The organism is Nonomuraea sp. NPDC049655, from assembly GCF_044465465.1.
GTDB lineage: Bacteria > Actinomycetota > Actinomycetes > Streptosporangiales > Streptosporangiaceae > Nonomuraea.
The window spans coordinates 166,389-221,511 of the sequence record NZ_JBITLS010000005.1 but is presented as its reverse complement, the minus strand read 5'-3'; the positions used below and the strand labels follow the sequence as shown (position 1 = coordinate 221,511).

At 72.3% G+C, this 55,123-nt stretch carries 57 protein-coding genes and 1 riboswitch (2 of these 58 only partly in view); of the genes, 20 read left to right on the top strand and 37 right to left on the bottom strand.

The features are described from left to right. The 15 genes from ACIBQ6_RS18065 to pyrR form a co-directional block, all read right to left on the bottom strand. A protein-coding gene (locus tag ACIBQ6_RS18065) for a primosomal protein N' (RefSeq protein ID WP_397213064.1) crosses the window boundary here: on the bottom strand, window positions 1–325 show its 5' end (the start). The gene continues 2,222 nt to the left of window position 1, outside the view; only the first 325 of its 2,547 coding nucleotides appear in the window; its start codon is at window positions 323–325; its stop codon lies off the left edge, out of view. A 646-nt stretch (window positions 326–971) separates the two neighbouring features. Further along, a complete protein-coding gene (gene metK, locus ACIBQ6_RS18060) occupies window positions 972–2,159 on the bottom strand; it encodes a methionine adenosyltransferase (protein ID WP_352322591.1) in 1,188 nt (395 codons plus the stop codon). Between the two features lie 174 nt (window positions 2,160–2,333). Then, window positions 2,334–2,657 (bottom strand): hypothetical protein, encoded by a 324-nt coding sequence (locus ACIBQ6_RS18055; protein ID WP_358294002.1) that lies wholly within the window; start codon window positions 2,655–2,657, stop codon window positions 2,334–2,336. A gap of 127 nt (window positions 2,658–2,784) precedes the next feature. Next, a complete protein-coding gene (coaBC, locus tag ACIBQ6_RS18050) occupies window positions 2,785–3,978 on the bottom strand; it encodes a bifunctional phosphopantothenoylcysteine decarboxylase/phosphopantothenate--cysteine ligase CoaBC (RefSeq protein WP_397213062.1) in 1,194 nt (397 codons plus the stop codon). An 8-nt stretch (window positions 3,979–3,986) separates the two neighbouring features. Beyond that, a complete protein-coding gene (gene rpoZ, locus ACIBQ6_RS18045) occupies window positions 3,987–4,256 on the bottom strand; it encodes a DNA-directed RNA polymerase subunit omega (protein WP_043638590.1) in 270 nt (89 codons plus the stop codon). Between the two features lie 5 nt (window positions 4,257–4,261). Then, window positions 4,262–4,849, bottom strand: a complete 588-nt coding sequence (gene gmk / locus ACIBQ6_RS18040; RefSeq protein WP_358294299.1) for a guanylate kinase — start codon at window positions 4,847–4,849, stop codon at window positions 4,262–4,264. A 121-nt stretch (window positions 4,850–4,970) separates the two neighbouring features. Continuing rightward, entirely contained in the window at window positions 4,971–5,294 is a 324-nt protein-coding gene (gene mihF / locus ACIBQ6_RS18035) for an integration host factor, actinobacterial type (RefSeq protein ID WP_020541698.1), read from the bottom strand. A gap of 707 nt (window positions 5,295–6,001) precedes the next feature. Beyond that, on the bottom strand, window positions 6,002–6,700 hold the full coding sequence (pyrF, locus tag ACIBQ6_RS18030; protein ID WP_397213060.1) for an orotidine-5'-phosphate decarboxylase: 699 nt from the start codon (window positions 6,698–6,700) through the stop codon (window positions 6,002–6,004). Further along, the gene (locus ACIBQ6_RS18025) at window positions 6,697–7,674 is read right to left on the bottom strand and encodes a dihydroorotate dehydrogenase (RefSeq protein ID WP_352353184.1); all 978 of its coding nucleotides are present in this window, start codon (window positions 7,672–7,674) and stop codon (window positions 6,697–6,699) included. Before ACIBQ6_RS18025 ends, pyrF begins: the two co-directional genes overlap by 4 nt. Next, a complete protein-coding gene (locus ACIBQ6_RS18020; protein ID WP_397213454.1) occupies window positions 7,664–8,530 on the bottom strand; it encodes a dihydroorotate dehydrogenase electron transfer subunit in 867 nt (288 codons plus the stop codon). The genes ACIBQ6_RS18025 and ACIBQ6_RS18020 overlap by 11 nt, the downstream gene beginning before the upstream one ends. Before the next feature lie 22 nt (window positions 8,531–8,552). Beyond that, on the bottom strand, window positions 8,553–11,840 hold the full coding sequence (gene carB / locus ACIBQ6_RS18015; protein WP_397213058.1) for a carbamoyl-phosphate synthase large subunit: 3,288 nt from the start codon (window positions 11,838–11,840) through the stop codon (window positions 8,553–8,555). Next, a complete protein-coding gene (gene carA / locus ACIBQ6_RS18010) occupies window positions 11,827–12,933 on the bottom strand; it encodes a glutamine-hydrolyzing carbamoyl-phosphate synthase small subunit (protein ID WP_397213056.1) in 1,107 nt (368 codons plus the stop codon). The genes carB and carA overlap by 14 nt, the downstream gene beginning before the upstream one ends. Continuing rightward, window positions 12,930–14,225 carry a dihydroorotase gene (locus tag ACIBQ6_RS18005; protein WP_397213054.1) on the bottom strand — a complete coding sequence of 432 codons (1,296 nt, stop codon included), beginning with the start codon at window positions 14,223–14,225 and terminating at the stop codon, window positions 12,930–12,932. Before ACIBQ6_RS18005 ends, carA begins: the two co-directional genes overlap by 4 nt. Further along, window positions 14,222–15,139: an aspartate carbamoyltransferase catalytic subunit gene (locus tag ACIBQ6_RS18000; protein ID WP_352353188.1), complete on the bottom strand. Its 918-nt coding sequence runs from the start codon at window positions 15,137–15,139 to the stop codon at window positions 14,222–14,224. Before ACIBQ6_RS18000 ends, ACIBQ6_RS18005 begins: the two co-directional genes overlap by 4 nt. After that, window positions 15,136–15,681, bottom strand: coding sequence for a bifunctional pyr operon transcriptional regulator/uracil phosphoribosyltransferase PyrR (gene pyrR / locus ACIBQ6_RS17995; RefSeq protein WP_352322601.1), 546 nt, complete (start codon window positions 15,679–15,681; stop codon window positions 15,136–15,138). Before pyrR ends, ACIBQ6_RS18000 begins: the two co-directional genes overlap by 4 nt. Before the next feature lie 226 nt (window positions 15,682–15,907). On the opposite strand from pyrR, the gene ACIBQ6_RS17990 reads away from it, so the two are divergent. The 8 genes from ACIBQ6_RS17990 to ACIBQ6_RS17955 all read left to right on the top strand — a co-directional run bounded on the left by ACIBQ6_RS17990 (window position 15,908) and on the right by ACIBQ6_RS17955 (window position 23,980). Then, window positions 15,908–16,123 (top strand): DUF3040 domain-containing protein, encoded by a 216-nt coding sequence (locus ACIBQ6_RS17990; protein ID WP_358294011.1) that lies wholly within the window; start codon window positions 15,908–15,910, stop codon window positions 16,121–16,123. A gap of 105 nt (window positions 16,124–16,228) precedes the next feature. Next, window positions 16,229–17,644 (top strand): amino acid permease, encoded by a 1,416-nt coding sequence (locus ACIBQ6_RS17985; RefSeq protein WP_397213052.1) that lies wholly within the window; start codon window positions 16,229–16,231, stop codon window positions 17,642–17,644. Beyond that, window positions 17,641–18,885, top strand: a complete 1,245-nt coding sequence (locus tag ACIBQ6_RS17980) for an arginine deiminase (RefSeq protein WP_397213050.1) — start codon at window positions 17,641–17,643, stop codon at window positions 18,883–18,885. Before ACIBQ6_RS17985 ends, ACIBQ6_RS17980 begins: the two co-directional genes overlap by 4 nt. 44 nt (window positions 18,886–18,929) lie before the next feature. Further along, window positions 18,930–19,934, top strand: a complete 1,005-nt coding sequence (gene argF, locus ACIBQ6_RS17975) for an ornithine carbamoyltransferase (protein ID WP_397213048.1) — start codon at window positions 18,930–18,932, stop codon at window positions 19,932–19,934. Beyond that, on the top strand, window positions 19,935–20,870 hold the full coding sequence (arcC, locus tag ACIBQ6_RS17970) for a carbamate kinase (protein ID WP_352353193.1): 936 nt from the start codon (window positions 19,935–19,937) through the stop codon (window positions 20,868–20,870). Between the two features lie 25 nt (window positions 20,871–20,895). Further along, window positions 20,896–22,317 carry an amino acid permease gene (locus tag ACIBQ6_RS17965; protein WP_358294019.1) on the top strand — a complete coding sequence of 474 codons (1,422 nt, stop codon included), beginning with the start codon at window positions 20,896–20,898 and terminating at the stop codon, window positions 22,315–22,317. 1 nt (window position 22,318) lies between these two features. Continuing rightward, complete coding sequence (locus ACIBQ6_RS17960) at window positions 22,319–23,185, top strand: universal stress protein (protein ID WP_397213045.1); 867 nt, start codon at window positions 22,319–22,321, stop codon at window positions 23,183–23,185. 300 nt (window positions 23,186–23,485) lie between these two features. Continuing rightward, complete coding sequence (locus ACIBQ6_RS17955; protein WP_026214021.1) at window positions 23,486–23,980, top strand: transcriptional regulator; 495 nt, start codon at window positions 23,486–23,488, stop codon at window positions 23,978–23,980. Between the two features lie 345 nt (window positions 23,981–24,325). On the opposite strand, the gene ACIBQ6_RS17950 is transcribed toward ACIBQ6_RS17955, so the two are convergent. The 3 genes from ACIBQ6_RS17950 to ACIBQ6_RS17940 form a co-directional block, all read right to left on the bottom strand. After that, entirely contained in the window at window positions 24,326–24,712 is a 387-nt protein-coding gene (locus ACIBQ6_RS17950; protein ID WP_397213043.1) for an SAV_6107 family HEPN domain-containing protein, read from the bottom strand. A gap of 535 nt (window positions 24,713–25,247) precedes the next feature. Continuing rightward, entirely contained in the window at window positions 25,248–25,439 is a 192-nt protein-coding gene (locus ACIBQ6_RS17945) for a (4Fe-4S)-binding protein (protein ID WP_358294025.1), read from the bottom strand. A 6-nt stretch (window positions 25,440–25,445) separates the two neighbouring features. After that, window positions 25,446–26,618, bottom strand: a complete 1,173-nt coding sequence (locus ACIBQ6_RS17940; RefSeq protein WP_397213041.1) for a cytochrome P450 — start codon at window positions 26,616–26,618, stop codon at window positions 25,446–25,448. Window positions 26,619–26,709: 91 nt separating this feature from the next. Between ACIBQ6_RS17940 and ACIBQ6_RS17935 the strand changes: the two genes are divergently transcribed. Next, complete coding sequence (locus ACIBQ6_RS17935; protein ID WP_358294029.1) at window positions 26,710–27,309, top strand: helix-turn-helix domain-containing protein; 600 nt, start codon at window positions 26,710–26,712, stop codon at window positions 27,307–27,309. Window positions 27,310–27,514: 205 nt separating this feature from the next. Then, the gene (locus tag ACIBQ6_RS17930; protein WP_397213038.1) at window positions 27,515–28,018 is read left to right on the top strand and encodes a hypothetical protein; all 504 of its coding nucleotides are present in this window, start codon (window positions 27,515–27,517) and stop codon (window positions 28,016–28,018) included. Here the strand turns inward: ACIBQ6_RS17930 and ACIBQ6_RS17925 are convergent. Together ACIBQ6_RS17925 and ACIBQ6_RS17920 are read right to left on the bottom strand one after the other, a co-directional pair. Further along, a complete protein-coding gene (locus ACIBQ6_RS17925; protein ID WP_397213036.1) occupies window positions 28,001–29,779 on the bottom strand; it encodes a hypothetical protein in 1,779 nt (592 codons plus the stop codon). The genes ACIBQ6_RS17930 and ACIBQ6_RS17925 overlap by 18 nt on opposite strands. Before the next feature lie 77 nt (window positions 29,780–29,856). Beyond that, a complete protein-coding gene (locus ACIBQ6_RS17920) occupies window positions 29,857–30,582 on the bottom strand; it encodes a L,D-transpeptidase family protein (protein ID WP_397213034.1) in 726 nt (241 codons plus the stop codon). 210 nt (window positions 30,583–30,792) lie between these two features. Here ACIBQ6_RS17920 and ACIBQ6_RS17915 point away from each other — a divergent pair, with 210 nt between their 5' ends. Together ACIBQ6_RS17915 and ACIBQ6_RS17910 are read left to right on the top strand one after the other, a co-directional pair. Next, window positions 30,793–31,269 carry a YbaK/EbsC family protein gene (locus tag ACIBQ6_RS17915; protein WP_387666287.1) on the top strand — a complete coding sequence of 159 codons (477 nt, stop codon included), beginning with the start codon at window positions 30,793–30,795 and terminating at the stop codon, window positions 31,267–31,269. 10 nt (window positions 31,270–31,279) lie between these two features. Continuing rightward, window positions 31,280–31,843: a GNAT family N-acetyltransferase gene (locus ACIBQ6_RS17910; protein WP_397213032.1), complete on the top strand. Its 564-nt coding sequence runs from the start codon at window positions 31,280–31,282 to the stop codon at window positions 31,841–31,843. Between the two features lie 187 nt (window positions 31,844–32,030). Here ACIBQ6_RS17910 and metF read toward each other — a convergent pair whose 3' ends face one another. Then, window positions 32,031–32,951 (bottom strand): methylenetetrahydrofolate reductase [NAD(P)H], encoded by a 921-nt coding sequence (gene metF, locus ACIBQ6_RS17905; protein ID WP_357967900.1) that lies wholly within the window; start codon window positions 32,949–32,951, stop codon window positions 32,031–32,033. A gap of 85 nt (window positions 32,952–33,036) precedes the next feature. Here metF and ACIBQ6_RS17900 point away from each other — a divergent pair, with 85 nt between their 5' ends. Beyond that, on the top strand, window positions 33,037–34,104 hold the full coding sequence (locus ACIBQ6_RS17900; RefSeq protein WP_397213030.1) for a polyprenyl synthetase family protein: 1,068 nt from the start codon (window positions 33,037–33,039) through the stop codon (window positions 34,102–34,104). A 146-nt stretch (window positions 34,105–34,250) separates the two neighbouring features. Here ACIBQ6_RS17900 and thiE read toward each other — a convergent pair whose 3' ends face one another. The 3 genes from thiE to ACIBQ6_RS17885 are packed head-to-tail and all read right to left on the bottom strand — an operon-like array spanning window position 34,251 to window position 36,456. Beyond that, window positions 34,251–34,904 carry a thiamine phosphate synthase gene (thiE, locus tag ACIBQ6_RS17895; protein WP_358294039.1) on the bottom strand — a complete coding sequence of 218 codons (654 nt, stop codon included), beginning with the start codon at window positions 34,902–34,904 and terminating at the stop codon, window positions 34,251–34,253. Beyond that, window positions 34,882–35,256, bottom strand: a complete 375-nt coding sequence (locus ACIBQ6_RS17890; RefSeq protein WP_358294041.1) for an Rv2175c family DNA-binding protein — start codon at window positions 35,254–35,256, stop codon at window positions 34,882–34,884. Before ACIBQ6_RS17890 ends, thiE begins: the two co-directional genes overlap by 23 nt. 30 nt (window positions 35,257–35,286) lie before the next feature. Next, window positions 35,287–36,456 (bottom strand): FAD-dependent oxidoreductase, encoded by a 1,170-nt coding sequence (locus ACIBQ6_RS17885; RefSeq protein WP_358294043.1) that lies wholly within the window; start codon window positions 36,454–36,456, stop codon window positions 35,287–35,289. Between the two features lie 52 nt (window positions 36,457–36,508). Beyond that, window positions 36,509–36,625, top strand: a riboswitch (TPP riboswitch). Here ACIBQ6_RS17885 and ACIBQ6_RS17880 point away from each other — a divergent pair. The 4 genes from ACIBQ6_RS17880 (at window position 36,615) to pknB (ending at window position 41,192) form a co-directional block, all read left to right on the top strand. Beyond that, window positions 36,615–38,144 carry an FAD-dependent oxidoreductase gene (locus ACIBQ6_RS17880; protein ID WP_397213028.1) on the top strand — a complete coding sequence of 510 codons (1,530 nt, stop codon included), beginning with the start codon at window positions 36,615–36,617 and terminating at the stop codon, window positions 38,142–38,144. It overlaps the preceding riboswitch by 11 nt. After that, entirely contained in the window at window positions 38,141–38,341 is a 201-nt protein-coding gene (gene thiS, locus ACIBQ6_RS17875) for a sulfur carrier protein ThiS (protein WP_352331034.1), read from the top strand. The genes ACIBQ6_RS17880 and thiS overlap by 4 nt, the downstream gene beginning before the upstream one ends. Next, entirely contained in the window at window positions 38,334–39,089 is a 756-nt protein-coding gene (locus tag ACIBQ6_RS17870; RefSeq protein WP_358294047.1) for a thiazole synthase, read from the top strand. Before thiS ends, ACIBQ6_RS17870 begins: the two co-directional genes overlap by 8 nt. A gap of 177 nt (window positions 39,090–39,266) precedes the next feature. Beyond that, window positions 39,267–41,192 carry a Stk1 family PASTA domain-containing Ser/Thr kinase gene (gene pknB / locus ACIBQ6_RS17865; RefSeq protein WP_397213026.1) on the top strand — a complete coding sequence of 642 codons (1,926 nt, stop codon included), beginning with the start codon at window positions 39,267–39,269 and terminating at the stop codon, window positions 41,190–41,192. A gap of 9 nt (window positions 41,193–41,201) precedes the next feature. On the opposite strand, the gene alc is transcribed toward pknB, so the two are convergent. From alc to ACIBQ6_RS17850, 3 genes are read right to left on the bottom strand one after another with little or no spacing between them, the layout of a single operon-like run. Then, a complete protein-coding gene (gene alc, locus ACIBQ6_RS17860; protein ID WP_397213024.1) occupies window positions 41,202–42,149 on the bottom strand; it encodes an allantoicase in 948 nt (315 codons plus the stop codon). Continuing rightward, entirely contained in the window at window positions 42,150–43,460 is a 1,311-nt protein-coding gene (allB, locus tag ACIBQ6_RS17855) for an allantoinase AllB (RefSeq protein ID WP_397213022.1), read from the bottom strand. Beyond that, entirely contained in the window at window positions 43,457–44,599 is a 1,143-nt protein-coding gene (locus ACIBQ6_RS17850; protein WP_397213020.1) for a glycerate kinase, read from the bottom strand. The genes allB and ACIBQ6_RS17850 overlap by 4 nt, the downstream gene beginning before the upstream one ends. A gap of 352 nt (window positions 44,600–44,951) precedes the next feature. Between ACIBQ6_RS17850 and ACIBQ6_RS17845 the strand changes: the two genes are divergently transcribed. Beyond that, window positions 44,952–46,103: a winged helix DNA-binding domain-containing protein gene (locus ACIBQ6_RS17845; protein WP_397213018.1), complete on the top strand. Its 1,152-nt coding sequence runs from the start codon at window positions 44,952–44,954 to the stop codon at window positions 46,101–46,103. Window positions 46,104–46,107: 4 nt separating this feature from the next. Here ACIBQ6_RS17845 and ACIBQ6_RS17840 read toward each other — a convergent pair whose 3' ends face one another. Genes ACIBQ6_RS17840 through uraD form a run of 7 tightly spaced genes read right to left on the bottom strand, consistent with a single transcriptional unit; the run spans window position 46,108 to window position 50,752 of the window. Continuing rightward, window positions 46,108–46,320: an EF-hand domain-containing protein gene (locus tag ACIBQ6_RS17840; RefSeq protein ID WP_357967865.1), complete on the bottom strand. Its 213-nt coding sequence runs from the start codon at window positions 46,318–46,320 to the stop codon at window positions 46,108–46,110. Between the two features lie 47 nt (window positions 46,321–46,367). Further along, window positions 46,368–47,750, bottom strand: coding sequence for an 8-oxoguanine deaminase (locus tag ACIBQ6_RS17835; RefSeq protein WP_397213016.1), 1,383 nt, complete (start codon window positions 47,748–47,750; stop codon window positions 46,368–46,370). Next, a complete protein-coding gene (locus tag ACIBQ6_RS17830) occupies window positions 47,747–48,217 on the bottom strand; it encodes a (2Fe-2S)-binding protein (RefSeq protein WP_397213014.1) in 471 nt (156 codons plus the stop codon). The genes ACIBQ6_RS17835 and ACIBQ6_RS17830 overlap by 4 nt, the downstream gene beginning before the upstream one ends. Continuing rightward, window positions 48,217–49,077: an FAD binding domain-containing protein gene (locus ACIBQ6_RS17825; RefSeq protein ID WP_397213012.1), complete on the bottom strand. Its 861-nt coding sequence runs from the start codon at window positions 49,075–49,077 to the stop codon at window positions 48,217–48,219. Before ACIBQ6_RS17825 ends, ACIBQ6_RS17830 begins: the two co-directional genes overlap by 1 nt. Window positions 49,078–49,082: 5 nt before the next feature. Further along, complete coding sequence (gene pucL / locus ACIBQ6_RS17820) at window positions 49,083–49,946, bottom strand: factor-independent urate hydroxylase (RefSeq protein ID WP_358294062.1); 864 nt, start codon at window positions 49,944–49,946, stop codon at window positions 49,083–49,085. After that, window positions 49,947–50,246, bottom strand: a complete 300-nt coding sequence (uraH, locus tag ACIBQ6_RS17815; RefSeq protein WP_364331632.1) for a hydroxyisourate hydrolase — start codon at window positions 50,244–50,246, stop codon at window positions 49,947–49,949. It lies immediately after the preceding gene. Then, window positions 50,243–50,752: a 2-oxo-4-hydroxy-4-carboxy-5-ureidoimidazoline decarboxylase gene (uraD, locus tag ACIBQ6_RS17810; protein WP_358294066.1), complete on the bottom strand. Its 510-nt coding sequence runs from the start codon at window positions 50,750–50,752 to the stop codon at window positions 50,243–50,245. The genes uraH and uraD overlap by 4 nt, the downstream gene beginning before the upstream one ends. 145 nt (window positions 50,753–50,897) lie before the next feature. Here uraD and ACIBQ6_RS17805 point away from each other — a divergent pair, with 145 nt between their 5' ends. Beyond that, window positions 50,898–51,740 carry a deoxyribonuclease IV gene (locus ACIBQ6_RS17805; RefSeq protein ID WP_352326779.1) on the top strand — a complete coding sequence of 281 codons (843 nt, stop codon included), beginning with the start codon at window positions 50,898–50,900 and terminating at the stop codon, window positions 51,738–51,740. A gap of 615 nt (window positions 51,741–52,355) precedes the next feature. Here the strand turns inward: ACIBQ6_RS17805 and ACIBQ6_RS17800 are convergent. From ACIBQ6_RS17800 to ACIBQ6_RS17790, 3 genes are all read right to left on the bottom strand, one after another. Further along, window positions 52,356–53,096 carry a LytTR family DNA-binding domain-containing protein gene (locus ACIBQ6_RS17800; RefSeq protein WP_358294068.1) on the bottom strand — a complete coding sequence of 247 codons (741 nt, stop codon included), beginning with the start codon at window positions 53,094–53,096 and terminating at the stop codon, window positions 52,356–52,358. A gap of 66 nt (window positions 53,097–53,162) precedes the next feature. Continuing rightward, the gene (locus ACIBQ6_RS17795) at window positions 53,163–54,302 is read right to left on the bottom strand and encodes a sensor histidine kinase (protein WP_397213009.1); all 1,140 of its coding nucleotides are present in this window, start codon (window positions 54,300–54,302) and stop codon (window positions 53,163–53,165) included. Window positions 54,303–54,357: 55 nt separating this feature from the next. Further along, the gene (locus ACIBQ6_RS17790; protein ID WP_357993229.1) at window positions 54,358–54,954 is read right to left on the bottom strand and encodes a molybdopterin-dependent oxidoreductase; all 597 of its coding nucleotides are present in this window, start codon (window positions 54,952–54,954) and stop codon (window positions 54,358–54,360) included. Between the two features lie 155 nt (window positions 54,955–55,109). Between ACIBQ6_RS17790 and ACIBQ6_RS17785 the strand changes: the two genes are divergently transcribed. Beyond that, window positions 55,110–55,123, top strand: the 5' end (the start) of a protein-coding gene (locus ACIBQ6_RS17785) for a YiaA/YiaB family inner membrane protein (RefSeq protein ID WP_352330712.1). The gene runs 277 nt beyond the window's last position; 14 of the gene's 291 nt are visible here — the first part of the coding sequence; the start codon lies at window positions 55,110–55,112; its stop codon lies off the right edge, out of view.

Below are 55,123 nucleotides of genomic sequence, written 5' to 3'. Positions count from 1 at the left end.
TGAGCACCTGCTCGGGCGAGACCACGCGTTCGAGCGCGGTCAGCTTGCCCTCATGGTCGCTCTCGTCCACCCGCTCCAGCAGGAACGCGTCGATCAGCTTGCCCGCGAACCGCACCCGCACCCGCACCCCCGGCCGGGCCGCCTCGTGCATGGCGGCGGGCACCAGGTAGTCGAAGGGCCGGTCGAGGTGCGGCAGCGGGCTGTCCACGACCACCCGCGCGACGGGCCGCTCGGGCGCCGCGACCACCGCCCCCTTGGTGTCCTTGGACGACGCAGGAGGCCGCACGGCGTCGAGCGGCAGGAGGGCGTCGTCGGAGTGGGTCACGCACTAACGTCTACCAGACCCCGCGCCCCGCCATCCCCACACCACCGGCGCACACCCCCGCACCGCCCCCGCCGGCCACCCACTCCCCCACCAGCCCGAACAGCGCAGGAGAGCACACAGGACGCGACGAGCACGCAGATCCGCGCCCACCGCCAGACCCGATCAGGAACGCCCCCGCGAAGACGGACGAGCCCGCCCGCACCGAAGAAACGCGGCCCCCCACCAGAAGCCGCCTCACCCGCGCCTCACACCGAGCACGGCCGTCGCCACCGAACACGGCTGACGAGCCCCCGACGCCCCACAGAGCACGGGCGACGAGCCCTCGATGGCCACCGACCGCCGCCGCCGAAGCCGCCGTCCAGGAGACCAGCCCGAGATCGTCACCGGGCCGCAGGCGCGGCAGAAGAGAGCGTCAGCCCAGCAGCCACCCGCGAGCCCTCAGCCCCAAGAGATCAGCAGCGACCGGCGAGCCAGCCGCCCCTCAAAAGATCAGCAGCCACCGGCGAGCCTGCGGCCCTCAAGAGACGAGGCGAACGCCCGCACCGAACCACCCCAGCCGACGACAAGTGCCGCACCCAACCCTCAAAAGGGCCGAATGCGGCACCTGCACGAAACCAGAAACCGAGTAGGTCAGAGACCGAGTAGGTCAGAGACCCGCAGCCGTCCGAAGGGCCTCGGCGCGGTCGGTGGACTCCCAGGAGAAGCCCTCACGGCCGAAGTGCCCGTAGGCGGCGGTCTCGGAGTAGATCGGGCGCAGCAGGTCGAGGTCGCGGATGATCGCGGCCGGACGCAGGTCGAAGACGCGCAGCACGGCCGCCTGGATCTGCTCCACCGGCAGCTTCTCGGTGCCGAAGCACTCCACGAACAGACCCACCGGCTGCGCCTTGCCGATCGCGTACGCGACCTGCACCTCGCACCGGTCGGCCAGCCCGGCCGCGACGACGTTCTTGGCCACCCAGCGCATCGCGTAGGCCGCCGAGCGGTCGACCTTGGACGGGTCCTTGCCCGAGAACGCGCCACCGCCGTGGCGGGCCATGCCGCCGTAGGTGTCGATGATGATCTTGCGGCCGGTCAGGCCGGCGTCGCCCATCGGGCCGCCGATCTCGAAGCGGCCGGTCGGGTTGACCAGCAGCCGGTAGCCCTCGGTCTCGATCTCCAGACCGTCGAGCACGGGGTCGACCACGTGCTCCTTGATGTCGGGGGCGAGCATCTCCTTGAGGTCGATCTCGGCCGCGTGCTGGGTGGAGACGACCACGGTGTCGAGGCGGACGGGCTTGTCGCCGTCGTACTCGATGGTGACCTGGGTCTTGCCGTCGGGGCGCAGGTAGGGAACCTTGCCGGTCTTGCGGACCTCGGACAGGCGCTGGGCGAGCCGGTGCGCGAGCGTGATCGGCAGCGGCATCAGCTCCGGCGTCTCGCGGCAGGCGTAGCCGAACATCAGGCCCTGGTCGCCGGCGCCCTGGCGGTCGAGCTCGTCGGCGTCGCCGCCCACGCGGTGCTCGTAGGCGTCGTCGACACCCTGGGCGATGTCGGGCGACTGCGCGCCGATGGACACCGACACGCCGCAGGAGGCGCCGTCGAAGCCCTTGTGGGAAGCGTCGTAGCCGATCTCCAGGATCTTCTCCCGGATGACGCCGGGGATGTCGACGTAGGTCTCGGTCGTGACCTCGCCTGCGACATGGACCTGGCCGGTAGTGATCAGCGTCTCGACGGCGACCCGGCTCTTGGGGTCGTCCTTGAGCATGGCGTCGAGAATCGCGTCACTGATCTGGTCGGCGATCTTGTCCGGGTGGCCTTCGGTGACCGACTCGGAGGTGAACAGGCGACGTGACAACTCAGTGGCTCCTCATGCAGCGGCTGCTGACGGATGTTGGGCCCGGGACGGAAGAACACGCCAGGGCCTCGCCGAAGTCTAGCCCCACCCGGCGGCCGGTCGCGAAACCGTCCCGTGTCCGTGTCCGGTCACATGTCCGGCATGTGTCCGGCATGTGACCGGACCTGTGACCGGTCACAGGTCCGGAAGGGGATCCGGCGGCAGCGTCTCGGGCGCGAAGACCTCGGCGTCGGCGGCGGACACCACCGCCGCGTACTCCTCGTCGAACTCGAACACGGTGGTGCCGAGCTCGATGAACGGTCCGGGCAGGATCGGGCCGAGCCTGGTGTGCCGCGGGTACGTGGCGAACACCGCGACCGGCCGGTCGCTCCTGAGGGTCCTGGTGGTGAGCACCGAGACGGACGAATCGGTGACGACGATGAGGAAGTGGCCCGTTCCCGTCGGCCCCACGGACAACGCGGGGAAGACGTAACGGATACCTCCCTGGTCCTCCAGCAATCTCCTGCAACGTTCCCTGACAGCGGAACCCACCGGCATTCCGTCCCCCTTTGCCCCCAAGTATCGGTAGGCGTCCGGGGTGCCGCAACTGGCGATCAGGTAATCGTTCTTGCGCGAAAAACGCGCGTCAGGACAGACGGGGCGCGACCAGGTCCCAGACGGCGTCGGCGACGTCGTCCTTGGGGCCGCGCGGCACCTCGACCGGCTCGCCGCCGGCGACGAGGACGGTGGCGGCGTTGTCGGGCGTGCCGAACGCCAGCCCCTCCCCCACCTGGTTGACGACCAGCAGGTCGCAGCCCTTCCTGGCCAGCTTGGCCTGCCCGTTGGCGAGCACGTCGTCGGTCTCGGCCGCGAACCCGACGATCACCCGCGGACCGGCGCCGCCCTCGCGCCGCAGCCGGCCCAGCTCGGCCAGGATGTCGGGATTCTTCGTCAGCTGGATGGGATCGGGCTCGCCGTCGGTCTTCTTGATCTTCGTCTCGTGCCGGGACGCCGGGCGGAAGTCGGCCACCGCGGCCGCCATGACGACGGCGTCGGCCTTCTCGGTGGCGGCCAGCACCGCCTCGCGCAGCTCGGCCGTGGACCCCACTCGCACCACGGCGGCCCCCGCGGGATCGGGGAGGGCGACGTTGGCCGCCACGAGGGTCACCTCCGCGCCACGCGCGACCGCCGTGCGGGCCAGGGCGTACCCCTGCAGGCCGGACGAGCGGTTGCCGATGTAGCGGACCGGGTCGATCGCCTCGCGGGTGCCCCCGGCGGAGATCACCACCTTGCGTCCGGCCAGGTCGCGCGGCCTGCCGCGCAGCACACGCAGGCAGACCTGGAAGATCTCGGCGGGGTCGGGCAGGCGGCCGGGGCCGGTGTCGGCGCCGGTGAGGCGCCCCACGGCCGGGTCGATGACGACGGCCCCGCGCTCGCGCAGGGTCGCGACGTTGGCGCGGGTGGCCGGATGTTGCCACATCTCGGTGTGCATGGCCGGGGCGAACACGACCGGGCAGCGCGCCGTCAGCAGCGTGTTGGTCAGCAGGTCGTCGGCGAGCCCGTGGGCCGCCTTGGCCAGGGTGTTGGCGGTCGCCGGCGCCACCACGACGAGATCGGCGCGCTGGCCGATGCGGACGTGGGGCACCTCGTGAACGTCGTCCCAGACGTCGGCGGTCACAGGGTTGCCCGACAGGGCGGCCCACGTGGGCTCGCCCACGAAACGCAGGACCTCGCGGGTCGGCACGACCCGCACCTCGTGACCTGACTCGGTGAACAGCCGCAGCAGCTCACATGCCTTGTACGCGGCGATGCCGCCGCTGACGCCGAGGACGACCTTCATCGAAGGGGTCAGACCGCGCCTTCGATGGGCTCGGCGTTGAGCAGGCCCTCGGAGACCTCGCGCAGCGCGATGGACAGCGGCTTCTCCTGAGCATGCGTCTCGACCAGCGGCCCGACGTATTCCAGCAGGCCCTCGCCGAGCTGGGAGTAGTAGGCGTTGATCTGGCGGGCGCGCTTGGCACCCATGATCACCAGGGAGTACTTGCTGTCGACGATGTCGAGCAGCGCGTCGATCGGCGGGTTGGTGATGCCCTCCGCGGCCGGGGTGGTGCCTGCCACGATTGTCAGACCTCTCGGTTGATGGTGGTGGTGACCCCCTGAGGGTCAGTCATCAAGGCTATCAGCCGGTGGCACACTTCTTGGACACTCGTGTTCACCAGCGTGAGGTCGAACTCCGACTCTGCCGCCATCTCGACCCGCCCGGCCTTGAGCCGGCGCTCGATGACGTCCTCCGGCTCGGTGCCGCGGCCGCGCAGCCGCTTCTCCAGCTCCTCCCACGTCGGGGGGGCCAGGAAGACCAGCAGGGCGTCGGGCATGGTGGTGCGCACCTGCCTGGCGCCTTCCAGGTCGATCTCCAGGACGGTCGGCACGCCCTGGGCGAGCTTGTCCAGCACCGGCTCGCGCGGGGTGCCGTAGCGGTTGCCCGCGAACTCGGCCCACTCCAGCAGCTCGCCGGCTTCGACGAGCCGGTCGAACTCCTCGCCGTCGACGAAGAAGTAGTGGACCCCGTTGACCTCGCCGGGACGGGGCCTCCTGGTGGTCACCGAGACCGACAGCCACACCTCGGGGTGTGCCCGCCGGAGCTCGGCGACGACCGTGGACTTGCCGACGCCCGACGGCCCTGACAGGACCGTCAGACGCCTCCTGCTCAGGGGGAGGAAGCCGACCTTCGCTCCCGATCCGACTGCCTCGTGGGCCCTTGCTTCGCCGGACCAGGACCTGTCGGTCACTTCCTACCCCCCGTTGAACCTGCGCTTTCTTGTGGAACAGAGATTAGCTCTCGTTGCCACCGAACTCGCGCTCGAGGGAAGCCCTCTGGTTCGCGCCGAGACCCCGCACGCGGCGGGACTCGGCGATGGCAAGCCGCTCCATGAGCTGCTTGGCGCGGACCTTGCCCACGCCGGGGAGCGATTCCAACAGGGCCGACACCTTCATCTTGCCGATGACGTCGTCGGTCTGCCCATCCTTGAGCACCTCAGCCAGAGAAACCGCGCCATGCTTGAGCCGGTTCTTGACCTCGGCACGCTCTTTACGGGCCTTGGCAGCCTTCTCAAGGGCTGCGGCGCGCTGCTCAGGGGTCAGGGGAGGAAGAGCCACGCCGGGTCACCTCGAATTTCTGTCGATGTACTCGGACGGGAAGGGAAACTAGCTGGTCATCGCCCCCTAAGCAACGTCAAGAGCGGTTTCTCTCCTCACAAAATCCACTTCATCACTGTCCGTGAGCGTAAAATTACACACTGCTGATCAAATCGCCCTCACTTCCCGCTTCGCGCGTCCGCTCCGGACGGCGTCCCGGAACAGGGCGAAGATCGCCCGCGCGGCACCGGACGATGTCCGAAACCAGGGCCGGACCAGGACCGAAACCAGAATGGGGAAGGGTGCGCGAACGCCCTGCGGATGCATTACGATCTTGTGAAGCGAGGGCTGCGCGAACGGTCCGGCGACACCTGCCGCCATGCCCCGCGCCCGCACGGAGAACACCCCTCCGCGCACGCGACGATCGTGCCCCCGCCTCCCGCGGACAAGCACACCTCGCGGCACGCCAGAAGCGCGCCTCCGCCCCCGCGGAGAACCGCGCCCACCGGAAGCACACCTCCGCCTCCGCGGACAAGCACGCCTCCGCGCACGCAGAGAGCGCGTCCCCGCCTGCGCGCAGAGGCTCACCTCCGCGCACACGGGAAGCGCGCAGACAGGCGCGTCTTCACGCGCCGCGGAGAGCCCTGCCCTCGCGCGGCCACGCCCGAGCCGGGAGCCCCCGCGGCGAGTGGGAGGCGGGTGGCCGGGGCCGGGGCCCCGGCCGGGGTTCAGGAGGCGGTCGTGCGGCGCAGTGAGGCGGCGATGGCGGCGGCCGCCGCTCCCGGGTCCGCCGCGCCCGTGATCGGACGCCCGATGACCAGCAGGTCGGCGCCGTCGGCCAGCGCCTGCTCGGGCGTCGCCACGCGCACCTGGTCCTGGACGTCGGCCCCCTGAGGGCGCACGCCCGGCGTGATGAGGGTGATGCCGGGCCCCACCTCGGCCCGCACCGCCGCGACCTCGTTGGGCGAGCACACCAGCGCCGTGGCCCCGGCCGCGACCGACAGGGCGGCCAGGCGGCGCACGGCCTCGTCGGCCGGTCCGGCCAGGCCCATGCGGTCGAGGTCGGACTCGTCCAGCGAGGTGAGGATCGTCACAGCGGCGATCTTGGTCTGCGGGGCGGCCTCGACCGCGGCCCGGATCATGGCGGCCCCGCCGGCCGCGTGCACGGTCAGGATGGCCGGACGCAGGCGGGCGACGGCCTTGGCGGCGCCCGCGACGGTGTTGGGGATGTCGTGCAGCTTGAGGTCGAGGAAGATCTGGACGCCGCTGGCGCCGCGCACGGAGGCGATCACGTCGGGGCCGTAGCGCAGGTACAGCTCCAGGCCCACCTTGATGGTGCTGACGTGCGGCGTCACCAGGCTCGCCCACCTGGCGGCGGTCTCCAGGTCGGGGGCGTCGAGGGCGACGGCGATGGGTGCGGGCGTCAAGGGGAGCTCTCCTCGGAGTCGACTAGAAGGTGCCGGGGAGCGCTCCCCGGCGGCCGGTGGGCCAGGCCGACGGCGTCGGCCAGGCGTTGGAAGCCGCGTGCCCGCAGCAGGTCCTCCAGCTCGCGCTCGATGCGCAGGCACGCGTAGGGGTCGTGGAACAGCGCGGTGCCCACTCCGACCAGGCAGGCGCCCGCCAGGATGAGCTGGAAGGCGTCCCTGCCGGTCATCACGCCGCCCATGCCGATCAGCGGCACCCCGGGCAGGGCCGCGTGCACCTGCCACACGCACCGGACGGCCAGGGGCAGGATGGCGGGCCCCGACAGCCCTCCGGTGACGGCGGCCAGCGACGGACGCAGCGCCTCGGTGTCGATGGCCATGCCGAGCGGGTTGTTGATCATGGACAGGGCGTCCGCCCCGGCGTCCACGCAGGCGCGCGCGACCGAGACGATGTCGGCCACGTCGGGCGCGAGCTTGGCCACCACGGGGACGTCGTAGCGCATGATGGAGCGCACCGAGGCGATCACCTCGGCCGCGGCGCTGCCCTCGCGCGCGAAGACACGCCCTCTGTCCTCCATGTTCGGACAAGAAAGGTTGACCTCCAGCGCGGTCACCCCGGGCGCGTCGGCGAGCCTGCGGGCCAGCTCGGAGTACTCGGCGACGGTGCCGCCGCCGATCGAGACGATGGTCTTGATGCCGCGCTGGGCCAGCCAGGGCAGCTCGCGCTCCAGGAACGCCTCGATGCCCGGCCCCTGGAGCCCGACGGCGTTGAGCATGCCGGAGGGCGTCTCGGCCATGCGCGGGGTCGGCCGGCCGGCCCGGGGGGCCATGGTGATGGACCGGGTGGTCAGCGCGCCGAGCCGGTGGAGGTCGAAGAACTGGGCGAGCTCGCGTCCGGAGCCCGCGCAGCCGGCGGCCGTGGTGACGGGGTTCGCCAGCTCGACGTGCGCCAGAAACGTACGCATATCAACTGACATGTCGAGCACCGCCTCCGGGGGCGCCGAGCGCGTCGAACGGGATCGTTCCCACGTCCTCGAAGCGCACCCGTTCCCCCCGGAACACCGGTCCCTCCGCGCACGCGCGGACCATCCTGGTCGCGCCGTCGTCGCCGATGACGGGGATGACGCACGTCATGCACACCCCGATGCCGCAGGCCATCTGCTCCTCGACGGCCACCTGCACGGGGATGTCGAACTCCATCGCCACCGCCGTGACCGCCCGCAGCGCCGGCATGGGCGCGCAGGCGTAGACGGCGTCGGCCCGGGTGTCGGCGATCACCGAGGGCAGCGCGTCGGTGACCTTGCCGCGCAGGCCGAGCGAGCCGTCCTCGGTGGTCAGGGTCGTCGTCTCGGCGATGCGGCGGGCCCGCATGGCGCCGAAGACGCGGTCGGCCCCGGCGCCGCCGAGCACGAAGTCGACCCGGCAGCCGCGCGCCAGCAGCGCGTCGGCCAGCGGGAACAGCACGGCAGAGCCGTACTCGGCGCCGACCAGCACGCAGTTGACCGGGTCGCGCGGCAGCGGGAAGGGCCGGCCGAGCGGCCCGACCAGGTCGAGCGTGTCGCGGGCGCGCCGCTCGGCCAGCCAGGACGTGCCCGCCCCGGCGACGGTGAAGACGAGCTCGACCGTGCCGCCGTAGTCGGACTTGACGTCATGGATGGACAGCGCGCGGCGCGTCACCATCGACGTGTGGGCCCCGCCGACCGCCACGGAGACGAAGTGGCCGGGGCGGTAACGCTCGGCGATGCCGGGCGCCACCACCGTCAGCGCATGGTAGGCGTCGACCCGGCGCGTCGTCAGCACCGTGCCCGTCACCTGCACAGGTGTGCCGGCCAGTCGTCTTCACCTCCCGCGCGGGTCAGCCGCGTAGTGCCTGTGCGTGCTCCTGGAGTGACCGCACGCCGACGTCGCCGCGGACGATCGCCTGGATCCCGGCCGCCGCCGCGGCCAGCCCCGCGACGGTGGTGATGCACGGGATGCCGCGCAGCACCGCTGCGGTGCGGATCTCGTAGCCGTCCAGGCGCGGCCCGGACTGACCGGGGCTGCCGAACGGCGTGTTGACGATCAGGTCCACCTCGCCGTCGAGAATCGCCTGCACGCTCGTAGGCTCACCTCCGGGCCCGGTCCCCTCGCTGTGCTTTCGCACGATCTTGGCATGGACACCGTTGCGGCGCAGCACCTCGGCCGTGCCCTCGGTGGCGAGGATCTCGAAGCCGAGGTCGGCCAGTGCCTTCACAGGGAAGATCATCGCACGCTTGTCCCTGTTGGCCACGGACACGAACGCGCGTCCCTTGGTCGGAAGTTCGCCGTAGGCCCCGGCCTGGGACTTGGCGAACGCCACGCCGAAGAACGCGTCGATGCCCATGACCTCGCCCGTGGAGCGCATCTCGGGCCCGAGCACGGTGTCGACGCCCCGGAAGCGGTTGAAGGGCAGCACGGCCTCCTTGACCGCGATGGACGCCTCCAGCGGCAGCGTGCCGCCGTCGCCGGTGGCCGGCAGCATGCCCTCCGCGCGCAGCGAGGCGATCGAGGAGCCGAGCATCACCCGGGCCGCCGCCTTGGCCAGCGGCGTGGCCGTCGCCTTGGACACGAACGGCACGGTACGGCTGGCCCGCGGGTTGGCCTCCAGGACGTACAGGACGCCGGCCGACATGGCGTACTGGACGTTCAGGAGCCCGCGCACGCCCACCCCGGCGGCGATGGCCTCGGTGGCGGCGCGGATGCGCTTGACGTCGTGGCTGCCGAGCGTGAGCGGCGGCAGGGCGCAGGCCGAGTCGCCGGAGTGGATGCCGGCCTCCTCGATGTGCTCCATGACGCCGCCGAGGAACAGCTCCTGGCCGTCGTAGAGCGCGTCGACGTCGATCTCGATGGCCTCGTCGAGGAACTTGTCCACCAGGACCGGGTGGCCGCCCTCCTGGGCCGCCATGTACGTCGTCAGCGTCTCGTCGTCGTAGACGATGGCCATGCCGGCCCCGCCGAGCACGTACGAGGGCCGCACGAGCACCGGGTATCCGATCTCCCCGGCGATCTCCAGCGCCTCGGGCACCGTCAGCGCGGTGCCGTGCTTGGGCGCGGGCAGCCCGGCCTCGGCCAGCACCCGCCCGAACGCGCCGCGCTCCTCGGCCAGGTGGATCGACTCGGGCGAGGTGCCGACCACGGGCACGCCCGCGTCCTTGAGCGCCTGCGCCAGGCCGAGCGGCGTCTGGCCGCCGAGCTGCACGATCACGCCCACGACCGGGCCGGTCTGCTGCTCGGCGTGCACGACCTCCAGGACGTCCTCCAGCGTGAGCGGCTCGAAGTAGAGCCGGTCGGAGGTGTCGTAGTCGGTCGAGACGGTCTCGGGGTTGCAGTTGACCATGACGGTCTCGAAGCCGGCCCGCGACAGCTCGAAGGAGGCGTGCACGCACGCGTAGTCGAACTCGATGCCCTGCCCGATGCGGTTGGGCCCGGAGCCGAGGATGATGACCTTCTCCCGCTCGCCGGAGGGGACCTCGGTCTCCTCGTCGTAGGTGGAGTACAGGTACGGCGTCCTGGCGGCGAACTCGGCGGCGCAGGTGTCGACGGTGTTGTAGACCGGCCGCACGCCGAGCGCGTGGCGCAGGCCGCGCACGTGGGCCTCCTCGACGCCGCGGATCTCGGCGATCTGCGCGTCGGAGAAGCCGTGGTGCTTGGCGCGGGTCAGCGCGGCGGCGGTGAGCTCGGGCGCGGCGGCGATCTCCTGGGCCTCCTCCTCCAGCAGGAGGAGCTGGTCGAGGAACCAGGGGTCGACGCTGGTGGCCTCGAACAGCTCGGCCGCGGTCGCGCCCGCGCGCACGGCCTGCTGCATCGTGCGCAGCCGCCCGTCGTGCGGGGTGCGGCAGGCCGCCAGCAGCTCGTCCTTGTCCTGGACGGGTCCCGCCCAGGTGAAGGCGGAGTCCTTCTTCTCCAGCGAGCGCAGCGCCTTCTGCAGCGCCTCGGTGAAGGAGCGGCCGATGGCCATGGCCTCGCCGACGGACTTCATGTGCGTGGTCAGCGTGCGGTCGGCCCCGCGGAACTTCTCGAAGGCGAAGCGCGGCACCTTGACCACGATGTAGTCGAGGGTCGGCTCGAAGGAGGCCGGGGTCTCCTTGGTGATGTCGTTGGGGATCTCGTCGAGGGTGTAGCCGATGGCCAGCTTGGCGGCGATCTTGGCGATCGGGAAGCCGGTGGCCTTGGAGGCCAGGGCGCTGGAGCGGGAGACGCGCGGGTTCATCTCGATGACGATCATGCGCCCGGTGCGCGGGTCGACGGCGAACTGGATGTTGCAGCCGCCGGTGTCCACGCCGACCTCGCGGATGACCGCGATGGCCACGTCGCGCATGTTCTGGTACTCGCGGTCGGTCAGGGTCAGCGCGGGCGCGACGGTGACGCTGTCGCCGGTGTGCACGCCCATCGGGTCGATGTTCTCGATGGAGCACACGATGACGACGTTGTCCGCCTTGTCGCGCATGACCTCCAGCTCGTACTCCTTCCAGCCGAGGATGGACTCCTCCAGGAGCACCTCGGTGGTCGGCGAGGCGTCGAGGCCGGCGCCGGCGATGCGGCGCAGGTCCTCCTCGCCGTAGGCGAAGCCGGAGCCGACGCCGCCCATGGTGAAGCTGGGCCGTACGACCAGCGGGTAGCCCAGCTCGCCGGCGGCGGCCAGGCAGTCCTCCATGGTGTGGCAGATGACCGACTTGGCGGACTCGGCGTTCAGCCCGTGCTCGCGGGCGACCTTGGCGACGATCTCCTTGAACTTCTCGCGGTTCTCGCCCGCCTGGATCGCGTCGAAGTCGGCGCCGATCAGCTCGACCTCGTACTTCTCCAGCACGCCCGACTCGTGCAGCGCGACCGCGGTGTTCAGCGCGGTCTGGCCGCCCAGGGTGGGCAGCAGCGCGTCGGGGCGCTCCTTGGCGATGATCTTCTCGACGTACTCGGGGGTGATCGGCTCGACGTACGTGGCATCGGCGAACTCGGGGTCCGTCATGATCGTGGCCGGGTTGCTGTTGACCAGGATGACGCGGAAGCCCTCGGCCCGCAGCACGCGGCAGGCCTGCGTGCCCGAGTAGTCGAACTCGCACGCCTGGCCGATCACGATCGGGCCGGAGCCGATCACCAGGACCGACCGGATGTCCTCACGCTTGGGCACGGCTCATGACCTCACAGAACTCGTCGAAGAGATAAGCGGCGTCGTGCGGCCCCGCGGCGGCCTCGGGGTGGTACTGGACGCTGAAGGCGCGCCCGTCGAGCAGGCGCAGGCCCTCCACGCACCGGTCGTTGAGGTTGACGTGGCTGACCTCGGCCGGACCGTAGGGGGTCTCGAACGGCTCGCCGATCGGCGCCTCGACGGCGAACCCGTGGTTGTGGGCCGAGATCTCGACCTTGCCGGTGCGCACGTCCTGGACCGGCTGGTTGACGCCGCGGTGGCCGTAGCGCAGCTTGTACGTGGACAGCCCGAGCGCCCGGCCGAACAGCTGGTTGCCGAAGCAGATGCCGAAGAACGGCACCCCGGCCTCAAGGACGCTGCGCAGCGCCGACACGTCGGCGGTGGCGGGGTCGCCGGGGCCGTTGGAGAAGAACACGCCGTCGGGCTCGACCGCCATGATCTGCTCGTACGTGGCCGTGGCGGGCAGCACGTGCACCTCGCAGCCGCGCTCGGCCATGCGGTGCGGGGTCATGCCCTTGATGCCGAGGTCGACGGCGGCGACCGTGAAGCGCTTCCCGCCCACGGCGGGCACGACGTAGGGCTCGGCCGTGGCCACCTCGGCGGCCAGGTCGGCGCCCTCCATGGCGGGCGCGCGCCGCACCCGCTCGACGAGCTCCTCGACCGTCGCGGAAGGGGCCGAGAAGATGCCGGCCCGCATCGCGCCGCGCTCGCGCAGGTGGCGGGTCAGGGCGCGGGTGCCGGTGATGGCGATGCCGACGACGCCCTGCTGCTTGAGGTAGTCGTCGAGCGAGCGGTCGGCCCGCCAGTTGGAGACGATCCTGGACGGCTCGCGCACGACGTACCCGGCGACCCAGACGCGGCCCGACTCGGGGTCTTCGTCGTTGACGCCGGTGTTGCCGATGTGCGGGGCCGTCATGGCGACGATCTGCCGGTGGTAGGAGGGGTCGGTGAGGGTCTCCTGGTAGCCGGTCATGCCGGTGTTGAAGACCATCTCGCCGAACGTCTCGCCTTCGGCGCCGTAAGAAGTTCCGTGGAAGACGCGGCCGTCTTCCAGGACGAGCACCGCGGTGTTCAAACCAGCTTCCCTTCGAGAACGGTCGGCGTGCCGCGCAGGAACGTGGCGACCGCCCGGCCGGGCAACGTCATCCCCTCGTACGGGGTGTTCCTGCTCTTGGAGGCGTAGGCGGAGGGGTCCACCTCGGTGCGGGCCGACGGGTCGTACAGCGTGATGTTGGCCGGCGCGCCCGGCTCCAGCGGACGGCCGTGGCCGGACAGGCGGCCGATGCGGGCCGGAGTGATCGACATGCGCTCGGCGACCCCGGCCCAGTCGAGCAGCCCGGTCTCGACCATGGCCTCCTGGACGACGCTCAGCGCGGTCTCCAGGCCGATCATGCCCATGGCCGCGGCCGGCCACTCGGTCTCCTTGTCCTCGACCGGGTGCGGGGCGTGGTCGGTGGCGACGACGTCGATCGTGCCGTCGGCCAGCGCGGCGCGCAGCGCCTGGACGTCGGCCTGCGTGCGCAGCGGCGGGTTGACCTTGTAGATCGGGTTGTAGGCGCCGACCGGGGACTCCTCGACGAGGTCGTCGGTGAGGAGCAGGTGGTGAGGGGTGACCTCGGCGGTGATGTTCCAGCCCTTGGACTTGGCCCAGCGGATGATCTCGACCGAGCCGGCGGTGGAGACGTGGCAGACGTGCAGGCGGGAGCCGACGTGCGCGGCCAGCAGGCAGTCGCGGGCGATGATCGCCTCCTCGGCCACCGCCGGCCAGCCGGTCAGGCCGAGCCTGCCGGAGACGACGCCCTCGTTCATCTGGGCGCCCTCGGTGAGCCTGGGCTCCTGGGCGTGCTGGGCGACGACGCCGTCGAACGCCTTGACGTACTCCAGGGCGCGGCGCATCAGCACGGCGTCGCTGACGCACTTGCCGTCGTCGGAGAAGACCCGGACCCGGGCCGCCGAGTCGGCCATCGCGCCGAGCTCGGCGAGCTGCCTGCCCTCCAGGCCGACGGTCACCGCGCCGACCGGCTGCACGTCGCAGTGGCCGAACTCGCGGCCGAGCCGCCACACCTGCTCGACCACGCCGGCGGTGTCGGCGACGGGCGAGGTGTTGGCCATGGCGTGCACGGCGGTGTAGCCGCCGCGGGCCGCGGACTGGGTGCCGGTCTGGACGGTCTCGGCGTCCTCGCGGCCGGGCTCGCGCAGGTGGGTGTGCAGGTCGACCAGGCCGGGCAGCGCGATCGCGCCGCCGCCGTCGACGGTCTCGCCGCCGGGGCCGGCGTCGAGGCCGGCGCCGATCTCGGCGATGCGCCCGTCGGCGATCCGGAGGTCCACCGGCTCCCCGCCGAGGATCCGTACGTTCTTGATGATCACTGGATCTCTCCCCCGAGCAGCAGGTACAGGACGGCCATGCGGATGGTGACGCCGTTGGCGACCTGCTCCACGATGGTGGAGCGCGGTGAGTCGGCCACCTCGGCGGCGATCTCCATGCCCCGGTTCATCGGCCCGGGGTGCATGACGATGGCCTCGTCCGGCATCTTGGCGAAGCGGTCGCGGTCGAGGCCGTAGCGGCGGGAGTACTCGCGCTCGCTGGGGAAGTAGGCGGCGTTCATCCGCTCCTTCTGCACCCGCAGCATCATGACCGCGTCGGACTTGGGCAGCACGGCGTCGAAGTCGTAGGACACCTCGCACGGCCAGGTGCCGACCGAGACGGGCAGCAGCGTGGGCGGCGCGACGAGGGTGACCTCGGCGCCGAGCGTGTTGAGCAGCAGCACGTTGGAGCGGGCGACCCGGCTGTGCAGCACGTCGCCGACGATGGTGACCCGGCGGCCGTCGAGCCCGCCGAGACGGCGGCGCATCGAGAAGGCGTCGAGCAGCGCCTGCGTGGGGTGCTCGTGGGTGCCGTCGCCGGCGTTGACGACGCTGCCGCGCACCCAGCCGGCCAGCCGGTGCGGCGCGCCGGAGGAGCCGTGGCGGATGACGACGGCGTCGGCGCCCATGGCCTCCAGGGTGAGCGCGGTGTCCTTGAGCGACTCGCCCTTGGAGACGCTCGACCCCTTGGCCGAGAAGTTGATGACGTCGGCCGAGAGCCGCTTGGCCGCCGCCTCGAAGGAGATCCTGGTGCGGGTGGAGTCCTCGAAGAACAGGTTGACCACCGTGCGGCCGCGCAGCGTGGGCAGCTTCTTGATGGATCGTTCCGAGACCCTGGCCAGCTCCTCGGCGGTGTCGAGGATGAGCAGCGCGTCGTCCTTGGTCAGGTCGCCGGCCGAGATGAGGTGCCGGTTCATCGGTCGTCCTCCTTCATGAGCAGGACGGCGTCGCGGCCGTCGATCTCGGAGAGGTAGACCTTGACCTTCTCGCTCTTGGCGGTGGGCAGGTTCTTGCCCACGTAGTCGGCCCGGATGGGCAGCTCGCGATGGCCGCGGTCGACCAGCGTGGCGAGCTGCACGGCGGTCGGGCGGCCGAGGTCGTTGAGCGCGTCGAGCGCGGCGCGGACGGTGCGGCCGGAGTAGAGCACGTCGTCGACGAGGACGACCACCTTGCCGTCGATGCCGTCGGGCGGCAGCTCGGTGCGCCCGAGCGGGCGGACCGGGCCGCGGCGTAGGTCGTCGCGGTACATGGTGATGTCGATCGAGCCGACGGGGATCTTGAGCCCTTCGAACTGCTCGACGCGGTCGCCGAGCCGGCGGGCGAGCGTGGCGCCGCGGGTGGGGATGCCGAGGAGGACTACGTCACCGGCGCCCTTGGTGCGTTCGAGGATCTCGTGCGCGATTCGGGTCAGCGCCCGGTGGATGTCCGGGCCTTCGAGCACGGCCCTGGAATCGGACATGGAGGGATCTCACCACCTTTCCCGCCTCACGGGACGGGTCTTAAAAGGGTGTTGGTCGGGACACACAGTACCAGGGGCTACCTGGTACAACGTGAGCGCCCCGCCCTGCCGTCCGGGTGTGGCGGGCGTCCCGGCCGGCCGTTCGCCCCGGCCGGCCCGGCGAATTTGGCAATTACCGACATACAGGTATAAAACCTGCTCTAAGTCTTCTCGGGGGAGGTTTCACATGGCGCTGTCGGCACGCGAGCAGTCGGTGCTCAAGGCCATCGCCCGGCAGGTCAGGGACGAGGACCCCGAACTGTTCGCGGCCATGTCCCGGCACGGCGCTCCGGCGTCGCTGGCCTGGCCGCTGGCGCTGATGGCGCTGTGCCTGGCGGTGTTCGCCGTCGTGCTGCTGCTGACGGGTTCACCCGACCCCCTGCCGCACGCCGTGATCAGGTAAAACCCGCGCAACCTCCCGTGTCGGCGTCCTTCCCGTAGGGCACGTCCCCGAGGGCCGTACGCGCTCGGCGGCGGCTCTTCCTGGGGACTCGCGCGGGGGGCACGCATGGGGGAACCACGTCCGCCCTCCGACGGCGTGACCACGGCGGCGCGCGGGAGGCGCCCGGCGGTCGCCGGCGGCCTCGGCCTCGGCGCGGCCGTCGCGCTGGTCATGGGGAACGTCGTGGGCACCGGCATCTTCCTGCTGCCCGCCTCGCTGGCCGCGTTCGGCACGGTGAGCCTGGTCTCCATGGTCCTGGTCACCGCGGGCGCCATCGCCATGGCGATCGTCTTCGGCCGCCTGGGCGGGCGCATCCCGGCGGCGGGCGGCCCCTACGCCTACGCGCGCGAGGCGTTCGGGGAGTTCGCCGGGTTCTGGATCGCCTGGTCGTTCTGGCTGACCGCGTGGATCGGCAACGCGGCCATCGCCGTGGCGTGGGTGGGCTACGTCCAGTACCTGGCCCACGGGCTGTTCGGGCTCAACTGGGGCAGCACGCTCGGCGCGATCCTCATCGGCCTGACCGGGCTGTGGATCCCGGCCGTGGTCAACCTGGCCGGCGTGCGCAACGCGGCCGCCTTCCAGGTGGTCACCACGATCCTGAAGTTCACCCCGCTGCTGTTCGTGGCGATCGTGGGCCTGTTCTTCGTGCACCAGGACAACTACCCGCCGTTCAACGCCAGCGGCGGCGGCTGGGTCTCGGCCGTCTCCCTGGCGGGAGCGGTCACGCTGTTCATCTACTCGGGCGTGGAGAGCGCCGCCATCGCGGCCGACCGGGTCAAGGACCCGGTCCGCACCATCGGCCGGGCCAGCGTCATCGGCGTGCTGGCCTGCGCCGTCATGTACATCCTGAGCACGGTCGCCGTGATGGGCACCGTGCCGCAGGAGGAGCTCGTCGGGTCCACCGCGCCCTTCGCCGCGGCGCTGGACCACATGTTCGGCGGCACCGGCGGCGGGCTGCTCATGGCGGCCTGCGCCGTCGTCTCCGGCATCGGCGCGCTCAACGGGTGGACCCTGCTGGTCGCCGAGATGCCGCTGGCCGCCGCCAAGGACGGCCTGTTCCCGCCCGCCTTCTCCGTGGTCTCCCGGCGCGGCGCGCCCCTGACGGGCATCCTGGCCGGGACCGTCCTGACCTCGCTCATGCTGCTGGTGGGCTACGCCTCCGCCAACGCCTTCGACACGATCGTGCTGCTGGCCTCCTTCACCACGGTCATCCCCTACTTCTTCTCGGCCGCCGCGCAGCTGTTCTGGCTGGTCACCCGGGAGCGGCGGATCGAGCGCGGGCGGCTGGCCCGCGACCTGGCCGTCGCGGTGCTCGCGCTGCTGTTCTCGTTCTGGATGGCGTACGGCTCGGGCCCCCCCGCCGTGCTCGGCGGGACGCTGATGTTGTTGGTCGGCGTGCCCGTCTACATCTGGCTGAAGGCCAGGCACGGCGAGTACGGCCCGCGTGATGTCCGGCGCGCTGAGGGGATATCTGAAAAATGACCTTTCATGTCGATTCAGAGGTCGGCCGACTGCGCCAGGTCCTGCTGCACAAGCCGGAGCTGGCCCTCAAGCGGCTGACCCCCAGCAACAAGGACGCCTTCCTGTTCGACGACGTGCTGTGGGTGCAGCGCGCGGTGGAGGAGCACGAGGAGTTCGAGCGGGTGCTGCGCGGGCGCGGCATCGTCGTCCACATGCTGGCCGACCTCCTGCGCGACGTGGTCGACATCCCCGAGGCCCGCAAGCACATCCTGGACGCGGTCATCGACGAACGCTGGCTCGGCCCGACCGCCATCGACGACATCCGCAACACCCTCGACGGCATGGACGCCGGCACCCTGCAGATGCACCTGACCGGCGGCATCACCAAGCGCGAGCTGGTCGCGATGGGCTGCGACCCCAAGTCGGTGGCCTTCCACACCACCGCCGAGGACGACTTCGTCCTGCCGCCGCTGCCCAACCACCTGTTCACCCGCGACACCTCCTGCTGGATCTACGACGGCGTGTCGATCAACGCGATGCGCAAGAAGGCCCGCATGCGCGAGACGGTCAACCTGGAGGCCGTCTACCGGTTCCACCCGATGTTCGCCGCCGGCTTCGACCGGCCCTACGAGGGCGGCTTCCACTGCTGGCTGCCCGGTCACGCGATGGCCCCGGCGACCCTGGAGGGCGGCGACGTGCTGGTCATCGGGCGCGGCGCGGTGCTGGTCGGGATGAGCGAGCGCACCCAGCCGCAGGCGGTCGAGATGCTGGCCCAGCGGCTGTTCGCGGCCGGGTCCGCGACCCGGATCGTGGCGCTGGACATGCCGAAGGCGCGCGCGTTCATGCATCTCGACACGGTCATGACCATGCTGGACGTCGGGGTGTTCACCAAGTACGCCGGGCTCGGGATGTTGCCGGCGTACACCATCGAGCCGGGCGAGACCTCCAAGGAGCTGAGGGTCACCGACCACCCGCCCCAGGACATGCACAAGGCCATCGCCCGTGCCCTCGACATGGCCGACATCACCGTCCTGACCCCCCACCAGGACGTGTACGCCGCCGAACGCGAGCAGTGGGACGACGGCTGCAACGGCCTGGCCGTCGAGCCCGGCGTCGTCATCGCCTACGAGCGCAACACCACCACGAACAACCACCTGCGCGACAACGGCATCGAGGTCATCACCATCCGGGGCAGCGAGCTCGGCAGAGGGCGCGGCGGCCCGCGGTGCATGAGCTGCCCGCTGGAGCGCGACGGCATCTAGCGGACGTCCGGCCGGCACCCGGACGGCAACAGGGAAGGGGCGACATGGCGTTCAACCTGCGCAACCGCAGTTTCCTCAAGGAACTGGACTTCACGCCGGAGGAGTTCGGCTTCCTGCTGCACCTGTCGGCGGAGCTGAAGGCCGCCAAGTACGCCGGGATCGAACGGCAGCGGCTCAAGGGCAAGAACATCGCGCTCATCTTCGAGAAGACCTCCACCCGCACCCGCTGCGCGTTCGAGGTGGCCGCCCACGACCAGGGGGCGCACGTCACCTACCTCGACCCGGCCGGCTCGCACATCGGGCACAAGGAGTCGGTCAGGGACACCGCGCGGGTGCTGGGCCGCATGTTCGACGGCATCGAGTACCGGGGCAGCAAGCAGTCCTACGTCGAGGACCTGGCGGCGCTGTCCGGCGTGCCGGTGTGGAACGGCCTGACCGACGAGTGGCACCCCACGCAGATGCTGGCCGACATGCTCACCGTCCAGGAGCACAGCGACAAGCCGCTGCGCGAGGTGTCCCTGGCCTACCTGGGCGACGCGCGCAACAACACCGGCCACTCGCTGCTGGTCACCGGCGCGCTGCTCGGCCTGGACATCCGCCTGGTCACGCCGGCCGCGCTGCGGCCCGACCGGGACCTCGCGGTGCGGCCCGCCGAGGAGCTGGCCAGGTCCACCGGCGCCCGGATCACCATCACCGAGGACGTGGCCGAGGGCGTCAGGGGCGCCGACTTCCTCTACACCGACGTGTGGGTCTCGATGGGCGAGCCGAAGGAGGTGTGGGACGAGCGGATCGAGCTGCTGCTGCCGTACCAGGTGAACGACGACGTCGTCCGGGCCACCGGCAATCCGGGCGTGAAGTTCATGCACTGCCTGCCCGCCTTCCACAACCGGGAGACCGGCGTCGGCGCCGACATCCACGCCAGGACCGGCCTGGCGGCCCTGGAGGTGACCGACGAGGTCTTCGAGTCGCCGCGATCCATCGTCTTCGACGAGGCCGAGAACCGGCTGCACACCATCAAAGCGATCATGGTCGCAACCCTGGGGGACTGAATGCGGGTCATCGTCGCACTCGGCGGCAACGCGGTGCTCAAGCGCGGCCAGAAGCCGGACGCCGACGTGCAGAGGGACAACATCGCCACCGCCGTCAGGACGCTGGCACAGCTGGCCGGCGAGCACGAGCTGGTCATCACCCACGGGAACGGCCCCCAGGTCGGCATGCTGGCGCTGGAGAGCGCCGCGGACCCGAACCTGAGCCGGCCCTACCCCTTCGACACGCTCGGCGCGCAGACGCAGGGCATGCTCGGCTACTGGATGCAGCAGGCGCTGCAGAACGCCCTGCCCGGCCGGCAGGTGCTCGCCATGGTCACCCAGACCCTGGTCAGCGCCGTCGACCCGGCCTTCGACGACCCCACCAAGTTCGTCGGCCAGATCTACGAGGAGGACGAGGCCCGCAAGCTGGCCGCCGAGTACGGCTGGACGGTCAAGCCCGACGGCGACCACTGGCGGCGCGTCGTCCCCTCCCCCACGCCGCAGCGCATCGTGGAGACCCGGCTGATCCGCAAGATGGTCCGCGAGGGCGTCGTGGTGGTCTGCGCGGGCGGCGGCGGCATCCCGGTCGTGCGGGACGCGCGCGGCCGGCTGGCGGGCGTCGAGGCCGTCATCGACAAGGACCTGACCGCCTCGATGCTGGCCGAGGCGCTGGAGTGCGACGCCTTCCTCATCCTGACCGACGTCCCGCGGGTGTACCGCGACTTCGGCGCCCCCGGCCAGAGCGAGATCGCCTGCACCACCCCGCACGAGCTGCGCGGCCTGCGCTTCCCGGCCGGGTCGATGGGACCCAAGGTCGAGGCGGTGTGCCGCTTCGTCGAGACGACCGGCGACATGGCCGCCATCGGCAGGCTGGACGAGGCGAAGGACATACTCGCCGGTTCCGCGGGCACGATTGTCACGCCCAACGGGATGTGGCCGTTGACCAGCACCCTCTAGGAGACCGACCCTCTAGGAGACCGACGTGACACTGGCCGCACGGCTGCTGCGCACCAAGCCGACCGAGCGCATCGTGGCAGAGGGCGGGCAGGGCGAGGGCGGCGAGCTGCGGCGCACGATGACGTTGTGGCAGCTGACGCTGTTCAGCGTGGGCGCCACGCTGGGCACCGGCATCTTCGTCATCCTCGGCCAGGCGGTGCCCAAGGCGGGGCCGGCGGTGGTGCTGGCGTTCGTGCTGGCGGCCGTCACGGCGTTGTTCTCGGCCCTGTCGTACGCCGAGCTGGCCGGCACGATCCCGGTGTCCGGGTCGTCCTACTCCTACGCGTACGCGACGCTGGGCGAGCTGGTGGCCTGGGTGTGCGGCTGGTGCCTCATGCTGGAGTACGCGGTGTCCGTCGCGGCCGTGGCCGTGGGCTGGGGCGAGTACCTCAACGCGTTCCTGCGCAGCCTGTTCGGCTGGACGCTGCCCGAGGCGATCACCCGCTCCCCCGGCCAGGACGGCGGCGTGGTCAACGTCACCGCGATCCTCATCGTGCTCCTGGCCACCTGGCTGCTGCTCTACGGGGCCTCGGAGTCGGCCAAGGCCAACGCGGTGTTCGTGCTGATCAAGATCGCGGTGCTGGTGTTCTTCTGCGCGGTGGCGTTCACGGCGTTCCAGTCCGGGAACTTCACCCCGTTCGCGCCGCTCGGGGTGGCCGGGATCACGGCGGCCGCCTCGCAGGTGTTCTTCTCCTACATCGGCTTCGACGCCGCCTCCACGGCCGGCGAGGAGGCCAAGAACCCCAAGCGCGACCTGCCGCTGGCCATCCTGCTGTCCCTGCTCATCGTCACCGCCGTGTACGTCCTGGTCGCCGTGGCCGCCATCGGGGCCAAGCCGTGGACCGAGTTCGACCCGGAGAGCACCGAGGCGAGCCTGTCGCAGATCGTCGACCAGGCCACCGGCGCCTCCTGGCCGGGCGTGATCGTCTCCTTCGGCGCGGTGATCGCCATCGCCAGCGTCGTGCTCACGGTCATCTACGGCCAGACCCGCATCCTGTTCGCGATGTCCCGCGACGGGCTCATCCCCCGGATCTTCCAGCGGGTGAACCCGCGCCACCAGGTGCCGGTCGCCAACACGCTGATCGTGGCCCTGTTCATCTCGGTCCTGGCCGGGCTGGTGCCGCTCGGCCAGCTCGCCGAGGCCACCAGCATCGGCACCCTGTTCGCCTTCCTCATCGTCAACGTCGGCGTGCTGGTCCTGCGCTACCGCAGCCCGGAGCTGCCGCGCAGCTTCCGCACGCCGCTCTTCCCCCTCACCCCGGCGCTCGGCGCGATCTTCTGCGTCATCGTGATGGCCGGGCTGGCCGGCGTCACCTGGGCCGCCTTCGGCCTGTGGATGCTGGTCGGCCTGATCTGCTATTTCCTGTACGGCTACGGGCATTCACGGCTGAATGCCGAGGTGCGGTGACATGAAGTTCGACAAGGTGCTGGCCGGGTACATCGCCGAGCCGCGCGGCGGGGACGGGCTCGCGCTGGCCGTCGTGCTGACCCGGCAGACCGGGGGCAGCCTGACGGTCGCGACCGTCCAGCCGCCCGTGACGACCACGCCGGGCCCCGCCCGCGCCGACGAGGGCGCCTGGCGCTCCTACCTGCGCGAGCAGGCCGAGACCGCGCTGTCGCGGGCCCGCGAGCTGGCCGGCGACCAGGCCGAGTACGTGCGCCACACCAACAAGGGCAGCGGGCGCGGCCTGGTGGAGGTGGCCCGCAGGCGCGGCGCCGACGTCGTGGTCATCGGCTCGGCGCCCGGCGGCACCCGGTCCCGCATCACCGTCGGCAGCACCGCCGACCAGCTCCTGCACTCCTCCCCGGTGCCCGTGCTGCTGGCCCCGCGCGGCTACGGCGACGACCCGCCGGCCGCGTTCGAGCGCATCACCGTCGCCTACCGCCGCGGGCCCGGCGCCGACGCCGCCGTCCGGGGCGCGGCCAAGGCCGCGGTCACCCTGGACATCCCGCTGCGGCTGGTCACCCTGGTGGTCAGGACCGGCCGCCGCGTCCAGGTCGAGGAGGACATGCTCGTACGGCTGCGCGACCAGGCCGCCGCGGACCTGCGCGCGGCGGCGCGGGGGCAGCGGCGCAGGCTTCAGGTCGAGGTGGAGCTCCTGGAGGGCCGGAACGTGGCACAGGCGCTCGGCACGACCACGTGGCTGCCGGGAGAGCTGCTCGTGTGCGCCTCCAGCGACGCCGGGCCGCTGCGCCGGGTCTTCCTGGGCGACACGTCCATCAAGATCGTCCAGGCCGCGACCTGCCCGGTCATGATTCTGACCCGCGAGACCTGACGCTCGATTTCACTCGTCAAACTATGACGAAGTAGTGTTGCCACCGGTACAAGAGGGGCGTTTGTTGCGTTCCCTCCCGGACCGGATTCGGCATCTTTTTTCCAATCAGCTTGACCTTAGGCTCCCACCCCTTTACCGTCACTGTGCGTAACCACACCGCGCGGCGTTCTGGGGTAAACCCAGGGCCACGGCTACCGATGGTGCCGAGCCTGGCACCGTACCCCCCGGTGGCTGGGGCATATGCCGCAAGGGAGCACAATCTACTAAGAGCGATACATACGAGAGCCGGGGGGCCACACGATGCCGTCTGAGTACGCAAAGTCGCTGGGTGCACGACTCCGCGCCATCCGCACCCAGCAGGGGCTGTCCCTGCATGGAGTCGAAGAGAAGTCGCGCGGCAGGTGGAAAGCCGTGGTCGTGGGCTCTTACGAGCGTGGCGACCGAGCTGTCACCGTGCAGAAGCTTGCCGAGCTTGCCGACTTCTACGGGGTGCCCGTCTCCGAGCTGCTGCCCGGAGGCGCCGCGCCGAGCCCGCTCGGGCCCACTCCCAAGCTTGTGATCGACCTGGAGCGCCTGGCGACACTGCCGAAGGAGAAGGCCGGAGCGCTTGCCCGTTACGCCGCCACCATTCAGAGCCAGCGTGGCGACTACAACGGCAAGGTCCTGTCGATCCGCCAGGAGGACCTGCGTTCGTTGGCTGTGATCTATGACAAGTCGCCCAGCGAGTTGACCGAGGAGCTCATCAGCTGGGGCGTGCTCGACGCCGAGGCGCGCCGGGCCGTCGAGTCCTTCTAGAACCCACCGCTTCACCCCCGAAGGGCCCGCCAATTCCCCTGGCGGGCCCTCCGTCGTACCGCCCCGAAAATGAACTTTCAATTATTCGGCGAACGCGACAAAGGGCCCGAATCCCCAAAGCGATTCCTGAGACCCGCACGCGCCCCCGAGAGGCCAGGCGCGAAGCGAGGCCCACCAGAGGGACAAGCGGGACCACCAAGGCCCGACGTAGTGAAGCTCCGACCGGCCCCCTTTTGGGCACACGTGTCAGCAACAGCCGCCTTGCTCACGTTCATCGGCTTTGTTAGACCCCGCCACCCGCGCTCTTCCGCGCGGCGGCGTCGCCTGGAGAGCCGGGCGGCGGGGTCAGCCCGCCAGCGGCACGTCCACCGGGAGCTGGGGCTGGGCGGGGACGCCGAGCAGGGCTTCCACCGTCGAGACGAACGTCTCGGCCTCGGCCAGGATCTCGCCGGCGTCGGCCGCGCTGATGCCGCGGACCACGCCCGCCTCCGCGGCCGCGCGCTTGGCGGCGCTCACGGAGAAGTAGGCGGCCCACTCGGCGAGGTGCGGCTCGGCCTCGGGCAGCAGCTCCCACGCGCTGCGCAGACGGCGCCTGCGGCCCTCCATGGGACGGGGACGGGCGGCCAGGATCGCCGCAGCCGCACGAAGAGCCGCCAGGTGGGCGGCCACATATCGGGATGCCGGGGTGCGGGCGGCGGTCGCCTCCGCCAGGCAGGAACGTGAATCGGTCAAGTGTGCCCGAACCGCAGGCGACAGCCGGGGCCCGGGCGTTTCTCTAGGCCGTGGTGCCATCTTGCGCGCCTCCTTGGAGTCGTGGGCGGCGGCCGGCGTCTCCGCCGGTGAGGCCAACACTCTCAGACGCCACCGACATTTCCGCCGGGCCGGCCGGACGAGGAGCTTCCCCTCTCCCCGTCCGGCCAGGACACGCCCACTCGTCTCCGCCGACGACGAGGACGCGCCCTTCGCCCGTGGAGCCTGGCCACGGGAATCGCTTGGGGAAGCGAACGACCGCGGCCAGGCCCTTGGGTGACGTTGAGCCGCGAGCCTCACCGCCACTAGGTCGAACATAATTTCGATCACGCTCGGTGTCAACCTGTTCCACGAACACAGGTTCGATGACCATGGCGCGAAATGATCGATCCGTCCCGCGACGCCCCTCCGTTCGGGCACGGTGATCGCCGCCCGCGAGGACGCCAGGAGCGCACGAAGCCGCCGCCACCGGGGGCGGTGGCGGCGGCGGGACGGTCAGAGCGGACGAGGCGGCGGCTCAGGACACGGAGATGGCCCCCGACGGGCACAGGGACACCGCGCGCCGCACGGCCTCCTCCTGCCCTTCCTCGGGCGCCTCGCGCAGCAGCACCACCGTGCCCTCGTCCTCACTCTGGTCGAACACCTCCGGCACCGTCAGGGCGCACATGCCCGCCCCGATGCACACCGTCGTATCCGCTGTGATCTTCATCGTGACCTACCAAGTGACAGGGAGGCGGTGCACTCCGTAGACGCTCATGTCCGAACGCATCGGCACCTCCTCAGGCGTTACGGCCAAGCGTAGGCCAGGCAGCCGCCGCAGCAGCGCCGGGTACGCGATGCGCATCTCGGCCCGGGCGAGCTGCTGCCCGAGGCACTGGTGGATGCCGTGACCGAAGGTCAGGTGCCCGCCGACCGGCCGGTGGACGTCGAGGCGGTCGGCGTCCTGGAAGCGGGAGGGGTCGCGGTTCACGGTGGGCAGGTGGAAGGCGACCGACTCGCCCGCCCTGACCAGGTGGCCCTCGATCTCGACGTCCTCCAGGGCGCTGCGCACCGGGCCGAGGTGGATGATCGTGAGGTAGCGCAGCAGCTCCTCCACGCCGTTGTCCACCACCGAGGGGTCGTCGCGCATGGCGGCGAGCTGGTCGGGGTTGGTGAGCAGCGCGTACGTGCCCAGCCCCAGCATGTTGGCGGTCGTCTCGTGCCCGGCCAGCAGGAGCAGGAACGCGACCCCGGTCAGCTCCTCGTGGTTCAGCTCCCCGACGAGCCCGCTGAGCAGGTCGTCGGCCGGCTCGGCCCGCTTGCGGCCGATCAGCTCCGACAGGTACGCCCCGATCCTGGCGAACGCGGCCAGGGCGTCGTCGGCCTTGGTCTCCAGGTTGACCAGGATCTTGGTCTCCTCCTGGAACACCGCGCGGTCCTCGTACGGCACCCCGAGCAGCTCGCAGATCACCAGCGACGGGATCGGCAGCGCGAAGGACTGCACCAGGTCGGCGGGCGGCTCGGCGGCCTGCATGGCGTCGAGGCAGGAGTGGGTGATCTCCTCGATCCTGGGTTCCAGCGCCTTCATCCGCCGGACGGTGAACTGTCCCATGAGCAGCTTGCGGTAGCGCGTGTGCTCGGGCGCGTCCATGCGCAGGAAGAACCCGGGTGGCAGCTGCTGCTGGAGCTGCACCCGGGTGGGCACGACGGGGTGCAGCCGCTCCGGACGGTTGCTGAAGCGGGGATCGGCCAGGATCGCGCGGGCGGCCGAGTAGCCGGTGACCAGCCAGCCGAGGTGGCCGTCGGCGAAGGTCAGGCGGTGCATGGCGCCCTGTTGTCGCAGGGCCGTGGCTTCCTCGGGCGGATCGAACGGCCGCCGGCGGGCGATGGGAAAGGTCAGGTCGGACATGCTGGCTCCTTTCCGAGCTCACTCCCTAGAAAACCTCAATCGATGCAAAACTTCAATGCATGAAATTCGTAAATCGGTGTAGAGTTCCGTCATGGTAGGACTGCGGGAGCGCAAGAAGCAGCGCACGCGCCGGGCGCTGATCGAGGGCGCGCTCCGGCTGTTCGGCGAGAAGGGCTACGAGGAGACCACGCTGGCGGAGATCGCCGCCGCCGCCGAGGTCTCCACGCGCACCTTCTTCAGCTACTTCGCCAGCAAGGAGGACGTGCTCTTCTACGACTCCGAGCACCAGATCGAGCGCGCGCTGGCGTTCCTGTCCGCGCCCGCCCCCGGCCAGACGCCCGCCGACCTGCTGCGCGCCTTCATCGAGGACGCGCTCTCGACGTCGGACGACGGCCGGGACACCTGGTCGGAGCAGACGGCGCTGCGCCTGGAGCTCATCATGCGCGAGCCGCCCCTCCAGGCGCGGGCGCTGCACCTGCTGTTCGACAGCCAGCTCCGGCTGGCGGACGCGCTGTCGGCGGCCTATCCCGGCCGGCTCGACCGGGTCGAGGCGGCGGCCGCCGTGGGGTCGCTGATCGGCGCGGTGAAGCTGGCCGTGATGACCACGCTCAACGACGGCCTCCCGGTGGAGCAGGCCCGAGACGCCGCCCGCCGGGCCGCCGACATCGCCCTCCACGGCCTTCCCCGCTGACCACCCTGCCCGCGCGGCCGAGGGTGGCGGGTGACGGCACGCGTCTGACAGGCTGTCGGCGCGGATGGCGGGCAGCCGGCGGATCGGCCGTACGCGAATCGGCGCGAGTGGCGGGCAGCCGGCGGATCGGCCGTACGCGAATCGGCGCGAGTGGCGGGCACCCGGGCGGATCGGCCGTACGGGCACGGCCGTGTGAGGGGGATCGGTGCGAGAACGGACGGGCACTCTCATCCTGCTGCTGTCGGGGCCGGTCCTGGCCGCGGCGTACGCGGCCGTCAACTACGCGGCCCTGCGCACGGCGTCGGGGGCGCGGGGCCCCGATCCGGCGGACCCGATGACCTCCGGCGGCCTGACGTCGCTGGGCTCGGACCTGTGGTGGATCGTCAGGGGCATCGCGCTGGTGGCGGGCGTCGCGGCCGCGGGGATCGCCGTGGTGGGCCTGCTGCTGCGGCGCGCGGCCCGGGGTCGCGGCGCGCTGCTGGTGTTGTCGGGCGTGCTCATCCTGCCGTACACGCTCGGGCTCGCGGCGGCCGTCTACAACCCCGTACCGCGGCTGGCCGGATTCTACGACCATCAGACCTTCGCCGACGCGCTCCCGCCGTACCAGTGGTTCTCGGCCCTGCTCCTGCTGGCGGCGGCCCTGGCCCAGGCCGTCGGCATGGTCCGCGCGTACACCGCGGCCCGGACGGCGTCAACGCTCCCGCGCTGACCCGCCGGGGCAGCGGTCGCTGACCCAGGTGGTCCAGCCCTGGCGGGTGCCGCCCGCGCCGGTCGGGGCCCACCCCGCGGGCGCCGGCCCCGAGCCGGGCGGGACGACGGCGGTGCAGACGCCGGCCGGCGGCGTGCCGTCGTAGAGCTCGGCCTCGGTCCAGGAGACGCGGTAGGCCAGGACGGCCCGGACGTTCCACACCACCCGCCGGTCCACGGCCACCCGTCCCGGGCCCGTGAGCACGGGCAGCCAGTCGGGCCCGGCGGCGGGCGCGGACTTCGGCGCCAGGTCGGCGGCGAAGACCAGGTTGACCGCCGCCAGCACGGCCAGGACCGCCGGCCACCCCCGGCGGGCGGTCAGCAGCGCCGCTGCCACCAGGCCCGCCAGCAGGGCGAGCGCCACGAGGGAGGTGGCGACCAGGTCGAAGGAGTCCCGCACCCGGCTGAGGAAGATCACCTCGGGGAAGTCGAAGGCGATGAACGCGTACCGCTGGAGCCGGTCCCCGGCGTACCGGACCACCACGCCGCCGGTCGCCGCGAGCAGCCCGGCCGCCGCGAGCGCGTGCCGGACGACGGCCCCGCGGCCGGCCCTGGCCAGCACGAGCAGCCCGGCCAGGGTCCAGGCGAGCGCCACGCAGGCCAGGTAACGGCCGTAGGCGTAGTTGCCGATCCGGTGCTCGTCGGGGAGCGCGGCCGAGGAGGCGTAGGCGATGCCCAGGGTCGTGGCCAGCAGGACGGCCGCGAGCACGCGCCGCGGCCCCGGCGCCGACCGCCTGGCCACGACGGCCACGGCGCCCGCGAGCCCGACCCCGGCCAGCCCCCAGGTCCCGGCGATCAGGTACCAGAGCTGCCCGGCCGCCCCCGCCAGCGCCCACGCCTGCCCGTCGAGCCCGCTCACCCGCTCGGCCAGGAGGCCGGACAGGTCACGCGCCCCGCCCGGGTACAGGGCCGCGGACAACACCCGGTTGAGCGCCGTCGCCGCTCCCGCCGCCACCACGGCGGCCACCAGCCCGGCCGCCGCGCCCCTGCGGCGCGCGATGGACAGCCCCGCCGTCGCCGTCCCGGCCGCCACGCCGCGGCGGCGCGCGAAGAACCTCCCCGCCGGGCCCCGGCGGCCGGCGATGAGCATCCCCGCCATCGCCAGCAGGGTCACCGCCAGGACGACGGTGCCGCGCAGGTGCACCGCCATGGCGTACCCCGCCAGGCCGCCCCCCAGCACCCCCGCCCTGACCGACCCCCTGGCCACGAGGTCGTGCAGCGCGACCAGCCAGGCCAGGACGAGGGTGGGCAGGACCGCGTCGGCCAGCGCCAGCCCCGAGAACAGCAGCAGCGACGGCGACAACCCGCCCGCGAACGCCGCCGCCATCGCCGCCCGCGGCCCCGTCCCCAGCCGCCGCAGCAGCAGGTACGCCAGCGGGAACGCCCCCGCCGCCACCATCGACCCCACCGCCACGACCAGCCGGTAGGCCACCACCGGATCCTGCGTGAACCAGAACACCGGCGTCAGCAGCAGCGGGTAGCCGCCCTGGTAGAAGGTGAAGCCGGTCAGATCCGCCCCCGGCCCGCCGGCCAGCCACCGGGCGGCGATCAGGTATCCGGTCTCGTCCGGGTTGGCCACGGGCCCGGCGTGCTGCCGGAACAACCACAGCCGCAGCGCGACCTGCGCCACCCATCCGATCGCCAGCAACCACCACGAACGCGACCGGCTCCTGCGCCGCACGTACGGGGCAGGAGCCGGAACACGAGCTGCGAACGTCGTCATGGAATTCCCCCTCAAATCGGGGGAAGTCCAGCAAGAGGCGGATAACCCGGCCGTCACCGGATCCGGTTATGCGGACGTTATGCGCGCCTGAACGCGCCTCTCACATGCACCGGCACGCCCTTGCCGAGCAGGCCGGGCAGCACCTCGGCGACGTTCATCGGCATGCGCACGCAGCCGTGCGAGGCCGGGGAGAGCGGCACCGACAGCGCGCCGTGGAAGGCGATGCCGCCGTTGAAGAAGATCGGGTTGTAGAGCTGCCCCAGGTAGGACTTGTGCCAGCCGCTCGCCCGCCACGTCGTGCGGAAGTCGCCGGTCGGCGTGCGGGCCGAGCCGCAGAAGCGCTGCTCCTTGCCCTGCCAGGTGGTCGTCTCGCAGTACGGGACGCCGCTGCCGGAGGAGATGTGGGTGATGAGCCGCGCCTGGCCGTCGACGTACAGGACCATGATCTGCTTGGTCAGGTTGACCTCGGCGCGGGTCGGCTTGCCGTTGCCCACCAGCACCTTCGGGGTCTTCGGCTGCTCCAGCGCCTCCCACGTCCTGCGGGCGATCGTGCTGGTCGGCGCGATGCCGTTGACCTTCTGGAAGGCCCAGACGGCGGCGAGGGTGGTGCCGCCGTAACGGCCGTCGGCCTTGCCGGGCAGGTAGCCCAGAGCCGCCAGGCGCCGCTGCAGCCAGGTGACGGACGTGCCCTTCGCGCCCAGCTTCAGCGTCTTGCGCGGCGCAGTGACGGGCGCTGTGACAGGCGCTGTGACGGGCGCCTTCGCCGGGCCTTTGGCCCCCGCCGCGCCTGGCGTGCTGGACACGCCGGTGACGGTCGTCGCGGCTGATGTGCCCGCCTGTGCGCCGCAGCCCGTGAGTACGACGGCCCCAGCCGTCAGCAGAGCAGCCACTCCGGGCAGCCGTCGAGCCCCCACCGGTACCACCTCTCATATCACGAACTATCCGGATCGATGGACCCTACACCACCCACCATGAACAGGTAATAAGCCGGTCAACCTGTTTAGAGTGTCCTCATGTCCGAGAAGTTGCCGGCGAACGCCGTCGTCGTGGAGGCCGCCCTGCGCGCGGCGGGCGCCACCGGAGAGATCGTCGTCCTGCCCGAGAAGGCCCCGACCGCGGCGACCGCGGCCGCCCAGCTCGGCTGCGAGGTGGGTGCGATCGCCAACAGCCTGATCTTCGACGCCGACGGCGCGCCGCTGCTGGTCCTGACCAGCGGCGCCCACCGGGTGGACGTCGAGCTCATCGCCCGTACGGCCGGTGTCGCCGAGGTGCGGCGGGCCACGCCGGAGTTCGTCAGGGCGGCGACCGGTCAGCCGATCGGCGGGGTGGCCCCGGTCGGCCATCCGGCCCCCGTCCGCACCCTGGTGGACAACTGGCTGAGCAAGCACGAGGTGGTGTGGGCGGCCGGCGGCCACCCGCTGACGGTGTTCCCGACGACGTTCGAGGAGTTGGTGGCGATCACCGGAGGCACTCCGGTCGACGTCGAGTAATGTGCGACGAGTGATCGAGTTTCGCGGGGCGGGCCCGGCCGAGTTCACCGAACGCCTGGACACGGTGATCGACATCTACACGGCGGCGATGAACCCGCCCCCCGAGCAGATCGCCGGCCGCAAGACCATCATGCGAAACCACGGCACATATCCCCATTTCCAGTGCTATTTCGCAGAATTGCGCGACCCGACCGGTATGGCGCGCCCCCGGACCGTCGGCTTCGCGTACGGCTTCCGCGGCGCGACCGGCCAGTGGTGGCACGACGTGGTGAGCAGGGCGCTGGCCGACGAGGCGGGCGAGGAGGCCGCGCACGCCTGGATGGGCCACGCGTTCGAGCTGGCCGAGATCCACGTGCACCCCGACCACCAGGGCAAGGGCATCGGCCGGGCCATGATCCGGACTCTGTGCGCCGGCCGCGCCGAGCGCTCGGCCGTGTTGTCCACGCACGACCGCCCCACGGCCGCCCGCCACCTCTACGCCAGCATGGGCTTCGCCGACCTGCTGACCCGCTTCGTCTTCCCCGGCGGCCACGAGGAGTACGCGATCGTCGGCCGCCCACTCCCCCTCGACTGAGGGCGTCGCACATCACCGCAGGTAAAGCCCGTACTCGCAGGGTTTGCCAGGTCATGCCCGAGGGCATCTTCATGACAGAAAGTGACGGACACGTTACCGACTGGATACCACCCCCTGCCCGTCACCCGCCCGGTCCCCCTGCGGGCGGGTGACGGGCATCCGCTCTGCGTGGGGTCGGGACGGCGGGTCAGGCGGTGGCGGCGACCGGCGTCAGGCGCTGGAACACCTCGCGCGAGGCGCTGGACCGGTTGAACGTGATGAAGTGGATGCCGGGCGCGCCCTCGTCGAGCAGCCGCTGGCACAACTCCGCGCCGTGCTCGATGCCGAGCGCCCGCACCGCGGCCGGGTCGTCGGCGACCGCCTCGAAGCGGGCCGCCACCTCGGCCGGGAACGGCGCCCCCGACAACTGCTCCGACCGCGCGATCGTGCTCATCTGCGTGACCGGCATGATGCACGGGATGATCGGCGTGTCACAGCCCTGGGCCGCCACCCGGTCCCGCAGCCGCAGGTAGTCGTCGGCCTGGAAGAACATCTGGGTGATCGCGTAGTCGGCCCCCGCGCGGCACTTGCGCACGAAGTACTCGGTGTCGGACTCGATCGACGGCGAGCGCGGATGCTTGTACGGGAACGCCGCCACCCCCACGCAGAACTCGCCCGCCTGCCGGATGAGCCGCACCAGCTCCTCGGCGTAGAGCACGCCCTCGGGATGCCGCACCCACTCGGCGGTCGGGTCGCCGGGCGGGTCGCCGCGCACGGCCAGGATGTTGCGCACCCCCGCGTCGGCGAAGCGGCCGACCAGGTGGCGCAGCTCGCGCAGCGAGTGGTTGACCGCCGTGAAGTGCGCCACAGGGGTGAGCGTGGTGTCGTGGGCCAGGCGCTCGACGATGTCGACCGTGCGGTCGCGGGTCGAGCCGCCGGCCCCGTAGGTCACCGAGACGAACGTGGGGCGCAGGGACTCCAGCTCCCTGATCGCCTTCCACAGCTGCCGCTCGCCCTCGTCGGTCTTCGGCGGGAAGAACTCGAAGGAGAACGACCGGCCACCGGTGGCGAGCAGCTCGCGGACGGTGGGGACACGATCGGGCAGGATGGAGGGTCGACCAAGCGCCATGTCCCAAGCGTACAGGCCGGTGTCCGGGTCGGCCGCCCCTAGACCGGGGACCCGACCCCGAGTCCGCGCCCACTAGTCTCAAGGCATGACCACTGACGCCGCGAGCATGGACGCCCTGCGCACCCAGGTGGAGCGCGCCCTCGGGGAGTTCGTCGAACGGCAGCTGCCCGCCTCGGGCGACGCCGAGCTCGAACCGCTGCGCGCCGCCGCGGGCGACCTGCTGGCCGGCGGCAAGCGCCTGCGTCCCGCGTTCTGCTACTGGGGCTGGCGCGGCGCGGGCGGCACCGACGTGCCCGAGATCTTCACCGCCGCCGCGTCGCTGGAGCTGTTGCAGGCCAGCGCGCTCGTGCACGACGACGTGATGGACAAGAGCGACCTGCGCAGGGGCATGCCGGCCGCCCACCGCCGTTTCCAGTCCCTGCACGAGAAGGAGGGCTGGCACGGCTCGGCCGAGCAGTTCGGCGAGGGGGCCGCCATCCTGCTGGGCAACCTGCTGCTGGTGTGGTCGGGCGAGATGTGGCGCACCAGCGGCCTGCCGCCGGCGTCGCTGGCCGCCGCCCAGCCCGTCCACGACCACATGCGCACCGAGCTGATGTGCGGCCAGTACCTCGACCTGCTGGAGCAGGCCCACGGCGAGAACACCTTCGAGTCGGCGCTGCGGGTGGCGCTGTTCAAGAGCGGCAAGTACTCGGTGGAGCAGCCGCTCAGGCTCGGTCTGGTGCTCGCGGCCGGCGCGCTGGAGCCGTGGATGGACGAGCTGTGCACCGGCTACGGCCGCCGCGTCGGCATCGCCTTCCAGCTCAGGGACGACATCCTCGGCGTCTTCGGCGACCCGGCCCAGACCGGCAAGCCGGCCGGCGACGACCTGCGGGAGGGCAAGCGCACGATGCTGGTGGCCCGCACCCTGGCCGGGGCCGCTCCGGAGGCGGCCGCGACGGTGCGCAGGCTGCTCGGCGACCCCGCGCTCGACGAGGACGGGGTGAGCGCCCTGCGCGAGATCATCACGGACAGCGGCGCGCTGCGGGAGTGCGAGGACCTGATCGCCGGTTATCTCACGGACGCGCTGGCCGCGCTCGACGAGGCGCCGGTCACCGCCGGGTCGCGCACGGCGCTGGCCGAGCTGGCCATCGCCGCGACGTCCCGCAGGACCTGACCCGGGCCCCTGGTACCGGCGGCCGGCCTGAGCGGCCCGCTTCGGCAGGCGGCCTCGCCGCGGAGTGCGGGCGGCCTCGCCGCGGAGTGCGGGCGCCCGTCGTGGACGGGCGCCCGGTCGTGTCAGGGGGTCAGTGGGTCAGTGGGTCAGGGGGTCAGGCGTTTGGCGAACTCGGCCGCCGCCGCCCCCGGGTCCTCCGCGTCGGTGATCGCGCGTACGACGACCACGCGGCTCACGCCGTACGACATGACCTCGTCGAGGTTGGTGAGGTCGATGCCGCCGATCCCGAACCACGGCCGCGGCGCGGCCGCCCCCGGGGCCGGTCCCAGTGAGGCCGCGTGCCGCAGCAGCGCCGGGCCGGGCGCGTGGCGGCCCGGCTTGGTCGGCGTGGGCCAGATCGGGCCGCAGCAGAAGTAGTCGACGCCCTCCTCCACGGCCGCGGCGGACGCCTCGGCGACGGAGTGGGTGGACCGGCCGATGACGATGTCGTCGCCGAGCATCTCTCGCGCGACCGTCACGGGAAGGTCGTCCTGCCCCAGGTGGAGCACGTCGGGCCGGGCGGCGAAGGCGATGTCCGCCCGGTCGTTGACGGCCAGCAGCTTGCCGTGCCGGTCGCAGGCGTCGCGGAAGACTTCCAGGAGCGCGAGTTCTTCGCGTGCCTCCAGGCCCTTCTCCCGCAGCTGGATGATGTCCACGCCGCCGGCCAGCACCGAGTCGAGGAACTCTGCCAGGTCGCCGCGGTCGCGGCGGCCGTCGGTGCAGAGATAGAGGCGGGCCTCAGAAAGCGAGGGCCTGGGCACGCCGCTTGACCTCCGTGTGACGGCCGGCCTTGATCGCCTCGATGGGCGACCCCGGCAGGGACTCGTCTGGGGTGAAGAGCCAGCGCAACGACTCGATGTCGTCGTAGCCGGCGTCCTGCAACACGGTCAGTGTGCCGGGCAGGCCCTTCATCACGTCCTTCCCGTCGAGGAACACCGCGGGAACCTGTGGCCCGCCGCCGCCACGGCGCACGCCGAGCAGCTTGTGGTCCTTGAGGAGTTGCTTGGCCCGCCCGATCGAGAGGTCGAGGCGTGAGGCCACTTCGGGGAGAGTGAGCCACTCGTCGACGAGCTGGTCGGTCTCCCGGTCGATCTGTGCAACAGAAAGCGTCACGAAACCACAACTACCACATGCCGTCCTTGCTCAAACAACACAATCCCGTAGGGGGACCTCTGGATCTACCAGGCGTTCTGTGTCGAGGCGATGCCCGCCTTCGATGATCCTACGGCCCTGCACGTAGTCCCGGGGCCGGTCGACGGCGAGCACGGCGGCGAGGGTGTCGCCGGACGTCAGCCAGACGGCCGACCACTTGCCCTCGGGCTCGCCCCGGTAGAGCAGGCGGTCGCCGGAGGGGTGGTGGCCGATGTACTGGACCATGTGGCCGAACTGCTCGGACCAGAAGTAGGGGGCCGGGTCGTAGACGGCCTCCTCCCCCAGCAGGGTCGCGGCGGCGACCTCGGGCGAGCCGAGCGCGGTGTCCCAGTGCTCGACGCGCAGCCGGACGCCGTAGCGGCGCGACCACCAGGCCGCGCAGTCGCCGGCGGCGACCACGTTCGGCATGGACGTGCGCAGGTGCTCGTCGGTGACGACGCCGTTGTGCAGGTCGATGTCGGAGCCGGCCAGCCACTCGACGGCCGGGCGCACGCCGATGCCCGTGACGACCACGTGCGCCTGGACGAACTCGCCGCCCACCAGCCGCACGCCGCCCTCGTCCACCTCGTCGACCATGGTGTTCAGGCGCAGGTCGATGCCGTCGTACCAGTGTCGCGTGCGGGCGCCGATCTCCGGGCCCACGGCGTTGGCCAGCGGGGCGGGGCCGGCCTCGATCACGGTCACCGAGCAGCCGGCCTTGCGGGCGGCGGTGGCGACCTCGGCGCCGATCCAGCCGGCGCCGATGATCGCCACATGGGCTCCGGCCACGAGCCCGGCGCGCAGCTCGTGGGCGTCGTCGAGGGTGCGCAGGACGTGCTGGGGGCCGTCGCCGGGCACGGTGATCGGCTCGGTGCCGGTGGCGATCACGAGACCGTCGTAGCCGAGCTCGCCCTCGGTCGTCTCCACGACGCCCTCACGCAGGGCCTTGGCGGTGACGCCTGGCCAGAAGTCGACCTCCAGCGCGTCGAGGTCGGCCTCCAGGAAGCTGGAGTCGGCCGCGCCGGACAGCACGGCTTTGGACAACGGCGGACGGTCGTAGGGCCGATGGCGCTCCTGGCCGATCAGCGTGATCCGTCCGGTGAAGCCGCGCCCGCGCAGCGCCTCCGCGCTGCGCAGCCCGGCCAGGCCCGCTCCCACCACTACGACATGGTTCACGTTCATGACCATAACGGGGGCGGTGCCGGCACGTCGCGCCGAGGCCGTAGGCTGGAGGCGCAAGACGCGCGGGAGTCCGGCCGTCACCGGGCTGAGAGGAAGGCTTGAGCGGGCCTTCGACCGCAAGACACCTGATCCGGATCATGCCGGCGAAGGGAGCGCGGATGAATGTGATCGTGGGCGGCGGGGTCGTCGGGTTGTCGATCGCCTGGCGGCTGGCCCGCGAGGGGCTGCCCGTCACGGTGGTCGATCCGGCCCCGGGGCGCGGGGCGTCCTACGCGGCGGCCGGGATGCTGGCGCCCGTCAGCGAGGTCGCCTACACCGAGGAGCCGCTGCTGCGGCTGGGGGCCGCCTCGCTGAGCCGATGGCCGTCCTTCGCCGCCGAACTGGCCGCCGACGCGGGCCTCGGCCCGGATCTCGGGGCGCGCTCTGGGGCAGGTCTCGGCACGGGGCTGAGCGGCGGTCCCGGTCGCGGGGCCGGGGCGAGGGCCGGGGAGGCGTTCGGGGGCGCGTTCGGGGTGATCGGGCCGGAGGGGGCCGCCGGCCGTGCGCTCGACCTGCGCGCCGACGGCACGCTCGACGTCGCCTTCGGGGCCGACGACCTCGCGGCGCTCGACGACCTGGCGGCGTTCATGGACAAGCTGGGGCTGCGGGTCGAGCGGCTGACCGGGCGCGAGTGCCGGCGTCTGGAGCCCATGCTGGCCCCTTCGGTGCGCGGCGGGCTGCTGGCCCCCGGTGACGCCTGGGTCGATCCGCGCCGGGTCACGGCGGCGCTGCTGGCCGCGCTCGACCGGCTGGGCGTGCCCGTCGTGCGGGCGCGGGTGACCGGCCTGCTGCGCGACGGCGACGCCGCTCCGGCCGCCGCGACCGGCGCTGGGACCAGCTCTGGAACCGGTGCTGGAACCGGTGCTGGGACAGGCCGTGCGGCAGGATCTGTGGCGGGAGCTGTGACCGGTGCTGTGAGGGGGGTGCGGCTTGAGGCCGTGCCCGGTCAGCCTGAGCCGGCGGTGCCGGAGATCGCGGCCGAGCGGGTGGTGCTGGCCGCCGGGGCGTGGAGCGGGGAGCTGGCCGACGTGCCCGTCCGGCCGGTCAAGGGGCAGATCATGCGGTTGCGCTCGCCGCAGCCGCTGCTCGGCCGGTGCGTACGCGGGATGGTGCACGGCGCGCCCGTCTACCTCGTCCCCAGGGGCGACGGCGAGCTGGTGCTCGGGGCGACCCAGGAGGAGCTGGGGTTCGACACCCGGGTGACCGCGGGCGGGCTCTACGAGCTGCTGCGCGACGCCAGGGAGCTGGTGCCGGGCGTCACCGAGTTGGAGGTCGCCGACGTGGTCGCCGGGCTGCGTCCGGGCACCCCCGACAACCTGCCGATCATCGGGGCGGGCGAGGTCCCCGGGCTGGTACTGGCGACCGGCCACCACCGGGGCGGGGTGCTGCTGGCCCCCCTGACGGCGGTCCTGGTCACGTCGGCGGTGCTGACACCGTCCACGACGACGGCGTCCCCGGCGGCGGCCCCGACGACGGCCCAGACGGCCACACAGACGGCGGGCCAGACGGCGGGCCGGACAGGCATGCAGACGGCGGCCCAGGCAGCGGCTCGGGTGGCGGAGGTTTCGACGGGCGCGGGGATTCTGACGGGTGAGGAGGGCGAGCTGGCCGCGCTGTGCTCGCCCGCGAGATTTCGGGATATTTCATGATTGTGACGATCAACGGCGCCGCGCACGAGGTGGCCGACGGCACCACCGTGGCCCAGGCCGTACGGACGCTGACCACCGCCACCACCGGCGTGGCCGTGGCCGTGAACGACGAGGTGGTGACGCGGAGCTCCTGGGAGACGACGGCGCTCGGCGACCGCGACCGCGTCGAGGTGCTGACGGCGGTGCAGGGTGGATGAGCTGATCATCGCCGGGGAGAAGTTCGCCTCCCGGCTCATCATGGGCACCGGCGGCGCGCCCTCCCTGGAGGTGCTCGACCAGGCCCTGGTCGCCTCGGGCACCGAGCTGACCACGGTGGCCATGCGGCGGCTCGACCCGGGCGCCCGCGGCTCGGTCCTCGACGTGCTGCGCCGCCGCGACATCAAGGTGCTGCCGAACACCGCGGGCTGCTTCACCGCGGGCGAGGCCGTGCTGACGGCCCGGCTGGCCCGCGAGGCCCTGGGGACGAACTGGGTCAAGCTTGAGGTCATCGCCGACGAGCGCACGCTGCTGCCCGACCCGATCGAGACGTTCGACGCGGCCGAGCGGCTGGTGGCCGACGGGTTCGTGGTGCTGCCGTACATCGGCGACGACCCGGCGCTGGCGCGGCGGCTGGAGCAGGCCGGCTGCGCGGCGGTGATGCCCTTGGGCGCGCCGATCGGCTCGGGGCTCGGCATCAGGAACCCGCACAACATCGAGCTCATCGTGGAGTCCGCCGGGGTGCCGGTGATCCTCGACGCCGGCATCGGCACGGCCAGCGACGCCGCCCTGGCCATGGAGCTGGGCTGCGACGCGGTGCTGCTCGCCACGGCGGTCACCCGGGCGCAGCGGCCCGAGCTCATGGCCTCGGCGATGAGGGCGGCCGTGACGGCCGGACGCCAGGCGCGGCAGGCGGGCCGGATCCCGCGCCGGCGCTACGCCGAGGCGTCCTCACCGACGACCCCCTAACGGCGCCCCAGAGACGCCCCCGGAGACGACCTGGTGATCCCCCTCCGAGATCGCCGGAGGGACCGGCTCGCGCCGGCCCTTCCGCCGGTCGGGGCCGCTCTCGCGGGAACGTCTCCGCATCGGTTTCGGGCGCGTGGGCCCTGCCGGTGGCAAAACGCCCGTAAACTCAGGGGGGTGGTGGATAAGACGACTGCGGACCCCCTGGTCGGGCGGCTCCTCGATGGGCGTTACCGCATCGAGAGCCGGATCGCCCGGGGCGGTATGGCGACCGTCTACCTGGCGCTCGACGTCCGGCTGGATCGCACTGTCGCGTTGAAGGTCATGCACCGCTCGCTCGCCGAGGACCCGGCGTTCGTCCGCAGGTTCATCGGCGAGGCCAAGTCGGTGGCCAGCCTGTCCCACCCCAACGTGGTGCACGTCTTCGACCAGGGCACCGACACCGACGTCGTCTACCTGTCGATGGAGTACGTGCCGGGCCGCACGCTGCGCGACATCCTGCGCGAGCGCGGCAGGCTGCCCGCCCGCGAGGCGCTGGAGATCATGATCCCGGTGCTGGCCGCCCTGGGCGCGGCCCACCAGGCCGGGATGGTCCACCGCGACGTGAAGCCCGAGAACGTGCTGATGACCGACGACGGCCGGGTCAAGGTCGTCGACTTCGGGCTGGCCAGGGCGATCGAGGCGACCAACCAGACCCGTACCGGCGTGATGATCGGCACGATCGGCTACATGTCGCCCGAGCAGGTCACCACCGGCGGCGCCGACGTGCGCAGCGACGTCTACGCCGCGGGCATCATGCTGTTCGAGCTGGTGACCGGGCAGCAGCCCTACGACGGCGAGACGCCGATGTCGGTGGCCTACCGGCACGTGCACGACACGGTGCCGCCGCCGTCGTCGCTGGTGCCCGAGGTGCCGCCGCTGATCGACACGCTGGTCGCGCACGCCACGGCCCGCGAGCCCCACGACCGCCCGGCCGACGCCACGGCGATGCTGGTCGAGGCGGTCGACGCCCACCGGATGCTGCCCCGGCTGAGCACCCCGCCGGCCATGACGGCCGTGTTCAACCAGTCGATGCCGCCGCGGCCGAGCGGCGCGGGCGCCCCGTCGATGCCGCTGGCCGCGCCGGCGCACACGCTGATCCAGCCGCGCGCCGAGGTGACGCCGCCGGTGTCGCCGCCGCCGTCCAAGCGGTCGTTCAGACCAAACTGGTTCCTGGTCCTGCTCGCCGCGGTCATGGTCGTCGCGGTGGCGGTGACCGGCTGGTACTTCTCGCAGACCCAATACGTGCAGGTGCCCGACCTCGTCGGCCAGAACGTGGTGGTCGCCGAGCGCGCCGCCACGAGCAAGGGCTTCAAGGTCAAGAAGGTCGCCGGCGAGTACAACGAGGACACCGCCGAGGGGCTGGTGCTGCGTACCGACCCCGAGGGCAAGGCCGAGGTGGAGAGCGGCAGCACGATCACGCTGGTGCCCTCGCTCGGCCCCAAGCGGGTGATCGTCCCCAGCGTCAGGGGCCTGACCAGCGACGAGGCCCGCGTCAAGATCGCCGAGGCCGGGCTCACCGTGGGCAGCGTCAAGCGCCTGCCCAACGGCGAGGTCGAGCGGAACAAGGTGATCCGCAGCTCCCCCGAGGCCGGCGAGAAGGTCAAGGAGGGCGCGAAGGTCGGCATCTTCGTGAGCGCCGGCATGGTGATGCCCGACGTGACCGGCATGCCGAAGGACGAGGCCGCCGCCTACCTCGGCGGCCAGGGCTTCGCGGTGCAGGTCAACGAGGTCGACGACGACGCCGAGCCGTGCACGGTCATCGCCCAGGCGCCGAAGGCCAAGTCCGAGGTCGACAAGGGCACCCCGGCGATGATCACGGTGGCGCGCTGCCAGACCGACTTCTGGGACTGGTTCAAGGGCGACAACGAGGCCCGCGACGACCAGGAGTTCCGCCTGGTGCCCGCTGTCATCGGCAAGAACGTCAAGGACGCCAAGGCGGAGCTGGAGTCGCTGGGCTTCCACGTGCGGGTCCAGCGGCTGGCCAACGGCGGCGTCGTGCAGTACCAGCGGCCGTTACCGAACAGTGAGCGGCCGCCCGGCGCGACGGTCTTCCTCTGGCAGTAGTGCGCCGGGTCAGGCCAGGTGCCCGTGCAGGCGCACCCTGGCCAGCCCGCCGTCGGGGTAGATGTCGACCCGTACGTGGGTGACCGGTTCGGGGTGGCCGAGCCGGAAGCGGTGGGGCGCGTCGGGCTGCAACCGGGTCTTCGGCAGCAGCGTGACCTCGCGCCCGCCGGACAGCCCGGTGAGCGCGACGTGGCCGGGGGCGTTGAAGATCAGGTTCGTGGTGTCGATCTCGGCCAGGCGCACCAGGCCCGGCCCGGCCAGGCGGATGAGCAGCCAGTCGTTGCCCGGCTCGCGGCGGCGCGCGGTCTCCCAGCCCTCCGCCTGGTGGCGGGCCAGGCCGGGGGCGATGACGTTGTTGGGCGCGGAGTAGAACTCGTCGGAGCAGGCGGTGACCAGGCCGCCGTTCTGGAGGGCGGCCAGGTCGAGGCTCAGCCCGTCGTAGACGGACAGGTCGGGGTGTACCTCGCCGTGCACGCGCAGGCGGGCGATGCCGCCGTCGGGGTAGATGTTCAGGCGTACGTGGGTGTAGCGGGTGTCGTCTCCGGTGACCTCGACGTGGTGCTCGGCGTCGCCCTTGAGCGCCGTCCTCGGGACGATCTCCGTCCAGTCGGCGGCGGCCAGCTCGGCGGGCGAGGGATGGCCGGGCACGGCGGCGGCCTCGACCGAGGCGTACGGCGGGTAGTTGCCCTTGAACCAGGCCGTGTCGATCACCACGCCGCGGATCGCGCCCGGCAGGCCCAGCCGCACCAGCGCCCAGTCGTGGCCGGGGGTGCGGCGGCGGCGGGTCTCCCAGCCGTCGTAGACCTGGCCCTTGTTGCCGAACGTCTCGGCGCGGAAGCCGGGGCGGCCCGGCCTGATCAGGCTCTCCTTCTCGGCGAAGGACTCGTCGCTGGCCGCCACGACCGCGCCGCCGAGGGTGCGCAGGGCCAGGTCGGGCAGGGCGGTGAAGCCGGGCATCTACTGCTCCCCGAGGATGAGGCGGCCGTGCGGCTCGCCGTCCACGGGACGGCCGCGCAGCCAGGTGGTCAGCACCGCGCCCTTGAGCACGCGGCCGTGGTAGGGGGTGACGGGGTTGCGGTGGTGCAGGCGGGCGGCGTCCACCGGGTTGTCGGCGTCGGGGTCGAAGGCGACCAGGTCGGCGTCGCCGCCGGGGCGGATCGCGCCCTTGCCGGAAAGCCCGGCCGTCTCGGCGGGCGCGGCCGACATCCAGCGGACGACGTCGGCGAGGGTGTGGCCGCGCCGGGCGGCCTCCGTCCAGACCGCGGACAGGCCGAGCTGGAGGGAGGCGACACCGCCCCAGGCGGCGGCGAAGTCGGGCACCTTCAGGTCGGCGGGCGAGGGCGAGTGGTCGGAGACGACGCTGCTCAGCACGCCGCGGGCCAGGCCGTCCCACAGCAGTTCGCGGTTGGCCCGCGAGCGGATGGGCGGACAGCACTTGTACGCCGTGCGCCCCTCGGGCACCTGCTCGGCCTCCAGCGTCAGGTAGTGGGGGCAGGTCTCGGCCGTGACCGCCACCCCGTCGGCCTGGGCCCGCGCCAGCACGTCGAGGCATTCGGCGCTGGAGACGTGCAGGATGTGCACGCGCGCGCCGGTCTCGGCCGCCAGCGCGACGACCCGCGCGACCGCGCTGCGCTCGGCGGCTCCCGGCCGCGACTCCAGGAACTCCCGGTACGTCGGCCCGCCCGGCTCGGCCAGCAGCTCGGGGTCCTCGGCGTGCACCACGACGAGTCCGCCGAACCCGGCGACCTCGGTCAGCACCGCCCGCAGCTCGGCCGTGGCGAGCGGCGGGAACTCCTCGACGCCCGACGGCGACATGAAGCATTTGAAGCCCCGGACGCCGCGCTCGTGCAGCGGCCGCAGCTCCTTGAGGTTGCCGGGGACCGCGCCGCCCCAGAACGCCACGTCCACGTGGCACTGCCCGCGGGCGGCCCGCATCTTGGCCTCCAGCGCCTCCACGCTGACGGTCGGCGGCAGGGAGTTGAGCGGCATGTCCACGATCGTGGTCACGCCGCCCGCGGCGGCCGCCCTGGTGGCCGAGGCGAAGCCCTCCCAATGGGTCCGGCCCGGCTCGTTGACGTGCACGTGCGTGTCCACCAGGCCGGGGAGCAGGGGCAGGTCGCGCAGGTCGATGTCCTCGGCGGCGTCGAGGGGCTCGGCGTAGTCGTACAGGTCCTGGACGCGTTCGCCCCGTACGGCCACGGCCGCGGCCCGCTCCCCCTCGGGCGTGACCACCCTGCGGGAGCGGACGACGAGGTCGTGAACGGTCATCTGCCCTCCAGATGCTCGGCGGCCACCCGGGCGGCCAGGCGTTCCAGGAGCGGGCCGGCCTCGGCCATGCACCGGGCCGGGTCGGGCTCCAGGTCGGTCAGGGCGTAGGCGGCCTCGATGCCGGCGTCCTTGAGCTCGGTGTCGCCGAGGGTGCGCCGTCCGCAGACCGCGACCACCGGCACGCCCACCCTGGCCGCGGCCTGGGCCACGCCGATCGGCGCCTTGCCGCGCAGGGACTGCTCGTCGAGCGAGCCCTCGCCGGTGATCACCAGCCGCGCGTCCTGGACGAGCGCGCCGAAGCCGAGCAGGTCGAGCAGGTATTCGATGCCGGGCCGCAGCTCGGCGTGGAGGAAGGCCAGCGCCGCGAACCCGACGCCGCCCGCCGCGCCCGCCCCGGGGGCTCCGGCCACGCCCATGGCACGCGGGGTGTCGTCGTGCTCGACGGCGCCGACCAGGCCGTGGGTCTGGGTCGCGACGGCGGCCAGCCGGGACAGGCCCGCCTCCAGCACCTTGACGTCCTCGGGGCCGGCGCCCTTCTGCGGCCCGTAGACGGCGGCGGCCCCGTGCGGGCCGAGCAGGGGGTTGTCCACGTCGCTCGCCACCACGAACTCCACCCCGGAGACGTCGGCGAACCCGGACAGGTCGATGCGGGCCAGCCCGCGCAGCGCGGCGCCGCCGTCGGGCAGCTCGGCGCCCTCGTCGTCGAGCAGGCGGGCGCCCAGCGCCCGGACCATGCCCGCTCCCCCGTCGGTGGACGCGCTGCCGCCGAGCCCGAGCACGATCCGCCGGGCGCCCCTGCGCAGGGCGTCGGCGATCAGCTCTCCGGTGCCGTAGGAGGTGGCGGTCAAGGGGGCCGGCCCGGCGGGCAGCCGCCGCAGCCCCGACGCCTCGGCCAGCTCGACCACGGCCGTCGGCGTGCCGCCGGCCGCCCGCCAGGCGTACGCCGCGCTCACGCGTTCGCCGGTGGGCCCGGCGACCTCCACGGTGACGCGGTCGAACCCGCAGGCCACGGCCGCCTCGACGGTGCCGTCGCCGCCGTCGGCGACCGGCAGCTCGACCGTGGGCACCCCGAGCCCCGCCGACACCCGGGCCGCGACCTCGGCGGCCGTGAGGGAGCCCTTGAACTTGTCGGGTGCCACCAGAACCTGCTTTACCACTACGAACTCCCACAAGATGCTGAACAATGGCCGGACACGCCTTCCTGCCCGGTGCGAGCGGGCAGGAAGGCGTGACTCATCATCACATCAGCCCCCCGGCCGGCGGCGGCCGAGGGTAGGCGCCCTCAGTGAAAGGTGCCCTCAAAGAAGGTGCCCTCAGTGAAGGGTGCCCTCAAAGAAGGTGCCCTCAGCGAACCCTCAAGGAAGGTGCCCTCAGTGAAGCAGGCGCCCGCGCCCGCCGCCCATGGGCCGCGAGCACGAACCTGAGCTGTTCTGGCGGGTTCTGAGGTGTGTGATCCTCCAATTAGGCTCACATCCCGTAAGGAGGCGTTTCATGCGCATATCTGAGCGGGAGAGGCGGCGCCGGCTGGGCGTGCGCCACAGCCTGGCGGCCAAGGCGGCGACCCCGGAGGAGGCGACGGCGTCCGTGGTGGCGCTGCACGCCACCGACCCGGCGACGGTGTTCCTGTCGGCGGGCGCCCGGCTCACCGCGCCCGGGACCGCGCCGGTCGAGCGGGCCCTGTACGAGGACCGCACGCTGGTGCGCATGCACGGGATGCGCCGCACGGTGTTCGTGGTCCCGGCCGCGCTGGTGCCCGTCGTGCACCACTCCTCCACGCTCGCGGTCGCCACGAGGGTGCGCAAGGCGCTGGTCAAGGAGCTCACCGCGGCCGGCGGCTGGGACGAGACCTGGCTGGCCGACGTGGAGTCGTCGGTGCTGCGCGTCCTGGCGGCGGAGGGCACGGCGACGGCGGCCCGGCTGGGGGTGCTGGAGCCGCGGCTGCGCGAGCAGTTCCGGGTGGCCGTGGGCAAGCCGTACGAGGCCGTGCACAGCGTCGGGCAGCGGCTGATCACGCTGATGGGCATGGAGGGCCGGCTCGTCCGCCAGGGCCGCCCGTCCGGCTCGTGGACGAGCACGCAGCACCTGTGGGCCGTCGCCCCGCCCATGGACGCGACCACGGTCCCGCAGGCCCAGGCGGAGCTGGTGCGCCGCTGGCTGGCCGCGTTCGGCCCCGGCACGGAGGCCGACGTCAAGTGGTGGACCGGCTGGACGCTGCGCGAGGTGCGCGCCGCGCTGGCCGCCGTCGGCGCGGTCGAGGTCGAGCTGGACGAGGGCGCGGGATACGTCCTGCCCGGCGATCTGGACGAGACGCCCGAGCCGGAGCCGTGGGCGGCGCTGCTGCCCGCCCTGGACCCGACGCCGATGGGCTGGCAGGGCCGCGACTGGTACCTGCCGAAGGAGCACCGGGCCGAGCTGTTCGACCGCAGCGGCAACGTCGGCCCGACCGTGTGGTGGGACGGGCGGGTCGTCGGCGGCTGGGGGCAGCGGCCCGGCGGCGAGATCGTGTGGCGGGCGCTCACCGACCTGGGATCCGACGCCGTGGCCGCCGTGGAGGCCGAGATCGCCGGTCTGGCCTCCTGGCTCGGCGGCGCGCGGATCACGCCCCGCTTCCGCACGCCCCTGGAGCGCGCGCTGGCGGAGTAGGACGTCAGGAGACGACGCGGATGAACTCCTCCAGCGAGTAGCGCCCGTCCTGGTCGGAGTCGGCCTCCTGGCTCAGCGCGCCGAGGGCCTCGGCGGGCAGGTCGGGGAAGTGCCGCTTCAGCTCGGCCTCGCTGACGAAGCCGTCGCCGTCGGTGTCGATCTCGGCGAAGGTGCTCTTGAGCTGCGCCAGCCGCTCACCGGGGAGTTCTGCCGACACGGGACCGCCTTTCGGTACTGAATGCCACGTTCCGGACATTCACCACCCTAGTGCTGGACCTCCCTGCCCGCCGAGTGCCCGCGCTCGGCCGCCAGCCGCATCAGCCTGCGGTGGGCCTCGGCGCCCGCCCGTCCGGCCGCGTCGTGGGACGTCGTCCGCAGCTCGCCGTCCTCGACCACGGTCCGGCCGCCGACCAGGACGCGGGCCACCGGCGGCGGGGGCCCGAACACCAGCGCGCACACCGGGTCGGCCACGGCGGCGGTGAAGGGCCCGCCGGTCCGCCACAGGACGACGTCGGCCAGCTTGCCCGGCTCCAGCGAGCCGAGCTCGGCCTCGCGGCCCAGGTTGCGCGCCCCGCCCAGGGTGGCCAGTTCCAGCGCCTGGCGGGCCGACAGCGCGCGGGGGCCGTACCGGGCCCGCTGGAACAGCAGGGCCTGCCGCATCTCCCCGGCCAGTGAGGTCAGCTCGGCGGAGGCGCTGCCGTCCACGCCGAGCCCGACGTTCACGCCCCGGCGCAGCATCTCCGACACGCGGGCGATCCCGGAGCCGAGGCGGCCGTTGGAGGAGGGGCAGTGGGCCGCGCCCGTGCCGGTGCGGGCGAGCTTGGCGATGTCGGCGTCGCTGAGGTGCACGGCGTGCGCGAGCCACACGTCGGGCCCCAGCCAGCCGAGCTTGTCCATGTAGTCGACCGGACGCAGGCCGAACCGCTCGACGCAGTGCTCGTCCTCGTCGAGCGTCTCGGCCAGGTGGGTGTGCAGGCGGACGCCCTTGGCCCTGGCAAGGGCCGCCGACTGGGTCATCAGCTCGGCGCCGGCCGAGAACGGCGAGCACGGCGCGACCGCGACCCGCACCATCGAGGACGGCGACGGGTCGTGGTGGGCGTCCACCGCCTCGGCCGTCGCGGCCAGCACGTCGTCGAGCTGCTCGACCACCTCGTCCGGCGGCAGCCCGCCCCGCGAGCGGCCCAGGTCCATCGAGCCGCGTGCCGGGTGGAAGCGCAGGCCGATCTCCCGCGCCGCCTCGACCTCGGCCGCGAGCAGGTCGCCACGGCCCTTGGGGAAGACGTAGTGGTGGTCGCTGGAGGTGGTGCAGCCGGACAGCGCCAGCCAGCCGAGCCCGGCCGTGGCCGCGCCCCTGACGACCTCGGCGTCCATGGCGGCCCACACGTCGTAGAGCGCCACCAGCCACTCGAACAGGGTGGCGTCCTGGGCCAGCCCCTGGGAGGCCCACTGGTAGAGGTGGTGGTGGGTGTTGACCAGGCCGGGGGTGGCCAGGCAGCCGGAGCCGTCCACCCGCCGGGCGCCGGGGGTGGCGGGCGCGGGGCCGGGGCCGAGCGCGGCGATCCGGTCGCCCTCGACGACGAGGTGGCCGGACGGGATCTCGGGGCCGGTGACGGGCGCGATGTGCACGTTCTCGATCAGCAGGGTCATCGGGACGCCTTCCGCGCGGCGGCCAGCCGGACCGCGTCGAGGATCTTCTCGTAGCCGGTGCAGCGGCACAGGTTGCCCGCCAGCGCCTCGCGGATCTCCGCGTCGGACGGCCGGGGCACGCGTTCGAGCAGGTCATGGGCCTGTACGACGAGCCCCGGGGTGCAGAAGCCGCACTGCACGGCCCCGCACTCGGCGAACGCCTCCTGCACCGGGTCGAGCTGGTCGCCCGCGGCCAGCCCCTCGACCGTGCGCACCCGCCGCCCCTCGGCCTGCCCGGCGGCGACCAGGCACGAGCAGACCGGCAGCCCGTCGAGGTAGACCGTGCACGAGCCGCACTCGCCCTGCTCGCAGGCGTTCTTGGAGCCGGGGAGCCCGATCCGCTCGCGCAGCACGTACAGCAGGCTCTCCCCCTCCCAGACGTCGTCCACGCTGTGGGCGCGGCCGTTGACGGTGACGTTCAGGCGCATCAGGCGGCCCTTCTCGCGAGGTGGTCGTTCCAGGCCCAGGTGAGCGTGCGCCGGGCCATCACGCCGACCGCGTGCACCCGGTAGGCGGCGGTGCCGCGCACGTCGTCGATCGGCGCGGCGGCCCGCGCGCACAGCTCGCCGAAGCGGGCCAGCAGCGCGGGGTCGAGCGGGGCGTGCCAGTCCAGCTCCCGGGCCAGCAGGGCCTCCGCCTCCAGGGCGCGGCGCGGCGTGGGCGCGGCCGAGCCGATCCCGGTGCCGACCCGCCGCTCGCCGGGGTGCAGCGCGACCGCGAACGAGCACACCGCGATCACCATGGCGTTGCGCGTGCCGACCTTGGAGAAGTACTGGGGTCCCTGGGCGGGTTCGACGCGCACGGCCCTGATCAGCTCGTCCGGCTCCAGGGCGTTGCGCTTGACCCCGAGGTAGAACTCGGCCGCGGGGATCAGCCGGGTGCCGCGCTCGCGCGACTCGACCTCGACGACCGCGCCCGCCGCCAGCAGCGGCGGATGGCTGTCGCCCGCGGGCGAGGCCGCGCCGAGGTTGCCGGCGACCGTGCCGCGGTTGCGGATCTGCGGCGAGCCGACCGTGCGCGCGGCCTGCGCGAGCCCCGGCAGCACGCCGCCCAGCTCGTCGACGACCGTGGCGTACGTGACCCCGGCCCCGATCCGGCAGACCCCGTCGGTCATGCCCCATTCGCGCAGCTCAGCCACCTGGTTGAGGTCGAGCAGCGCCTCCGGCCTGCGCACGTCGAAGTTGATCTCGACCATCACGTCGGTGCCGCCCTGGACGGGCAGCGCTCCGGGCCGGTCCGCCTTGGCGGCCAGCGCCTGCGCCCACGTGGTGGGCCGCAAGAAGTCCATCGTCCTCACTCCCAGGCGAATCCCGCGTCGGGTGCGTCCTCACGCAGCACACTGCCCTCGATCAGCCCGTAGGGACGGTCGGCGGCGTAGAAGACCTCGTTCTCGTTGTCCAGGCCGAACGGCGACAGGTCGACCAGGAAGTGGTGCTTGTTCGGCAGCGTCAGCCGGACCTCGCAGACCTGCGGGCAGGTGGTCAGCACCCGCTCCCCCATCGCGTACAGGGTCTGCTGCAACGACAGGCTGTGCGTCTGCGCGAAGGCGTCCAGCAGGCAGGCGCGCACCTGCGCGTACGGCGGGCGCTCGCCTGTCCCGGCGTGCCGCCAGCGGGCGGTGACCGCGGTGGCCAGGACGCGGTCGGTCGTCGGCTGGAGGGTGGTGTACTCGTCCACGAGGTAGCCGTGGAACTCCGAGCCGGTCGAGTTCAGCACGACCAGGTCCGTCAGGCCGGACACGACGGTGGTGCGGCCGTCCCTGTCGTGGTGGACGACGCAGGTGCGCACCTCACCGCCGTCGCGCACGAAGGAGTGCCGCGACTCGCCGGGGATGCGGTTCCAGGCGTACTCCTCGATCTCCACCCGCGCGTGGTGGATGGACGGGTGCGCGGAGACGTAGTGGCGGGCCAGTAAAAGGGCGAAGTCCTCGATCTCGCCGACGCCGTGCTTCCTGGCGAAGGCGTAGGCGGTGTTCTTCTGCGTGTCGGTGGGCAGGACGGCGGCGTTGCTGCCGTTCCTGTGCGCCTCCTCCATGTCGCCCGACAGCGAGGTGCTGACGTTGATGTCCTTGAGGTGGTGGACGGCCCCCTCCCTGACCACGTGGACCAGCCTGGTCTCCGCCTTGCCGTAACGGTTGGGGCCCAGCTTGACGGTCATCTAGCTCCCTCGGTAGGTGGAGTAGGCGTACGGGCTGAGCAGCAGCGGCACGTGGTGGTGCGCCGCGGCGTCGGTGACGGTGAAGGCGATGACGACCTCGGGGTAGAAGGTGTCGGCCAGGTAGGCGCCGGTGTCGAAGACGACGCGGTGCACGCCCTCCTCGGTGTCCCACCCCTTGATCCGGCCGTCGTCGTCGGTGCTGCCCCGGGCCAGCACGCGGCCCTCGTGCTCCAGCCGGACGCCCACCCCGGCGGCCGGGCGGCCCGAGACCGCGTCCAGGACGTGCGTCGAGAAGCTCATCTCCCCTCCCCTTCCATGAGCTTCCCCAGCCGGAGCCGGGTGATCTTCGCCAGTTCGTCGCGGACGACCCCGCGCTCGGTCTCCTCGTCGTTGTCCAGCCGGGCGCGCAGCCGGGCCAGCAGCTCGGCCCCGCTCAGGCCGGCGGCGCAGACCAGGTAGACGTACCCGAACCGCTCCTCGTACGCGCGGTTGCCCGCGGCCAGCGCGGCCCGCAGCGCCGCATCCCCGTGGGCGCCCGCCTGCTCCTGGCTCGACCAGCGCGACTCCCGGCCGTCCCCGGACGGGCGTTCCCCGATGCGCGGGTGGGCCGCCAGCGCCTCCAGCACGTCGGGCCACGTCAGCTCGCGCACCGCCGTCTCGGCGGCCTCGGCGAGCCGTTCGCGGGCGGCGTAGGGCCTGCGCGCGGCCACCGCCGCGGCGAACGCGCGGGAGGCGCAGCAGGCCAGCAGCTCCGCCTCCGCCTCCGCGCGCGGCCGCCGGTTGAACCCGGCCAGGGAGTTGGACATGTCAGCAGTACACACACGGGCCTGGTTCCCGGTCCATCCGTGAGAACTCCCAAGTACGCAACGGGATGGCCAGGACTTTTCGTGTCATGCTCCAACCCGGCCGCGGCCGGGACGCCCCTGAGCTGCGCCTACACTGGGAGCCATCATGACCTTGACATCCCTGATCGGCGGGCACGTGTCCGTCACCGGCGGCCTGGCGACCGGCGGCCTGAAGTACATGGCCGAGATCGGCGCCGAGATGGTCCAGGTGTTCGTCACCAACCCGCGCGGCTGGGCGCTCAACGACGGCAAGCCCGCCGAGGACGCCAAGCTGGCCGAGTCCGGCGTCACCGCGTTCATCCACGTGCCGTACCTGGTGAACTTCGGCTCGCCCAACCCCGAGACGCTGGCCAACTCCATCGCCGTCGTCCGCCACGGGCTGCGGCGCGGGGTCGAGACCGGCGCCAAGGGCGTCGTGGTCCACACCGGCTCGGCCGTCACCCAGTCCCGCGACGACGCGCTGCGGCAGATCCGCGAGACCCTGCTGCCGCTGCTCGACGAGATCCCCGAGGGCGGTCCCGACCTGCTGCTGGAGCCCATGGCGGGCCAGGGCGCGATGCTCTGCGCGACCGTCCAGGACCTGGAGCCCTATCTCGCGGCGCTCGACTGGCACCCGCGGGCCTGCGTCTGCCTCGACACCTGCCACGCCTTCGCCGCCGGCCACGACCTGGCCGCCGAGGGCGGGGTGCGGGAGACGTTCGACGCCCTGCACGCCATCGCGCCCGGCCGGCTCAAGCTCATCCACGCCAACGACAGCAAAGACGTGTGCGGGGCCAAGAAGGACCGGCACGAGAACATCGGCGCGGGCCACATCGGCGCGCAGCCGTTCGCCGAGATCATGCGGCATCCGGCGGTGGCGGGCGTGCCGATCTGCATCGAGACGCCCGGCAAGGCCGACAAGCACCGCGAGGACATCGAGCTGCTGAAGAAGCTCCGCGACGAGGGCTGACCCGGCGATCCCCGGTGACGGGGATGAGAGCCCGTCCTGGTCAGCAATCGTGATAGGGGCGCCTGCTCGCACGATCCGGCCGCCCCCGAAGGCCGGATCGCGGGGCCGGGGTCCGTGGCCTCCGCAGGCGCCCCCTCACCTGATCGGCAGGCGGGCCCTACCCCCCGGTCAAAGGCCCGACAGCCGTGGTGACCTGGTGGTCACCGGTGAAGCCGACGCATCAGGCCCTTGCTTGGGCCTTGCGGCCCGTCCCCCCCGATGCGCCGGGTGGCTTCCGATGCCGAAACACTACGGTCGCGATCTTGTGGGCGAAACCCTGTTCACGGCCAGCTCGCTGAACGGTCTGTAGTCATCGACATACGGAGGGTGGCCGGACGGCGAGCGGTCGCCGGCGAGCGACGAACGGCTGGTTCATGGGTCCTCCCAGCGACCGGCAGGCCCCTGGAGGGCATCGCGGGAACCGGCGCCAAGGGCCCACCCCCGACGTGACCTGGGAAATCTTTTACCATCGCGGCGGCAGACCGCCCGCGGCCGGGGCCCGGCGCCCGCCCGGCGCCCGCCGGACACGCCCAGCTTCACGCCCACCCATCGGCACCAGCCCCTATGCAACGGCGGTCAGGAGAAGGCGCCGCGATGCTGGCGGACGAGCTGTTCGCGCACCTGACGGCTGTGCCGCCGGCTGACCTGCAACGTCTCCGTGCCGACGGTGAGCGTGACCCGGCCGCCCTCGAAGCGCAGCTCGCTGACGTGCCGGGCCGAGACCAGGGTGCTGCGGTGGACGCGGATGAACCCCGCCTCCGACCAGCGGCGTTCGAGCGCGGCCAGCGACATGCGGACGAGGTAGCTGCCGTCGCCGGTGTGCAGCCGCACGTAGTCGCCCTTGGCCTCGGCGAACCAGATGGCCTGCTGCGGCACGAACCTGGTGCGCCCGCCCAGCTCGACCGGGATCACGTCGTCCTGGCTCGGCTCGGCGAGCGGCGCGGAGGCCGCCTCCAGCCGCCTGACCGCCTCCGCCAGGCGCTCGGCCCGGACCGGTTTGAGCAGGTAGTCGACGGCCTCCAGCTCGAACGCCTGCACCGCGCACTCCTCGTGCGCCGTGACGAACACCAGCTTGGGCGGGCTGGGGAAGCCGCCGACCAGCCGGGCGAGGTCGAGCCCGTCGAGGCCCGGCATGCGGATGTCGAGGAAGATCGCGTCGAGCCGCTCGCCGCCGCCGATCATCTGCACCATGTCCTGCAGCGCGGTGACGCCGTCGGCCGCGGTCGCGACGTGTTCGATTCTCGTGTCCTGGCGCAGCAGGTAGGCGAGCTCCTCAAGAGCGGGCAGCTCGTCGTCGACCGCCAGGACCCTCAGCATGGGCTCCACGCTGCCGTATGAAAGCAGAGGTCACAAGCGACACGCCAGCTCAGCGTAAGGAATTGACTACAATGAGGTAAATTGCTTCTTCGGGACGCGCAGCCGCACCCGGGTGCCCGCGCCGAGCGCGGTCTCCACGACGAGGCCGTAGCCGTCGCCGTAGATCTGGCGCATGCGCAGGTCCACGTTGGCCAGGCCGATGCCGCCGCCCTCGCGGGCCGGTTCGCCGTCGAGCATGCGCCTGGCGCACTCGGGGTCCATGCCGGTGCCGTCGTCCTCGACGGTGATGTGGGCCTCGGGGCCGGCGTCGCGGACCACGACCCGCACCTCGCCGCCGCCGCGCCGGCCGCGCATGCCGTGCTTGATGGCGTTCTCCACCAGCGGTTGCAGGCACAGGAAGGGCACCGGAACCGGCAGCACCTCGGGCGCGACCTGCAGGCTGAAGCGCAGCTTGTCGCCGAAGCGGGCGCGCTCCAGCAGCAGGTACCGGTCGACGCAGGTCAGCTCGTCGGCCAGGGTGGTGAAGTCGTGGGCCCGGCGCAGGGCGTAGCGGGAGAAGTCGGCGAAGTCGAGCAGCAGCTCGCGGGCGCGCTTGGGGTTCGTCCGGACGAACGAGGCGATCGTGGTCAGCGCGTTGTAGACGAAGTGCGGCGAGATCTGGGCACGAAGGGCGCGCATCTCGGCCTCCAGGGCCCGCCTGCGGGAGGCGTCGAGGTCGGCCAGCTCCAGCTGCCCCGACACCCAGCGGCCCAGCTCGGTCACGGCGCGCACGAGCGCCGCGCTGACCTCCTCGTCGAAGGCCGCCAGCGTGCCCACGACCGTGTCGTCCACGGTCAGCGGCACGACCACGGCCCCGTACGGCCGCCCGGCGAACACCTGCGCCCGCCCGGCGGCCAGGGTGGTGCGGGCGTAGGTGAGCACGTCGTCGGTGCAGGGGCCGTTCCAGGCCAGCGCGGCGTCGGTGGAGGTGATCGCGACGGCGCGGGTGCCGAGCAGCGCGTGCAGGTGACGTACGGCCTTGCGCGCCGAGTCGCGGTCGAGCCCGCCGCGCAGGGCGGGCGCGGCCAGCCCCGCGACGTGCAACGCGGTGAAGGTGGCCTCGTGCTTGCCGCCGCCTTCCGGGAGCGCCGGGCGGCGCGTCCTGGCGCAGGCGTAGCCGAGGAGGAAGAGCAGGAGGGAGAGCGCCACGCATGCGGTGGTCTGCATGCGCCAAACCGTAGCCAATAACCGGTCGTGTTCGGGTGGAAACCCGCAGCGAAGTCTACGGGGGGCCCTCGCCGGGTTCCTCCTGGTAGGAGTAGCGCTGTTCACGCCAGGGATCTGCCAGGTTGTGGTATCCGCGTTCCTCCCAGAAGCCGCGCCGGTCCTCCAGGAGGTATTCGACGGCCCGCACCCACTTGACGCTCTTCCACGCGTACAGGTGGGGGACCACGATGCGCACGGGGAAACCTCGGTCGGGGCTGAGCGGCTTCTCGTCCAGTTCGGTGGCGAACAGGGTGTCGGGGGCGGCGAAGTCGGACATGCGGAGGTTGGCGCTGTAGCCGTACTCGGCCCAGATCATGACGTGGCGCACGCCGGGGTCGGGCGGCGCCAGCTCCATGATCGTCGCCGGGGTGACGCCCCGCCACTCGTTGGCCATGAGGGAGAACTTGGTGACGCAGTGGAAGTCGGCGATGCGCGTGTCCCGGGGCAGCAGCTCGAAGTCCGCCCACGTCAGGCAGTGCTCCTCGCCGGAGGCCGTGGCGCCGAAGACGCGGAAGTCCCAGCTGTCCGGCTTGAACGCGGGCACCCTGCCGTAGTGGATCACGGGGCGGCCGCGCGGGACGTACTGGCCCGGAGGCAGGCGCGACTCCTCCACGATCACTCCCCTCACCGATCTCGCGTCTTGGGCCATCCTGCCATCGGCCCGTCCGCGCCCCGCGTCCGGGGCTGCGGCCGGGCCTTTCGTACTCATTAGTAACTTGAGTACGAAAGCCCATGCGACGGCCTGGCCTGCGAGATCACCATGAACTCATGAGCAAGCCCAT

What these genes read in the sequence shown, in the direction of transcription:
- coaBC (WP_397213062.1), bottom strand. Translation starts at nt 3,978, where the DNA reads ATGAAGGTCGTCCTCGGCGTCAGCGGCGGCATCGCCGCGTACAAGGCA.
- ACIBQ6_RS18025 (WP_352353184.1), bottom strand. Translation starts at nt 7,674, where the DNA reads ATGTCAGTTGATATGCGTACGTTTCTGGCGCACGTCGAGCTGGCGAAC.
- ACIBQ6_RS18000 (WP_352353188.1), bottom strand. Translation starts at nt 15,139, where the DNA reads ATGAACCGGCACCTCATCTCGGCCGGCGACCTGACCAAGGACGACGCG.
- pyrR (WP_352322601.1), bottom strand. Translation starts at nt 15,681, where the DNA reads ATGTCCGATTCCAGGGCCGTGCTCGAAGGCCCGGACATCCACCGGGCG.
- ACIBQ6_RS17990 (WP_358294011.1), top strand. Translation starts at nt 15,908, where the DNA reads ATGGCGCTGTCGGCACGCGAGCAGTCGGTGCTCAAGGCCATCGCCCGG.
- ACIBQ6_RS17985 (WP_397213052.1), top strand. Translation starts at nt 16,229, where the DNA reads ATGGGGGAACCACGTCCGCCCTCCGACGGCGTGACCACGGCGGCGCGC.
- ACIBQ6_RS17980 (WP_397213050.1), top strand. Translation starts at nt 17,641, where the DNA reads ATGACCTTTCATGTCGATTCAGAGGTCGGCCGACTGCGCCAGGTCCTG.
- argF (WP_397213048.1), top strand. Translation starts at nt 18,930, where the DNA reads ATGGCGTTCAACCTGCGCAACCGCAGTTTCCTCAAGGAACTGGACTTC.
- arcC (WP_352353193.1), top strand. Translation starts at nt 19,935, where the DNA reads ATGCGGGTCATCGTCGCACTCGGCGGCAACGCGGTGCTCAAGCGCGGC.
- ACIBQ6_RS17960 (WP_397213045.1), top strand. Translation starts at nt 22,319, where the DNA reads ATGAAGTTCGACAAGGTGCTGGCCGGGTACATCGCCGAGCCGCGCGGC.
- ACIBQ6_RS17955 (WP_026214021.1), top strand. Translation starts at nt 23,486, where the DNA reads ATGCCGTCTGAGTACGCAAAGTCGCTGGGTGCACGACTCCGCGCCATC.
- ACIBQ6_RS17945 (WP_358294025.1), bottom strand. Translation starts at nt 25,439, where the DNA reads ATGAAGATCACAGCGGATACGACGGTGTGCATCGGGGCGGGCATGTGC.
- ACIBQ6_RS17940 (WP_397213041.1), bottom strand. Translation starts at nt 26,618, where the DNA reads ATGTCCGACCTGACCTTTCCCATCGCCCGCCGGCGGCCGTTCGATCCG.
- ACIBQ6_RS17935 (WP_358294029.1), top strand. Translation starts at nt 26,710, where the DNA reads ATGGTAGGACTGCGGGAGCGCAAGAAGCAGCGCACGCGCCGGGCGCTG.
- ACIBQ6_RS17925 (WP_397213036.1), bottom strand. Translation starts at nt 29,779, where the DNA reads ATGACGACGTTCGCAGCTCGTGTTCCGGCTCCTGCCCCGTACGTGCGG.
- ACIBQ6_RS17915 (WP_387666287.1), top strand. Translation starts at nt 30,793, where the DNA reads ATGTCCGAGAAGTTGCCGGCGAACGCCGTCGTCGTGGAGGCCGCCCTG.
- metF (WP_357967900.1), bottom strand. Translation starts at nt 32,951, where the DNA reads ATGGCGCTTGGTCGACCCTCCATCCTGCCCGATCGTGTCCCCACCGTC.
- ACIBQ6_RS17900 (WP_397213030.1), top strand. Translation starts at nt 33,037, where the DNA reads ATGACCACTGACGCCGCGAGCATGGACGCCCTGCGCACCCAGGTGGAG.
- ACIBQ6_RS17885 (WP_358294043.1), bottom strand. Translation starts at nt 36,456, where the DNA reads ATGAACGTGAACCATGTCGTAGTGGTGGGAGCGGGCCTGGCCGGGCTG.
- ACIBQ6_RS17880 (WP_397213028.1), top strand. Translation starts at nt 36,615, where the DNA reads ATGAATGTGATCGTGGGCGGCGGGGTCGTCGGGTTGTCGATCGCCTGG.
- thiS (WP_352331034.1), top strand. Translation starts at nt 38,141, where the DNA reads ATGATTGTGACGATCAACGGCGCCGCGCACGAGGTGGCCGACGGCACC.
- alc (WP_397213024.1), bottom strand. Translation starts at nt 42,149, where the DNA reads ATGCCCGGCTTCACCGCCCTGCCCGACCTGGCCCTGCGCACCCTCGGC.
- allB (WP_397213022.1), bottom strand. Translation starts at nt 43,460, where the DNA reads ATGACCGTTCACGACCTCGTCGTCCGCTCCCGCAGGGTGGTCACGCCC.
- ACIBQ6_RS17845 (WP_397213018.1), top strand. Translation starts at nt 44,952, where the DNA reads ATGCGCATATCTGAGCGGGAGAGGCGGCGCCGGCTGGGCGTGCGCCAC.
- ACIBQ6_RS17835 (WP_397213016.1), bottom strand. Translation starts at nt 47,750, where the DNA reads ATGACCCTGCTGATCGAGAACGTGCACATCGCGCCCGTCACCGGCCCC.
- ACIBQ6_RS17830 (WP_397213014.1), bottom strand. Translation starts at nt 48,217, where the DNA reads ATGCGCCTGAACGTCACCGTCAACGGCCGCGCCCACAGCGTGGACGAC.
- ACIBQ6_RS17825 (WP_397213012.1), bottom strand. Translation starts at nt 49,077, where the DNA reads ATGGACTTCTTGCGGCCCACCACGTGGGCGCAGGCGCTGGCCGCCAAG.
- pucL (WP_358294062.1), bottom strand. Translation starts at nt 49,946, where the DNA reads ATGACCGTCAAGCTGGGCCCCAACCGTTACGGCAAGGCGGAGACCAGG.
- uraH (WP_364331632.1), bottom strand. Translation starts at nt 50,246, where the DNA reads ATGAGCTTCTCGACGCACGTCCTGGACGCGGTCTCGGGCCGCCCGGCC.
- uraD (WP_358294066.1), bottom strand. Translation starts at nt 50,752, where the DNA reads ATGTCCAACTCCCTGGCCGGGTTCAACCGGCGGCCGCGCGCGGAGGCG.
- ACIBQ6_RS17805 (WP_352326779.1), top strand. Translation starts at nt 50,898, where the DNA reads ATGACCTTGACATCCCTGATCGGCGGGCACGTGTCCGTCACCGGCGGC.
- ACIBQ6_RS17800 (WP_358294068.1), bottom strand. Translation starts at nt 53,096, where the DNA reads ATGCTGAGGGTCCTGGCGGTCGACGACGAGCTGCCCGCTCTTGAGGAG.
- ACIBQ6_RS17795 (WP_397213009.1), bottom strand. Translation starts at nt 54,302, where the DNA reads ATGCAGACCACCGCATGCGTGGCGCTCTCCCTCCTGCTCTTCCTCCTC.